Origin of the sequence: Cylindrospermum sp. FACHB-282 (genome assembly GCF_014697195.1) — a bacterium.
Classification (GTDB): Bacteria; Cyanobacteriota; Cyanobacteriia; order Cyanobacteriales; family Nostocaceae; genus Cylindrospermum.
The window spans coordinates 1-57,671 of the sequence record NZ_JACJRJ010000026.1 but is presented as its reverse complement, the minus strand read 5'-3'; the positions used below and the strand labels follow the sequence as shown (position 1 = coordinate 57,671).

The 57,671-nt window shown below is 41.7% G+C and carries 55 protein-coding genes; 22 read left to right on the top strand and 33 right to left on the bottom strand.

The genetic code is table 11. The features are described from left to right. Positions 1-187 precede the first annotated feature (187 nt). On the top strand, positions 188-1,072 hold the full coding sequence (locus H6G32_RS14830) for a ParA family protein (protein ID WP_190459543.1): 885 nt from the start codon (positions 188-190) through the stop codon (positions 1,070-1,072). 299 nt (positions 1,073-1,371) lie between these two features. On the opposite strand, the gene H6G32_RS14825 is transcribed toward H6G32_RS14830, so the two are convergent. The 8 genes from H6G32_RS14825 to H6G32_RS14790 all read right to left on the bottom strand — a co-directional run bounded on the left by H6G32_RS14825 (position 1,372) and on the right by H6G32_RS14790 (position 9,909). Further along, positions 1,372-1,932, bottom strand: a complete 561-nt coding sequence (locus tag H6G32_RS14825; protein ID WP_190459541.1) for a Uma2 family endonuclease — start codon at positions 1,930-1,932, stop codon at positions 1,372-1,374. Between the two features lie 93 nt (positions 1,933-2,025). Then, positions 2,026-4,908, bottom strand: coding sequence for an isoleucine--tRNA ligase (gene ileS, locus H6G32_RS14820; protein WP_190459587.1), 2,883 nt, complete (start codon positions 4,906-4,908; stop codon positions 2,026-2,028). A gap of 208 nt (positions 4,909-5,116) precedes the next feature. Beyond that, positions 5,117-5,392: a MoaD/ThiS family protein gene (locus H6G32_RS14815; protein ID WP_190459539.1), complete on the bottom strand. Its 276-nt coding sequence runs from the start codon at positions 5,390-5,392 to the stop codon at positions 5,117-5,119. Positions 5,393-5,437: 45 nt separating this feature from the next. After that, a complete protein-coding gene (thrC, locus tag H6G32_RS14810; RefSeq protein ID WP_190459537.1) occupies positions 5,438-6,742 on the bottom strand; it encodes a threonine synthase in 1,305 nt (434 codons plus the stop codon). A gap of 183 nt (positions 6,743-6,925) precedes the next feature. Beyond that, positions 6,926-7,186, bottom strand: coding sequence for a MoaD/ThiS family protein (locus H6G32_RS14805; RefSeq protein ID WP_190459535.1), 261 nt, complete (start codon positions 7,184-7,186; stop codon positions 6,926-6,928). A 24-nt stretch (positions 7,187-7,210) separates the two neighbouring features. Next, positions 7,211-7,852: a response regulator transcription factor gene (locus tag H6G32_RS14800; RefSeq protein ID WP_190459533.1), complete on the bottom strand. Its 642-nt coding sequence runs from the start codon at positions 7,850-7,852 to the stop codon at positions 7,211-7,213. Positions 7,853-8,029: 177 nt separating this feature from the next. Next, complete coding sequence (locus tag H6G32_RS14795) at positions 8,030-8,599, bottom strand: hypothetical protein (protein WP_190459531.1); 570 nt, start codon at positions 8,597-8,599, stop codon at positions 8,030-8,032. A gap of 59 nt (positions 8,600-8,658) precedes the next feature. Next, positions 8,659-9,909: a sensor histidine kinase gene (locus tag H6G32_RS14790; RefSeq protein ID WP_309232603.1), complete on the bottom strand. Its 1,251-nt coding sequence runs from the start codon at positions 9,907-9,909 to the stop codon at positions 8,659-8,661. Positions 9,910-10,164: 255 nt separating this feature from the next. On the opposite strand from H6G32_RS14790, the gene H6G32_RS14785 reads away from it, so the two are divergent. After that, positions 10,165-10,635, top strand: a complete 471-nt coding sequence (locus tag H6G32_RS14785) for a hypothetical protein (protein WP_190459527.1) — start codon at positions 10,165-10,167, stop codon at positions 10,633-10,635. 148 nt (positions 10,636-10,783) lie between these two features. Then, entirely contained in the window at positions 10,784-11,356 is a 573-nt protein-coding gene (locus H6G32_RS14780) for a thermonuclease family protein (protein WP_190459525.1), read from the top strand. 94 nt (positions 11,357-11,450) lie between these two features. Here H6G32_RS14780 and H6G32_RS14775 read toward each other — a convergent pair whose 3' ends face one another. Continuing rightward, entirely contained in the window at positions 11,451-12,971 is a 1,521-nt protein-coding gene (locus H6G32_RS14775) for an ABC transporter permease subunit (protein WP_190459523.1), read from the bottom strand. On the opposite strand from H6G32_RS14775, the gene H6G32_RS14770 reads away from it, so the two are divergent. Then, positions 12,972-13,733, top strand: a complete 762-nt coding sequence (locus H6G32_RS14770; RefSeq protein ID WP_304523803.1) for an amino acid ABC transporter ATP-binding protein — start codon at positions 12,972-12,974, stop codon at positions 13,731-13,733. A 263-nt stretch (positions 13,734-13,996) separates the two neighbouring features. On the opposite strand, the gene H6G32_RS14765 is transcribed toward H6G32_RS14770, so the two are convergent. The 3 genes from H6G32_RS14765 to lipB form a co-directional block, all read right to left on the bottom strand. Beyond that, entirely contained in the window at positions 13,997-14,332 is a 336-nt protein-coding gene (locus tag H6G32_RS14765; RefSeq protein WP_190459520.1) for a DUF732 domain-containing protein, read from the bottom strand. Positions 14,333-14,923: 591 nt separating this feature from the next. Further along, positions 14,924-16,291: an alkaline phosphatase PhoX gene (locus H6G32_RS14760; protein WP_190459583.1), complete on the bottom strand. Its 1,368-nt coding sequence runs from the start codon at positions 16,289-16,291 to the stop codon at positions 14,924-14,926. Positions 16,292-16,398: 107 nt separating this feature from the next. After that, positions 16,399-17,073: a lipoyl(octanoyl) transferase LipB gene (gene lipB / locus H6G32_RS14755; protein WP_190459519.1), complete on the bottom strand. Its 675-nt coding sequence runs from the start codon at positions 17,071-17,073 to the stop codon at positions 16,399-16,401. A 148-nt stretch (positions 17,074-17,221) separates the two neighbouring features. Here lipB and H6G32_RS14750 point away from each other — a divergent pair, with 148 nt between their 5' ends. Together H6G32_RS14750 and hpf are read left to right on the top strand one after the other, a co-directional pair. After that, positions 17,222-17,410, top strand: coding sequence for a hypothetical protein (locus tag H6G32_RS14750; RefSeq protein WP_190459517.1), 189 nt, complete (start codon positions 17,222-17,224; stop codon positions 17,408-17,410). Between the two features lie 291 nt (positions 17,411-17,701). Beyond that, positions 17,702-18,349 carry a ribosome hibernation-promoting factor, HPF/YfiA family gene (gene hpf, locus H6G32_RS14745; RefSeq protein WP_190459514.1) on the top strand — a complete coding sequence of 216 codons (648 nt, stop codon included), beginning with the start codon at positions 17,702-17,704 and terminating at the stop codon, positions 18,347-18,349. Positions 18,350-18,435: 86 nt separating this feature from the next. Here hpf and H6G32_RS14740 read toward each other — a convergent pair whose 3' ends face one another. Next, on the bottom strand, positions 18,436-18,897 hold the full coding sequence (locus H6G32_RS14740; RefSeq protein WP_190459512.1) for a peroxiredoxin: 462 nt from the start codon (positions 18,895-18,897) through the stop codon (positions 18,436-18,438). 218 nt (positions 18,898-19,115) lie between these two features. On the opposite strand from H6G32_RS14740, the gene H6G32_RS14735 reads away from it, so the two are divergent. Then, the gene (locus tag H6G32_RS14735; protein ID WP_190459511.1) at positions 19,116-20,243 is read left to right on the top strand and encodes an acyltransferase family protein; all 1,128 of its coding nucleotides are present in this window, start codon (positions 19,116-19,118) and stop codon (positions 20,241-20,243) included. A 65-nt stretch (positions 20,244-20,308) separates the two neighbouring features. On the opposite strand, the gene H6G32_RS14730 is transcribed toward H6G32_RS14735, so the two are convergent. After that, a complete protein-coding gene (locus H6G32_RS14730; protein ID WP_190459508.1) occupies positions 20,309-20,497 on the bottom strand; it encodes a hypothetical protein in 189 nt (62 codons plus the stop codon). 207 nt (positions 20,498-20,704) lie between these two features. Here H6G32_RS14730 and H6G32_RS27425 point away from each other — a divergent pair, with 207 nt between their 5' ends. Further along, entirely contained in the window at positions 20,705-20,911 is a 207-nt protein-coding gene (locus tag H6G32_RS27425) for a hypothetical protein (RefSeq protein WP_015206797.1), read from the top strand. 101 nt (positions 20,912-21,012) lie between these two features. On the opposite strand, the gene H6G32_RS14720 is transcribed toward H6G32_RS27425, so the two are convergent. The 6 genes from H6G32_RS14720 to H6G32_RS14700 all read right to left on the bottom strand — a co-directional run bounded on the left by H6G32_RS14720 (position 21,013) and on the right by H6G32_RS14700 (position 27,337). Beyond that, complete coding sequence (locus H6G32_RS14720; RefSeq protein ID WP_190459505.1) at positions 21,013-21,423, bottom strand: type II toxin-antitoxin system VapC family toxin; 411 nt, start codon at positions 21,421-21,423, stop codon at positions 21,013-21,015. Then, a complete protein-coding gene (locus H6G32_RS14715; protein WP_190459504.1) occupies positions 21,420-21,725 on the bottom strand; it encodes a hypothetical protein in 306 nt (101 codons plus the stop codon). The genes H6G32_RS14720 and H6G32_RS14715 overlap by 4 nt, the downstream gene beginning before the upstream one ends. A gap of 24 nt (positions 21,726-21,749) precedes the next feature. Continuing rightward, entirely contained in the window at positions 21,750-21,995 is a 246-nt protein-coding gene (locus H6G32_RS26785) for a hypothetical protein (protein ID WP_242046602.1), read from the bottom strand. Between the two features lie 39 nt (positions 21,996-22,034). Next, positions 22,035-25,271 carry an N-6 DNA methylase gene (locus H6G32_RS14710; RefSeq protein ID WP_242046601.1) on the bottom strand — a complete coding sequence of 1,079 codons (3,237 nt, stop codon included), beginning with the start codon at positions 25,269-25,271 and terminating at the stop codon, positions 22,035-22,037. A 158-nt stretch (positions 25,272-25,429) separates the two neighbouring features. Beyond that, positions 25,430-26,458: a GTPase ObgE gene (obgE, locus tag H6G32_RS14705; RefSeq protein ID WP_190459502.1), complete on the bottom strand. Its 1,029-nt coding sequence runs from the start codon at positions 26,456-26,458 to the stop codon at positions 25,430-25,432. Positions 26,459-26,659: 201 nt separating this feature from the next. Then, complete coding sequence (locus H6G32_RS14700) at positions 26,660-27,337, bottom strand: Mo-dependent nitrogenase C-terminal domain-containing protein (RefSeq protein ID WP_190459500.1); 678 nt, start codon at positions 27,335-27,337, stop codon at positions 26,660-26,662. 280 nt (positions 27,338-27,617) lie between these two features. On the opposite strand from H6G32_RS14700, the gene H6G32_RS14695 reads away from it, so the two are divergent. Then, positions 27,618-28,712: a glutamate--cysteine ligase gene (locus H6G32_RS14695; RefSeq protein WP_190459498.1), complete on the top strand. Its 1,095-nt coding sequence runs from the start codon at positions 27,618-27,620 to the stop codon at positions 28,710-28,712. A gap of 129 nt (positions 28,713-28,841) precedes the next feature. On the opposite strand, the gene H6G32_RS14690 is transcribed toward H6G32_RS14695, so the two are convergent. Continuing rightward, a complete protein-coding gene (locus H6G32_RS14690; protein WP_190459496.1) occupies positions 28,842-30,695 on the bottom strand; it encodes a peptidoglycan D,D-transpeptidase FtsI family protein in 1,854 nt (617 codons plus the stop codon). Positions 30,696-30,954: 259 nt separating this feature from the next. Further along, positions 30,955-31,623 carry a hypothetical protein gene (locus tag H6G32_RS14685; RefSeq protein ID WP_190459494.1) on the bottom strand — a complete coding sequence of 223 codons (669 nt, stop codon included), beginning with the start codon at positions 31,621-31,623 and terminating at the stop codon, positions 30,955-30,957. A 518-nt stretch (positions 31,624-32,141) separates the two neighbouring features. On the opposite strand from H6G32_RS14685, the gene H6G32_RS14680 reads away from it, so the two are divergent. From H6G32_RS14680 to H6G32_RS14660, 5 genes are all read left to right on the top strand, one after another. Then, positions 32,142-32,354 carry a hypothetical protein gene (locus tag H6G32_RS14680; protein ID WP_190459492.1) on the top strand — a complete coding sequence of 71 codons (213 nt, stop codon included), beginning with the start codon at positions 32,142-32,144 and terminating at the stop codon, positions 32,352-32,354. 241 nt (positions 32,355-32,595) lie between these two features. Then, a complete protein-coding gene (locus H6G32_RS14675; RefSeq protein WP_190459490.1) occupies positions 32,596-33,291 on the top strand; it encodes a glutathione S-transferase family protein in 696 nt (231 codons plus the stop codon). Positions 33,292-33,547: 256 nt separating this feature from the next. Continuing rightward, positions 33,548-33,859: a hypothetical protein gene (locus H6G32_RS14670; protein WP_190459488.1), complete on the top strand. Its 312-nt coding sequence runs from the start codon at positions 33,548-33,550 to the stop codon at positions 33,857-33,859. A gap of 582 nt (positions 33,860-34,441) precedes the next feature. Next, positions 34,442-36,733, top strand: coding sequence for a 1,4-alpha-glucan branching enzyme (glgB, locus tag H6G32_RS14665; RefSeq protein ID WP_190459486.1), 2,292 nt, complete (start codon positions 34,442-34,444; stop codon positions 36,731-36,733). A 294-nt stretch (positions 36,734-37,027) separates the two neighbouring features. Beyond that, complete coding sequence (locus H6G32_RS14660; protein ID WP_190459484.1) at positions 37,028-39,652, top strand: HNH endonuclease family protein; 2,625 nt, start codon at positions 37,028-37,030, stop codon at positions 39,650-39,652. Positions 39,653-39,822: 170 nt separating this feature from the next. On the opposite strand, the gene H6G32_RS14655 is transcribed toward H6G32_RS14660, so the two are convergent. Next, a complete protein-coding gene (locus H6G32_RS14655; RefSeq protein WP_190459482.1) occupies positions 39,823-40,101 on the bottom strand; it encodes a hypothetical protein in 279 nt (92 codons plus the stop codon). A 114-nt stretch (positions 40,102-40,215) separates the two neighbouring features. On the opposite strand from H6G32_RS14655, the gene H6G32_RS14650 reads away from it, so the two are divergent. Beyond that, complete coding sequence (locus H6G32_RS14650) at positions 40,216-40,989, top strand: Uma2 family endonuclease (protein ID WP_190459480.1); 774 nt, start codon at positions 40,216-40,218, stop codon at positions 40,987-40,989. Here the strand turns inward: H6G32_RS14650 and H6G32_RS14645 are convergent. Then, positions 40,986-41,870 (bottom strand): alpha/beta fold hydrolase, encoded by an 885-nt coding sequence (locus tag H6G32_RS14645; protein ID WP_190459478.1) that lies wholly within the window; start codon positions 41,868-41,870, stop codon positions 40,986-40,988. The two genes, H6G32_RS14650 and H6G32_RS14645, sit on opposite strands and share 4 nt — an antisense overlap. A 28-nt stretch (positions 41,871-41,898) precedes the next feature. Further along, the gene (locus H6G32_RS14640; protein ID WP_190459476.1) at positions 41,899-42,399 is read right to left on the bottom strand and encodes a HugZ family pyridoxamine 5'-phosphate oxidase; all 501 of its coding nucleotides are present in this window, start codon (positions 42,397-42,399) and stop codon (positions 41,899-41,901) included. A 272-nt stretch (positions 42,400-42,671) separates the two neighbouring features. On the opposite strand from H6G32_RS14640, the gene H6G32_RS14635 reads away from it, so the two are divergent. From H6G32_RS14635 to H6G32_RS14620, 4 genes are all read left to right on the top strand, one after another. Continuing rightward, a complete protein-coding gene (locus H6G32_RS14635; RefSeq protein WP_190459475.1) occupies positions 42,672-44,156 on the top strand; it encodes a CIA30 family protein in 1,485 nt (494 codons plus the stop codon). Positions 44,157-44,333: 177 nt separating this feature from the next. Next, positions 44,334-44,681, top strand: a complete 348-nt coding sequence (locus H6G32_RS14630; RefSeq protein ID WP_190459473.1) for a hypothetical protein — start codon at positions 44,334-44,336, stop codon at positions 44,679-44,681. A gap of 132 nt (positions 44,682-44,813) precedes the next feature. Beyond that, positions 44,814-45,230, top strand: coding sequence for a GFA family protein (locus H6G32_RS14625; protein WP_190459471.1), 417 nt, complete (start codon positions 44,814-44,816; stop codon positions 45,228-45,230). 99 nt (positions 45,231-45,329) lie between these two features. Continuing rightward, complete coding sequence (locus tag H6G32_RS14620; protein WP_190459469.1) at positions 45,330-45,476, top strand: hypothetical protein; 147 nt, start codon at positions 45,330-45,332, stop codon at positions 45,474-45,476. Between the two features lie 36 nt (positions 45,477-45,512). Here H6G32_RS14620 and H6G32_RS14615 read toward each other — a convergent pair whose 3' ends face one another. Beyond that, positions 45,513-46,169, bottom strand: a complete 657-nt coding sequence (locus H6G32_RS14615) for a DUF3386 domain-containing protein (RefSeq protein WP_190459467.1) — start codon at positions 46,167-46,169, stop codon at positions 45,513-45,515. 102 nt (positions 46,170-46,271) lie between these two features. Here H6G32_RS14615 and H6G32_RS14610 point away from each other — a divergent pair, with 102 nt between their 5' ends. Further along, positions 46,272-46,943: a helix-turn-helix transcriptional regulator gene (locus H6G32_RS14610; protein WP_190459465.1), complete on the top strand. Its 672-nt coding sequence runs from the start codon at positions 46,272-46,274 to the stop codon at positions 46,941-46,943. 106 nt (positions 46,944-47,049) lie between these two features. Next, positions 47,050-47,676: a hypothetical protein gene (locus H6G32_RS14605; RefSeq protein WP_190459463.1), complete on the top strand. Its 627-nt coding sequence runs from the start codon at positions 47,050-47,052 to the stop codon at positions 47,674-47,676. A gap of 58 nt (positions 47,677-47,734) precedes the next feature. Here the strand turns inward: H6G32_RS14605 and H6G32_RS14600 are convergent, their stop codons facing one another. The 3 genes from H6G32_RS14600 to H6G32_RS14590 are packed head-to-tail and all read right to left on the bottom strand — an operon-like array spanning position 47,735 to position 52,475. Further along, positions 47,735-48,853 carry an AAA family ATPase gene (locus H6G32_RS14600; RefSeq protein WP_190459461.1) on the bottom strand — a complete coding sequence of 373 codons (1,119 nt, stop codon included), beginning with the start codon at positions 48,851-48,853 and terminating at the stop codon, positions 47,735-47,737. A gap of 3 nt (positions 48,854-48,856) precedes the next feature. Further along, positions 48,857-50,866, bottom strand: coding sequence for a hypothetical protein (locus tag H6G32_RS14595; RefSeq protein WP_190459459.1), 2,010 nt, complete (start codon positions 50,864-50,866; stop codon positions 48,857-48,859). Then, entirely contained in the window at positions 50,859-52,475 is a 1,617-nt protein-coding gene (locus H6G32_RS14590; protein WP_190459456.1) for a LuxR C-terminal-related transcriptional regulator, read from the bottom strand. Before H6G32_RS14590 ends, H6G32_RS14595 begins: the two co-directional genes overlap by 8 nt. A gap of 322 nt (positions 52,476-52,797) precedes the next feature. Here H6G32_RS14590 and H6G32_RS14585 point away from each other — a divergent pair, with 322 nt between their 5' ends. After that, positions 52,798-53,079, top strand: a complete 282-nt coding sequence (locus tag H6G32_RS14585) for a hypothetical protein (protein ID WP_190459455.1) — start codon at positions 52,798-52,800, stop codon at positions 53,077-53,079. A gap of 51 nt (positions 53,080-53,130) precedes the next feature. Here the strand turns inward: H6G32_RS14585 and H6G32_RS14580 are convergent, their stop codons facing one another. From H6G32_RS14580 to H6G32_RS14565, 4 genes are all read right to left on the bottom strand, one after another. Beyond that, positions 53,131-54,867 (bottom strand): R3H domain-containing nucleic acid-binding protein, encoded by a 1,737-nt coding sequence (locus H6G32_RS14580; RefSeq protein WP_190459453.1) that lies wholly within the window; start codon positions 54,865-54,867, stop codon positions 53,131-53,133. A gap of 86 nt (positions 54,868-54,953) precedes the next feature. Beyond that, positions 54,954-56,204, bottom strand: a complete 1,251-nt coding sequence (ldpA, locus tag H6G32_RS14575; RefSeq protein WP_190459451.1) for a circadian clock protein LdpA — start codon at positions 56,202-56,204, stop codon at positions 54,954-54,956. Positions 56,205-56,448: 244 nt separating this feature from the next. Further along, positions 56,449-57,264 (bottom strand): MOSC domain-containing protein, encoded by an 816-nt coding sequence (locus tag H6G32_RS14570; RefSeq protein WP_190459449.1) that lies wholly within the window; start codon positions 57,262-57,264, stop codon positions 56,449-56,451. Positions 57,265-57,403: 139 nt separating this feature from the next. Next, positions 57,404-57,556: a hypothetical protein gene (locus H6G32_RS14565; RefSeq protein ID WP_190459447.1), complete on the bottom strand. Its 153-nt coding sequence runs from the start codon at positions 57,554-57,556 to the stop codon at positions 57,404-57,406. Positions 57,557-57,671 lie beyond the last annotated feature (115 nt).

The window sequence follows — 57,671 nt, the reverse complement described above, 5'->3', positions numbered from 1 at the left end:
TACTTTTCAAACAACCTCTTAGACTGAATGCACCCCACGCTGATATAATCTGACTGCTTCCAGGGATAACATATCGCTAAAAGAACTTTTTTGCATCCCGAAAAAGATTAAATTTAGCGAAGGTTTAAATAAATCAGGTAATGTGTACGCTACCTAGATGGGAATGCGTCATTAGAGGAATTAAGCAATGGGATATGTAATTGCAACTGCAAATATGAAAGGTGGTGTGGGTAAAACTACACTCACTGTTAACTTAGCTACTTGTTTAGCGAAAAATTATGGTAAGCGGGTACTTGTCTTAGATTTAGATAGCCAAATTAGTGCCACCCTTAGTTTAATGTCGCCTTTGGAATTTGCCAAGCGTCGCAAACAAAGAAAAACTTTTAGGTATCTGCTAGACGAAGTTATCAATCCTCAACCTGATGCTAAACTGACGATTCATGATATCGTTCAGTCAAAAGTATGTAATCTCCCAGGACTGGATTTATTACCGGGAGATATTGACTTGTATGATGAATTTGTGGTTTCAGAAATGCTGCATCAGCAATCTGTGGCTTTGGGTGAACAGGACTTTGAAAGAATTTGGAATCGCTTTGAAAGGGTTTTGATTAATAACATTTTAAAACCAGTGCGGGAAGAATATGATTTTATTCTTTTAGATTGTGCTCCTGGTTATAATCTATTGACTCGTAGCGCTTTAGCTGCTAGTGATTTCTATATCTTGCCTGCTAAACCAGAACCTTTATCTGTTGTGGGTATTCAATTACTTGAAAGACGCATTGCTCAGTTAAAAGATAGTCATGAATTTGAAGCGAAGATTGATATCAAAATGCTGGGAATTGTGTTTAGTATGTCTAGCGCTAATTTGCTGAATGGTAGATATTACAAACAAGTAATGCACCGCGTTGTTGAAGATTTCGGTGTAGATAAAATTTGTAAAGCACAAATACCTGTTGATGTGAATGTCGCTAAGGCTGTTGATAGTTTTATGCCGGCAGTTTTGCTTAGTCCTAATTCGGCTGGTTCTAAAGCGTTTAATCAGTTAACTCAGGAGTTGTTGCAGAAGCTTTAGTTACCGGACGACTGAAGTCGCGCGCCACATGCTCCAAGTCGGCGGAGCCGCCCAACGCAGTGGCTTGGCTACACAAACAAAGTCCGCCTGCGCGGACTAATTATTAGCTGATTGTGATTTTGGAGATTTTGTAGAGATGTTGCATACAACTAGGACTAAAGCTGCGTGTCACACTCAATGTAAGATTGTAAGGTGCGTCAGATGTTGAAAATCTGTTGATTGTTAACGAATTATCGAGTCTGACGCACCCTACGAATATGCCAGTTGCGTAAGTCCTGACAACATCTCTACATTTATTTCTAACATTCCCCTTTCAACAATTGCTGTACAGAAATGGTAATTTCTGGAAACGCCAAAGGGCTGATTTCTCCCTCTGTCAAAGTAATTTCCGAGCGATAATCACCATCGGCTGGTTGACGTAGGATTTTCACTTGGTGATGTTTTAAGTTTACAACCCAATATTCTTGAATTCCAGCAGTTGCATAGATTTTGCGTTTGATATCTAAATCTTTGTTTAAGCTGCTATTAGCGTATTCAATTAGCCAAAAGATGTTTTCTGGGTAAGGGTGACGGGTTCGATAAATAGCGCGGTTTGGTTCGACAATTGCTAAATCTGGTTCGGGTTCAGAATTGTTTTCTGGGATGGTAATGGGTTTAGCATCGCGCACTAGTGCTTTGTGAGTCAGGAGTTCTCGCAGGTAGTCAGCCGTATCGGTACTAAGTTGGGCGTGTTCCGGCCCCTCTGGTGACATATTAACAATTTCTCCATTCAATAGCTCGACGTGACGACTTTCTAAAAGACCGATTTCAATCATGCGGTGATAGTCTTCTAGACTCCATTTGGCGGTGGTTACGGTCATAATATTCTCCGTTAACCGTGCAGTTTATCTAATTTTGGCATATTTGAAAGTCTCGCCTGTCCAGAATAGCAGGCGAGACGCCTGCTCTACGGGCTAAAATTCGCCAGCTAAGGCGGGAATGCAACGTTCACATAGTAGGGGATGTTCCGCTGATTCGCCTACATGGGTAGAATAGTTCCAACAGCGATCGCATTTTTGCCCATCTGCATTCACTATCCCAATTCCCCAGGTATCAGACTGCAAGCTGTATTTCAATCCTTGCAGTGCTTCTGGACTATCCAACACTTCCACCTGAGAGGTGAGGAACAAATACCGCAGTTCATCGATACCATTACCGCTGGCTGGATTCAGGGATTTTACGGTAGCGCGTAATTGCTCATCAGTCACATATAGCAATGCTTTAGCCTCTAGGGAAGAACCAATCAATTTTTCTAGCCTAGCTTGCTCTAACACCTTATTAACCTCAGTGCGAAGTTGCCGCAATTGTTCCCAAGATTTCGCTAATTCTGGATTTTCCCATTTATCTTCTAATTGCACCCAACCAGCCTCAAACACTGATTTATAGGGTGTTTTATAGGGGATAAATTGCCAGATATCTTCAGCAGTATGACACAACACAGGTGCGATCGCCTTGACTAAATTCTCCAAAGCAATCTGCAACACCGTTTGACAACTGCGACGACGGAAAGCATCGGTAGAACTGATATACAGTCTATCCTTCGCCACATCTAAATAAAAGTTAGATAAATCCACAACGCAGAAATTCTGCACAGTTTGGAAAAAGCGGAAAAATTGGAAACTGTCAAAAGCTTCCGTCACCTCATTAAACACCTCACGGATGCGGTGCAGCATATACTTATCTAACTCTGGCAAATCCTCAAAAGGTACTGCATCAGTTTCTGGGTTAAAATCATCTAAGCTACCCAACAAAAACCGCGCCGTATTGCGAATTTTATTCCGCACATCTGCGAGTTGCTTAATGATATTGCTTCCCAAACGCACATCAGAGGAATAATCAACCGAAGACACCCACAACCGCAGCACATCTGCACCATAAGCCGGTTGTTGTTTTTGGTTGCTACCACCCTGAAGAATCAACTGAGGATCAACCACATTCCCCACAGATTTACTCATCTTCCGTCCATTTTCATCCAAGACGAAACCATGAGTTAACACAGTTTTATAAGGTGCAATGCCATTTACCGCCACACTAGTCAGCAAACTCGACTGAAACCAACCGCGATGTTGATCGGAACCTTCCAAGTACATATCCACAGGATAGCCTAACTCAGGACGCTGCTTGGCGACTGCTGCCCAAGATGAGCCAGAATCAAACCAGACATCCATTGTATCTGTACCTCTGCGGTAAGTCTTGCCATCGTTGCGGTATTGTTCTGGTAACAACTCCTCAACCGACAACTCCCACCAAGCATCAGAACCCTTTTCAGCGATAATTGCCTGAACGTAATTGATAGTTTCCTCATTTAGCAAGACTTCCCCGGTAGCTTCATCATAAAACACCGGAATAGGAACACCCCAACTGCGTTGACGGGAGATGCACCAATCAGAACGCTCTGCTACCATTGGAGTAATGCGGTTTTCACCTTGGGGGGGAATCCATGTTACGGAGGCGATCGCATTTAATGCAGCTTCCCGGAAACCCTCAACCGAAGCAAACCACTGCTCAGTCGCCCGGAAAATCGTCGGCTTTTTCGTCCGCCAATCATAGGGATACTTGTGTTGATAAGCTTCCTCCTTCAACAAAGAACCCGCCTCAGTCAGCGCATCAATCACCGCCTGATTCCCATCACCCAAAACATTTAATCCCGCAAACTTACCCGCCTCAGCCGTAAAATTGCCATTATCATCAACCGGCGCCAAGATAGGCAAACCATACCGCTGTCCCACAATGTAGTCTTCTTGACCATGACCAGGAGCAGTATGCACCAACCCCGTACCCGAATCAGTCGTAATATAATCACCACCCACCACAACCGGACTTACCCTATCAAACAGAGGATGACGATAAGTAGTACCTTCCAAATCCCTCCCCGAAAAACTCTCCTTAACCCTTAACTCCACATCCAACTTAGCAGATAAACCCTCCACCAAATCAGCCGCCACAATCAGATACTTGTATTCCCTTTGCTCCTTTGCGTCTTTGCGCGAAACCTCCACCACCGCATAACTCAAATCTGCATTCACAGCCACAGCCAAATTCCCCGGAATAGTCCAAGGAGTAGTAGTCCAGATAGCTACACCCAAATCCGGCAGATATGCCGCCAAACTAGATTTCAACGCCTCAGAAACCCCCGTAACCGCAAAAGCAGCATAAATACTGCGAGAAACGTGACCTTCAGGATATTCCAACTCCGCCTCAGCCAAAGCAGTTTTAGAACTAGGACTCCAGTGAACCGGCTTCAAACCGCGATAGATGTAACCCTTTAAGAACATCTGCCCAAAAACCCCAATTTGGGCCGCCTCGTATTCTGGCTGTAGCGTCAAATAAGGATGATCCCAATCACCCCAAACACCATAGCGCTTAAAGCTTTCGCGCTGATCATTAACTGTAGCAAGGGCAAATTCCTGCGCTTTTTTCCGCAATTGCAACGGTGTCAAGTTTTGCCGTTCTGCCGATTTCATGTTTTGCAGAACTTTCAACTCAATCGGCAGTCCGTGACAATCCCAACCAGGCACGTAGCGGACTTTACGCCCTTTCAGTAATTGGTAACGGTTAATAATATCTTTGAGAATCTTATTTAAGGCATGACCAATATGCAACGAGCCGTTGGCGTAGGGAGGCCCATCGTGCAGTATAAATAATTCGCCGGGGTTCTTTTCTGAGAGTTGAGAGTAAATTTTGTTTTCTTCCCAGAATTTTTGGATTTCGGGTTCCCGCTTGATAGCGTTAGCCCGCATATCAAAGTTAGTCTTGGGTAAATTTACAGTATCTTTGTACTTTCCAGTTTCTGTCACAGTTTCATGCCTAAGTTTAGGTGTGCAGGTTTCATCAATTATAGAAGATGCCACAATCCTAAATTGTAGTACCGTGCCCCAGGCATATTTTGAATGAGAGATTTTGGAATTTCCCTCCTGTAGGGTGAGAAGTTTGTCATTTTTTCCCCGCCAGATAGGGAAGGGTCAGCAATAGCTTTTTTACTGGCGGGTTGAGGCTTAAAATATTTCAACCACCTGCAACAGCGGGGACAATACTTACCTCATCACCATCTTTTAAAACTGTTTCTGTTCCTTCCAAAAAGCGGATGTCTTCGCTATTGACATACAAATTTAAGAACCGCCGTGGTTTTCCAGTGTCATCGCACAACCGAGATTTGATTCCTGGACAACTTTGTTCTAAGGAATCGAACAGTTCAGAGATGTTGCCACCACTACATTCTAGGGCAGCTTGGTTATTGGTAAATTTTTGCAGAGCAGTAGGGACTAAAACTGTTATAGCCATAGTTAATTATTTAGTGAAGAGTTGTTACTTGTCAGTTGCTAATGACTAAACGAGGACTTGCTGCCATTCTAGGCGGTTGAGTGTTTGGGATCTCTCTAGGGCTCGTTCAAAGCTATCGAGTTTAGCATCGATTGTCAAAGGTTCGCCAACATAGTCTTGTATGGCTTCTTGGGTTTTTAAACCATTGCCAGTGATGTAAACCACGGTAGTTTCATCTGGATCAATTTTGCCAGCTTCTACCAATTTTTTCAGCACAGCGACGGTTGTACCACCGGCGGTTTCTGTAAAGATGCCTTCAGTTTCTGCCAGCAGCTTGATACCTTCAATAATTTCTGCATCATTGACTGATTCAATATTGCCGTTAGTCTTCCGGGCTATTTCCATAGCATAAACACCGTCTGCTGGGTTGCCGATCGCAATTGATTTGGCAATTGTATTCGGTTTCACTGGTTTAATAAAGTCGCGCCCTTCCTTGTATGCTTGGGCTATGGGGGAACAGCCTTCAGCTTGCGCACCACTGAAGCGAACATCTTTGGCTGCCACTAAACCGACTTCTACAAATTCTTGGAAACCCTTATAAATTTTGGTAAACAGAGAACCAGAAGCTAGGGGAGCCACGATATGGTCGGGTAGCTCCCAACCCAGTTGTTCTGCAACTTCAAAACCCAGTGTCTTAGAACCTTCTGAGTAGTAGGGACGCAGATTGATATTGACAAAACCCCAGCCGTGTGTATTGGCAACTTCCGAGCAGAGGCGATTTACTTGATCGTAGTTGCCCTTAACTGCCATGAGAGTAGGACTGTAGATGAGGCTACCCAGGATTTTACCTGCTTCCAAATCGGCGGGGATGAACACACAGCAATCTAAACCGGCATGGGCGGCGATCGCAGCTGTAGAATTTGCCAAGTTACCGGTACTAGCGCAAGAAACAGTTGTGAAACCCAACTCTCTGGCTCTGGAGAGGGCGACAGACACCACTCGATCCTTGAAGCTGAGGGTGGGCATATTGACGGCATCATTTTTAATATAAAGCTTATTTAAACCCAGGCGGCGGGCAAGACGTTGGGAACGAACCAAGGGAGTCATCCCTGTGCCCACATCGATCACGTTGTCAGTGGCGACGGGCAAAAAGGGACGGTAGCGCCAAATTGAATTTGGCCCGGCTTGAATTTTTTCCCGACTCACAGATAGACGCAAGGCGCTGTAGTCATATTTGACTTCTAACGGCCCAAAGCATAACTCACAAACATGGCTGGCCTTTAGCTCATATTCCGTGCCACATTCTTTACACTTCAAAGCTTGCAAAATGGCAGTCGTTCCTTGGGTGTCTGTGGTTGTTGCCTGAGTCATAAACTGCTTTCCCTGTGATGTCCGTCAACTGTCGTTTGATACTAGCACGTGTAAAAATACCCGTCAAACATACCCGACTATTTTTGTCGGGTTTGTTTTTTGAATTATCATGAGAATGTCAAGTATATATACGCAATACAAAGCATGAATTGTCACAAACAAATATAAGACTATCCAGGTTAATTAGCCGCCGCTAACGGGTGGAATTAGCACCACTTCATCGCCATCTTTTAAGAGGGTATCTGGTTCGACAAATATCAAATTAATGCCAAAGCGGGTGATGTCGCGCCATTGAGCTAGTTCTGGGTGTTCAGTAATCAGGCGATCGCATACTGCTGCCACAGTTGTACCATGAGGAAATTCCCAAATTAGTTGAGAAACTCCATAGGCTTCTTGATAAGCAGCGAACAATTTGACGTTAACGGTGATTGCAGACTTAGTCATTGGTTCTTGGTAAACTAGCAAAGATCAAAAAGAGTTAGCAAAAATAGCTGCTTGAGTGCGATCGCGCAAATTTAAACGATTGAGAATACTGGTTACATGGTTTTTTACAGTTCTCTCAGAAATGTAAAGGGACTCAGCTATTTCGTGGTTACTAGCACCTGTGGCAATTAACTGCAAAACCTCTCTTTCTCTGGGTGTCAGTTCTGCTAAAGCCGGCGGTGGCGGTGGGGTGGGAGAATAGGGCACAGTTAAGGCTTTCTCCAGTAATCCTGGCCCTAGCTGACTATATCCTTGATGAACTGAACGGATAGCATTTGCTAATGGTTCTAATGATGTATCTTTTAACAAATAGCCCCTGGCACCAAATCGCATCGCTTGCCAAACATATTCATCATCATCAAAGGTTGTTAATACTAAGACTTTCACTGCTGCAAAGCGCTGACAAATGGCTTCAGTTGCGGCTACACCATCCATTACAGGCATACGGATGTCCATTAAAACTACATCTGGTTGTAGAGATGTTTCATAAACTTTTTCTAAAAAGGCGATCGCACTTTGACCATTTTCAGCTTCGCCCACAATCTGCAAGTCGCTTTTTGAACCCAATAAGCTTTTTAATCCCTGGCGAATAATCATTTGATCATCTACTAATAATAGGCGAATCATAGTGCTAGCCTCTATATCTAGAATAAATCCCCAGACGTTAAAATCATTATCCCAGATTTTTAATCATCAAATTTTTGCCGTGGTAGCGGTAAGAAGTTTTAAGAGTTCGTCCTGGCAATATAAATTGTGTTTTTTTTACACTAAAGCTTCAATAAGAGAAAATTCTCAGCGCCTTAGCTATTGAATTTGCTGTCTGCTTTGTAATGGTACTCCTGAACTTTGGTTTAGGGTAGTAACTGTTACACCTAAAGCCAAGAGCGAGATTATAGAAATTCCAATTAGCAATCTGACTTGCTGACGCAAATATTTCACCTCTCGACTCAGGGTTTCTGCCTCTAAGGGGTAATATGTTTGAACTTCGGAAACTTGAATAGGTATTGTACTAGGTGTATCTATTGGTGAATTTTCAAAACTTACCTTGGATAGCAACCAATTAGTAATTAACTGGGGACAGTTGTTCTTAAACCAATACCAGGCAACAATTTTAAATATAGGTTTAGACATCTGGGCAATTAATTTCATCATCCGGTTTAAAGGCACCACAGGAAACTTTTGGTTAATTAGATTGACTGAGCCAATATCATAGAGGCAGTCTAAAATCAGCTTAACAGTAGCTTCTTCATTGTTAACTAAGTTTTGCAGTAAAAGCTGAACATCATGCATTCGCTCTGCTTCAATAGCCTGGGTTGCTAATTTTTCTGGAGACTTTACTGATTTATTCAGAGATTTTTGTGTACTTATTGTCATAGGTTTATGGTAGCAAAGAATGTAATTTCACTACAAGTATCTTCAGGTATAAATACATCTCATCTAGAGTAAAATATAGCCGTGATTTGGCAACCAGCCCCTAGTGTACTAATGATTTTAAATTCACCTCCCAAGGCTAGGGTGCGTTCTCGCATTCCCTGAATGCCAAATCCTGTAGTGTTTTGATTGGGATTGAAGCCTTTACCATTGTCTTCTACTTGTAAATACAGATGTTCTAGAGTTGCTTGTAAGTTAATTTTGACCTGAGTTGCCGCGCCATGTTTGGAGATATTTGTGAGGGCTTCTTGAATAATGCGGTAAATTGTTGTGCTAACTTCAGGGGATAATGATAGAGGTAAGCTGAGGGTGCTTTTGGGGATAATGCCACTCCGGCGCTGAAAATCGGTTAACAATAAAGCGATCGCCGAAGCTAAAGATTTTCCTTGCAGGGGGTCAAAACGCAGGGTTGCTACAGATTGACGGACTTCCCGCAAGGCATTAGTACCAAGCTGTTTGGCTTCGAGTAAGAAGGTTCTGGTTTCATCAAGATTGGTTGACAGAAATAATAAAGCATTTTCTAGCTGGATACTTTGAGCTGTGAGGGAGTGTCCCAAGGCATCGTGAATTTCCCGCGCAATCCGGTTGCGTTCTTGTAATGTTGCTTGGTTTTCAATCTTTAGGGAATATTCTCGTAGTTGCTGATGAGCGATCGCTAACTTTTCTCGACTCTGCCGTTCTCCCAATAAAGCATTCACTAACAACAACACAAACACCAACACCAAGCCAAACAGCAATGCGGAATTGAATGTTAATTGCCAAACAATACTTTTGAGATTGTCTGCGTCCGGTGGTGATAGATTTGGTAACGGTGGTCTGACAAAGTCAATCTGCCCAAAGGGTGGTAAAGAGGTAAAAACGAAGGAGATAAACGCCAGACTTGCCACCAGCAAGCGTTGAGTTAATTGAAACACTAGGCAACTGCGCAGAACTAAAATCAACAGCAGCGATGGTGGAAACCTCATACCCCGTCCGCCTGCCACACTTACCAACAAAATTAAGCAAAATCCTAACCCAATGTAAAGTGCTTTAAATAATAAGTTATGCCCTGGCAAGCGCAAACCCATAATACCAAAGCTAGCTAGGCTCAAAAATAACAGCAGTAAATTTTGGGGAGAAACAGGCTGTAAAAAGGGTGGATAAGGGAATTTTATCAACGGAAACTCTGTCAAAAGTGCTATTACCAAGAGAATCCACTCTAGGTAAAGTAGTAGGCGAAAAGGGTGGGGTTGGAGTTTGATCGGGGAGTTCACAGCGGCAACTTGGAAAAATAGAATATTTTCTACTTTCTCCATTAAAAACTCAAATTAAAGATAAAGCAATCCTATCTAAGTTATAGAAATTTTTTTTATTTTAGGCAAAGGCGCAACTGCAAAACGGAGTAGGACTAAAGTACTAGATAAAATTAGTACTTTAGTTGCAACGACATTTAGGATATTTGATCCAGGCGATCGCTAGGGCAAATTTCTAAGATAAGAACATCACAACAGAAATTTGCTGGAGACATTATGCAACTCAAACATCGATTCCTGCCAATTTGGATTGGGACAGCTAGCTTAATTATTAGCTTGGGGGTAACAATAGCTTATGCCCAAAGTCCCAATGAACCATTACCAAATAAACCTATAACTGCTGGGGCTCCATTTGGTAAACCTCCACAAGAATTTCCCGAACTAGCAAACATAAATCTGACTCAAGAACAAAAAGAAAAAATCCAACAAATTCAACGGGAAATCATGCCACAAATTGGGGGAATTTTACCCCGTCCTGATTTGACACCGGAGCAAAAAAAACAATTTGAGTCTGGCCAACCAGTTCAAGTTACGCTCACACCGCCGACATCTGAACAAAAAGCCAAATTGGAAAAACTGATACAAACATACCGAGAACGGGTAGCAGAAATTTTAACTCCTCAGCAAAGGCAGCAGTTTGAGCAAAATTACCAAGATGTAATAAAGCAGCGCGGTGAGTTGAAATAGTAGAGATGTTAAATACAATTTCTCTCTGAATGGTTTGGGGGTATGGTTTATCCGGCGTATTTCAGCCAAATGGCAACTGTTATAGTTAACCAGAATTACTTGTTCAATTTGCTAGTATCATCCTTCAAAGGTGATTTGGTAAATTTGGATGGATAAATTAACTAGACAAACGCTAATTTGGCTGGGTGCGACTTTCCTATTTTTGGGTTTAATTGGGTGCGAGCGCCTTGTTACCCCTGGTGGAGACACAGTTGAGCGAGTGAGTGATGGTGATACTTTAGTAGTCAAAGGCACTAATGGTAAGAATGTCACCGTGCGCTTTGCTTGTGTCGATGCGCCAGAAATCCCCCATAGCAACAAAGAAAAGAGTAGTAAACTGGTGAGAGATCGCAATCAATTTAGTTGGGGTGCGAAAGCCCAAGAACGGGTGCAGCAACTGGTTAAGCAAGGAGGCGATCGCGTAACTTTGAAGATCACAGATAGCGATCGCTACGGTAGAAAAGTGGCTGAAGTCCGTTTAAAAGACGGCACTTTTATCCAGCAAGTATTGTTAAGGGAAGGATTAGCCAAAGCTTATCGCCCTTATTTAAACAAGTGTCCCAGTAAAGACATAGTTCAACAAACCGAAGCCCAAGCGCAAGAGCAAAAGCTGGGGATTTGGAGTGATAGAAAATTTGTTGACCCTTGGGAATATCGGCAATTCAGCAAGTCAGCGAAATAAAGTTTTGAAAGCAAAAACACACAGATAAATGATCGGGGTTTAAATCCCCTTTTTTCAGCAGTTTATACACAAAATTCTGGTTATACTCCAAGGTTTAGCGGTGGGATGCCACTTGAGAACGCTTAACAGGATTCATCCAAACTTCCAAACGACTGAAAGCTTGGGAAGAAAGCAGGGTTAAGCATAGGTAAACCACAGCTACAGCCGCGTAAATTTCAAATGAGCGATAATTTTCGGCGACAATTAATTGTCCTTTACGAAACAATTCTTCAAAGCCGATAACCGCCACTAAACTAGTATCTTTCAACAAACTGATAAACTCATTACCTAAAGGTGGAATCATCCGCCGGAAGGCTTGAGGAAAAATCACATAAATCATCGTTTCTACAGCACTTAAACCGAGGGATTGCGAAGCTTCTGATTGTCCTGGTTCAATGGATTGAATGCCCGCTCGGACAACTTCGGCAATGTAGGCAGCGCTATTTAAACTTAAGGCAATTACTCCAGCTACCAGGCGATCAAAGGTAAATGTAAAACCTAATTCTTGAGCAATTGCTGGTAAACCAAAATAAATCATAAAAATCTGTACAAGCAATGGCGTTCCTCGGAAAAAATCCACATAAGCCCGAGCCAGCCACCGCACAGGAGTAATGGGAGAAAGGCGGACTATACCAATTAGGGAACCTCCAATTAAACCCGCAAATACAGAAAATACTGTTAATTGCAGTGTTACCAAAGCGCCGTTTAATAAAGTGGGAGCAGACTGCAAAATTACGCCTATAGAAGTTAATATTGCCGACGAAGTGTCAGCACCGATTTGATTAGCAATTGCTGATTTTTCGGGTAATTCTGGTGGGTTAGATTTAAACCATTTTTGATAAATCTGTTGATAAGTGCCAGTTTGCAGTACTGTTGTTAAACCTTGATTAATTAATCTTAAATAGGGGGATTTTTTAGGAGTAGCAATCCCATAAAACTCCTCTGTTAACAATTGCTCTACGACTTTAATTCCCTGGAGATTGCCTGTGTTAATTGCGTATAAAGTTACAGGGGCATCGTTAATGACTGCATCTACATTATTATTCAGCAATTCTTGCAGGGCTATAGGTGCAGAATCAAAACTGCGAATTTGTACACCAGGAATACTTTTGGCTTTTGTAGCGCCCGTTGTGCCAATTTGGACGGCAACTTTTTTATTTTTGAGACTGTCAAAACCAGTAATATCTTGATTGTCGGCACCGATAGCGATCGCTAATCCAGCTTTAAAATAAGGGCGGGAAAAAGAAATCGTCTTTGCCCGTTCTTGGGTAATGGTGATCGAACTAATGGCCGCATCTACGGTTTTGGCTTGCAACGCCGGGATAATGCCATCAAAAGGCAAACTTTGAAAATCTACTTTAAAGCCAGCAGCCGTTGCAGCAGCATTCATCAAATCTATCGAAAAACCCTGTAACTCTCCGTCTTTACCCTGAAACTCAAATGGTGGAAAAGCTGGTTCAGTAGCTACCCGTAGGGTTTTACCCTGAGTAGGATTCCCACTACAGCCAGCCAGAAACAAACAACTCAACCCGACAACCAAATACCAACGCAACCAACGCCCTAAACCTAACTTCATATGAACAATCCCACCCCAATGATTAGTTTTGAAAATATCCAAAAAAACTTTGGTTCTCTGAAAGTGCTTAAAGGCATCACCGGCGAAATCAACCGCGGTGAAGTTGTGGCCGTCATCGGTTCTTCTGGCTGTGGAAAAAGTACTCTGTTGCGCTGCTTCAACCGCTTAGAAAGCATAGATGGCGGCAGTTTGCTGGTTAACGGTATTAACCTATCCCGACCCACTGTCAACTATAACCAACTGCGGCAACTGCGATCGCAAGTTGGTATGGTTTTTCAGCAATTTAACTTGTTTCCCCATCTCAGTGTGCTGGAAAATCTGACACTGGCCCCCTGCAAAGTTTTGGGGAAAACACCAAAAGAAAGCGCCCATCTAGGGGCGTTATATTTAGAAAAAGTTGGGTTATCTAACAAAGCTGGGGCTTATCCCGAACAACTTTCTGGGGGACAAAAGCAACGAGTAGCGATCGCCCGTAGCTTATGTATGAACCCCCAAATTATGCTATTTGACGAACCCACCAGCGCCCTAGATCCGGAACTCGTCGGCGAAGTTCTGCAAGTGATGCAGCAATTAGCAGCGGAGGGAATGACCATGGTAGTTGTCACCCATGAAATGCAATTTGCGCGGGAAGTAGCCAAAGATGTGATTTTTTTAGATAAAGGCGTAATAGCTGAACAAGGCCCAGCTTATGAACTGCTTACCAATCCACAAAGCGATCGCCTAAACATTTTCCTCAGTCGTCTCAACTCTAGAGAATTTTGAACTACAGCAATTTTCATGCATTTAAACCACACCATCAATTAATATCGTGTCCGGTTAAAGACTTATCATTAAGACCGCTTTCTTGCAGGGGGAAAGAGGGAAACCCTGTTTTTGCACAGATGTAGGAATCATAACTAATTAGCCGGACATGATATCATCTCTTTCCTCAAATCTTGCACCTGGAAACATGGATGTCAAAACCACAACTACGAGCTAGGGGAATCAATCGCTCAATAGCATTTAAGCTGCGCTTACCCTGCTACTTAATCATCTAATTCGGGACAGTAATACTCGACAGCCATAGTATTTATAATGTCCGCGTCAATATTTGCCGAAATTTCCTGTGAATTTTCTGGTGTTCCGGTTTTGATTGATGAACAAATTCTCTTAGCATGTTGAACGATATCTTCAGGAGATTGTTGTGCTTTTGATAGAGCATTGTTAATCAATGGTAAACCCCTCTGTCTTTTTCTTAAAAAACTTTTGTAATCCTCTAGAAACTGCTGATCAGTTGTTGATAATTTTGATTTTAAAACTTGAATCTTGTTAATACCACAAAGTTTAGAGAGGTTTATAATCTGCCCCTCATTGGTTTGCATATAACAAACGAAGTCTTCTGAAGCGAGCGCTATTGAGTTACCAGATTCAGACAAAGCACTCTGTTGGAGAGATAAAACAATTAACGAACAGGGCAAAAAAAACAAGTTTACCGTCCACATTGACCTGCCAAATCTAACAATACTCCTTACCATAATTTTTTCCAAATTTTCTAAATTTTTGTTTGCCAAAATATACATACGACGTAATTTTTAAACTGGATAGTTATATAGAAATTCGGTTTGATTCCTGAAAATGTTTTAAAATAAGAAATTTTTAGTTTCAGTACGTTTTCAAAATTATATAGCAATCCGATTTGATTTTTGAAAAAATCTAAGTATATGTAGGGTGTATTATGCCATAGGCTAACGCACCCTACGTATATTTCAAAAATCAAATATGAGTCCTATATTCGGATTCCTATAGCAGCTAGCAGCTAGGGTAATTAGGAAATAAACTGGTGACAAAGCTTAGACTTCAACCCTTGGGAAAAATCCGTCCAAAATTGGTCAGCCTTCGGTTGAATCCCCGACCTTTCCGAGCAAGTAAGCGTAGCGAAACTTGTTCAGGTCGGAGATTATCAATAAGTCACCTTAGGTGCGGTTTCTTGTCCAAGCCCCCCAAATTGCTAATGTAATTCCGGGATCTTGGATATTCACAAACATTGTTTTGCCATCAGGGGAGAAACAAACACCAGCAAATTCACTGCCATTGATAGCATTTGTTGCAAAACGATATACTTCACCTCTTTGATTAACACCTTGTACATATTCAGTGCCACTACCATCTTCGCAGAGGAAAAGATCACCAAATGGAGCAACAGTAATGTTATCAGGGAAATTTAGTTCATCAACATTACTAGATTCCACAACCAAAGTGAGAGTATCATTTTTGGGGTTATAAGCAAATACTTGCCCTTGTCCTACATCACCCCCGTTGCTACAGGTAAAGTAGACTAAGCCATTGCCATACCAAGCACCTTCACCACGACTAAAGATAGCCGCACCTTTGTTTTGTCCTTGTCTCCGTACAGAAATATTGACATCATTGGTAGCAGGGTCAACATTATCGATTTTTACCCAGCTAACAGGTAAAGACTTTCCTTTAAATTGTTGGAAATTCTTAGCGGTAATAGCTTTGGGCATTCCTTCAATCACTAAAGCTTCAAGCACTCCACCGCTTTGGAGATTACCTTTCTGATTAGGACGGAAACGATAGAAGCAGCTACTTCCGTCGTCTTCAGTTTGATAAACCCAACCACTATTAGGATCTACGGCTACAGCTTCGTGGTTGAAACGTCCCATTGCTACCAGAGCAATAGGATCAGCAACTTGAATGTCAGCAGTTGCAGGCACTTCAAAATTATAACCATGCTTCTTCGTAGCTGTGTTATTGGCAGCAGGAATAGTTAAATTCTCTTCACAACTTACCCAAGTACCCCAAGGAGTCGGCCCACCAGCACAGTTACGAATAGTTCCTGCCAAAGAAGCAAAATGTTTCTCTACCCGACGATTAGCACCAACAACAATGCTGGTTGTTCCTCCCCCAATCTCGTCATATTTCTTAAATGCGATGACTCCGTTAGGAGTGGGGTTGAGTTCATGATTTCGCACTAAGACTGTCGTGTTATTAGGGCCAGGAAAAGCAGCCATACCATCATGATTGCTTGGCACTAATGTACCATCATCCATCATTTGGCCTGTATAGGATATGGCAGTGTAGTTAAAGCCAGGGGGAAGTTCCAGCAAAGGAGTTGTGCTTAAATTAATTCCCCCAAGAATCAAACCTGCTAGTTCATTGGCATTTGTAGGTAACTTGGCTTCTAAAGGCCCGTAGCCGATTCCTCGCGCAACTTGACCGCTAGCCACTCTTGCATAGAAGGCTTCCAAAGGAGAAAGCATTGTGACACCAGCAGCACTTGCTCCAGCTAATTTAAAAAACTTACGTCTTGATAAGTTCATCATTGGTAAATGGTTACAATTTAAGAACAACTATGACAATTTTGCAAGTAACCTTAGGTGTTTTTTTCTAAGAACTAAATAAGATCCGGTTAAAATTTAATCAAAGTTCAGGGTAGCTGAGACTCGACTAATTCCACACCAAAAACCTCAGCAAAACACTGACATACATCAAAACGAACTTCTTGACAAGAAATACCAGGAATCCATTCGGCTAAACTACCCACCGACTTATCAGCAATCCCACAGGGTACAATCCGCTCAAAGCCTGTCAAATCTGGACAAACGTTTAAGGCAAAGCCGTGCATGGTAATCCAGCGACTAACTTTAATACCGATAGCAGCAACCTTGCGCCCTTCTAGCCAAACACCAGTAAAAGCGGGTATGCGATCGCCCTGTAAGCCGTATTTTGCCAGAACGCGAATTAATACTTCTTCCAATTGTCGCAAATACCAATGCAAGTCTTGACGGTAACGTTGCAGATTTAAAATTGGATACCCCACCAGCTGTCCAGGACAGTGGTAAGTTACCTCACCACCGCGTTCAACTTTATGCACCTCATATTCACTTTTATCTTGGTCAAATTTGATAAATTCTGGGTTTGCTCCCTGCCCCAAAGTGTACACAGGCGGGTGTTCCAGCAAAATTAACACATCATCCAGACTGGGGTTGTTGATGCGTTCAGCCAGAAGCGATCGCTGCCAACGATGAGCATCTAGATACGGCATCAACTCCTGGTTGTATAACAAACAACGATATTTGTGTATTTCGATACTATCGTTCATGGCAAAAATCTACTAAGTTGAAGAGAGAAAATTTTACAAGTTACCAGGAGAGATTCGATAAATGTCAAGCTTTGCAAAGGATCTTAAAGGAACATCAAGGGAATCTGTTTTAGAAATTACAAAGTGCTAGTTTGGATATATAACCTCAATGGTGTTGGGAGGAATTCTCTGCAATAAGCATCACGCCAAGACAATAGGAACAAAAGCGCTGGCTGATGACATCTCAGAAGTTGAAGGCATCTATCAGGATAAAACTTCCACAAAGACTTGTGTTGTCTATCAGCAGCAAGCAAACCTCCACAAGGAGACTCCAGAGCAACTGCTCCTAGTTGTGTAAACTTGGCTTTAACCTAGAAGGCAGCCACGAAGGCTGTAGCTGAGATTACCTCACACAGGAGTTGTAGATAGTTATTCAATTGCCTGACAACCAATTGAAGACTAGCGCAGAGATTGGGAGATCAATCAAGGTTATGGGTAGAGACAACTCTAGATGCACCAAGCGTAGCGCAGGCACACCAGCAATGTACCAAAAAAGTTCGCGATTTGTGTTGGCAGCAGTGATAGACCTTACCGCAATTTCTTTTCATACAACACAAATTCACATCAAATATTGAGCGGGAGAGTTTACATGAAGCTTGTCATCCACGGCAAAAATATTGAAATCACCGATGGGATTCGGGAGTATGTACACCAAAAAATTGAAAAAGCAGTTAGTCATTTTCAAAACATCACAAATCAAGTGGATGTGCATTTAAGCGTAGCTCGCAATCCCCGAATTAGCACTAAACAAGCGGCTGAAGTAACTATTTATGCCAATGGTAGCGTCATCCGGGCGGAGGAAAGCAGCGAGAACTTATACGCCAGTATTGACTTAGTGGCAGATAAAATTGCCCGTCAACTGCGTAAATATAAAGAACGTCGTCAAGACCAAAAAACTCAACCTATACCAACTAATGAAGTAATAGTTCCTGAGCCGGTAGCTACAGATTTAATCGGCGATCGCACCCCAGAACTACCAGACGAAGTTGTTCGCACCAAATATTTTTCCATGCCCCCCATGACCCTTGCAGAAGCCCAAGAACAACTGCAAATGGTAGGACATGACTTTTATATGTTCCGCAATTCCGAAACAGGAGAAATTAACGTAATTTACGAACGCAATCACGGCGGTTATGGTGTAATTCAACCCCGCAACAGTAACGGTCATACCAACGGCAAAAATGGCAAAACAGCCCAAGCTAATGTTGGCATTCCCGAAAAATCCCACTCTAAATAAACACTGATTAAATGCTTGATATGTAGAGACGTTTCATGAAACGTCTCTACAATTTGGTCTTTCAAATGAAATTGCTGTAAACCCTCTTACTTCGCCCTCAGCTGTTGCAGAGTTTTCAGCGTTTCCTCAACGTGACCTTTAAAATTCAACATGGAATCAAACACATATTGCACAATTCCCTGTTGATCAATCACGTAGGTAACACGACCGGGAATAAATCCAAAAGCGGTAGTTGCACCGTATAGCTTCCGCACTTGGTCGCCTTTGTCACTCAAAAGAGTAAATGGCAACTGATGCTTGGCAGCAAAACGCTGATGGGATTCGCTAGAGTCACCACTGACACCGATAACTTCAGCGCCAGCAGCTTTAAACACTTCATATTGATCACGAAAAGCGCATGATTCCGCTGTACATCCTGGCGTGTCGTCTTTAGGATAAAAGTACAGGACAACAGCTTGCTTACCGCGAAAATCTCTTAAACTCACGGTTGAGCCATTTTGTGCAGGTAGCGCGAAATCGGGCGCAGTATCTCCAACTTTAATCGGCATAATTTAAAAAATTCCCAATTGCAAATTCATTCATTAGGCAGAAATCGGGTTTTTCAACTTAGATAAGTTGTTCTAGAAATTTATTTTCCGCCAGTTACCCAGATTCCTTGATGTGGTAACTTAACAAAATTTTACCTTGTATTCCAGTCTATAAATTTTGCTTGATTAGGTGCATTAGGAGGAGTACTCTTAGATCCTCCAATACAACATTCGGCATAATGCGCCTAACTTCACTAGATGTTTTTCGCGGTATTACCATCGCAGCGATGATTCTCGTCAACATGGCGGGAGTCGCAGATGAGATATATCCCCTCTTAGATCATGCTAAGTGGAACGGTTGCACACCAACGGACTTGGTGTTTCCCTTTTTTCTCTTCATTGTCGGTGTGGCAATGACTTTCTCCCTGTCAAAATACACCGCAGCCAACAAACCCACCAAAGCTGTTTACCTCCGCATCTTGCGCCGCGCCGCCATTCTCTTTGCTTTGGGGTTGCTGCTAAATGGCTTTTGGAATAAGGGTGTCGGGACTTTTGACTTAAGTAATATCCGCTTTATGGGGGTATTGCAGCGCATCAGCTTGACTTACCTGCTGGCATCTTTGGCAGTTTTGCAGCTACCGCGTAAAGGACAATGGATACTAGCGGGGGTTTTACTCCTCGGCTATTGGTTAACGATGATGTATGTGCCAGTTCCAGATTATGGTGCAGGAGTGTTGACGCGGGAGGGGAATTTTGGCGCTTATATTGACCGTTTGATTATACCCAAGGCACATCTATATAAAGGCGATGGTTTCAACTTACTCGGAGATCCAGAGGGGCTTTTCAGCACTATTCCCGCTGTGGTAAGTGTCCTCGCTGGCTACTTTGCTGGGGAATGGATACGCAGCCAGCCTGTAAAATCACGCACAAGTTTGGGTTTGGTGTTAGTTGGTGTGGCTTGTTTGGTGATTGGTTGGGGGTGGGGATGGATATTCCCGTTTAACAAAAAAATCTGGACGAGTTCCTACGTTGTGTTTACATCAGGTTGGGCGTTGCTGTTACTAGCTGGTTGTTATGAACTGATAGAAGTGCGACTGATTAAGCGCTGGAGTAAACCTTTTGAGATAATGGGTTTAAATGCGATCGCACTTTTTGTGGCTTCGGTGATGCTAATTAAAATTTTAGCCAAAACTACTATCGGCACTGGGGAGAACGCACCCAGCACCTATAATTGGATTGACCAGACTTTCTTCATCTCTTGGGCGGGGGCGCTAAATGGTACTCTGTTATTTGCGATCGCCACTGTTTTATTATGGTTCGCTGTTGCCCTCTTGATGTATCGGCAAAACTGGTTTTTTAAAGTTTAATGGAACGCGGAAGTCCCCACCTTCAATGTACTCATAAGGTGGGGATTGTGAGCACTTCGACAAGCTCAGTGACCACGGGGGATAAGGATTGCATCTGGAATTGATTTTTTGCACAGCAAAAACAAATATTCAGATGGATGAGGAATCCCCAGGTTTTCTGGTAAGATATTCATGTCTTGACCACCAATGCCGTAAGCGAAAACCAAGCTGATAGGTAAGTGTCGCAAGGAAAAGATTTGGGTCTTGGGAACCAAGACTCCTGCCCTTGGAGGGAATGTCAGACCAATAGAACTACGGAGTCCTTGAGGCTATTCCCGATGAATTGGGAAGCTCTGTCCGTCTTACGGCAGCGTAGTTCACCTTCTAGACATAGCAATTTTGAACAGACTTCTTGTGGTGTAACAGTTATCTTCATAGCATCGATGAAGTTCTCAGACTTTTACGCCTTTGCAAGCAAACTCATGACACCTCAAGAATTTTTAGAAAATTTGGCAACAGCCGCAACAGATTCCGAAAAACTAGTAGTTTTTGCGCGATACCTGGATACAACTGCCCTAGACAACGCCACATCCCCAAAATGGAGACGTCTTTCTTACGGTTCCGAACTTCAGATGGCGCTAAATAATCTTGCTTTTCATTTAGAAGCACTTGCTGAAACCGGAAATTAATTACTGAATCAATAAGGTTCAGTTAAAAAAATTGTAGCGACTGTCTTGATTGTCAAGACAGTCACTACATCACATTGTGGACTTTTAAAACATCCCCTGACTCATCCAAACAATATAGTAAAACCCTCTTGGGTAAAATGTTTATCGTGGGTTAGTACCTCAGTAATTCCTAATTGCTTCATAGTCTGCATAGAAATGCAATCTGTGAGGCTATATTCTTTATCAGCACGTTGTTTGTAGAGTTCAAGACCAGCTAGAAATGTGTCATGACTTTGTGGAACAATCTGAACATAATCGTTTTGCAAGATATCTTGAACTCTCTGAATAGCCACTTGCCGTATTTTGGTATCATAGGCTGAGAAGAAGTTGAGAAACTCTGTTAATACTTCATCTGTTGTAACTAGACGAACCGAAACAAGACTTTTACTAAAGCTTTTGACCGTTGAATGCCATTCATCTCTGGGATTGAAGAAAGCAGCCCAGTAAAATGTATCTACAAAAATCCTTCTCATGATTCTTGTTTTGGTTTGCCGTAGATGTAATGATCAATTTGTACCGCGCCATCTGTCGGTAGTTGAGTGATCACCTCTTCTGGCAATTCGTTGGTAAAATCTGCAAATATTTCCCAAATTGGTTTACTTTTCGGCTGAAGTTGCTGTTCCCTTGATTCTACTGTTAATTGAATAACAGAATTTGAACCAGTATTTTGTTGATTTCGTCTGGCTTTCGCAAACAATAAAAAATCTAACAATTCTTCAATTAGATTATCTGGTGCTTCCTCGATTTCTCTGATTAATTGTTCTTTTGAAGTCATGGGTTTACCTCATTTCATTAGATTTTATTCATCCAGGCAATTAATACCCAAGGTTGCCAGTTGCTGATTTATCCAAGCTGTTGCTGTAGCTTCGTCGGTTTCAATGGCTTTCTCTACTCCTGTTTTAGCACTTTCTAGAACTTGTTTGGATTTAAACTTGAGTTCAAAGGATGAATTTACGTTTTGAACAATTCTTTCTTGTTCAGGTAGCAAAATAATAGGAATAAAAATATCTGCCATATCAGCCTGTGCAATGCTGTAATATGCCATCCCATGAACTCTTCGTTCTATTTGTAAATAACCAAATTTTTAATTGAGAAATAAACTAACGTAGTCAGGTAAAACTTCTTGTTTTGATTTACCTTTCAGACGCAACAGCATAATCTCACTACTAATTATACTGCGTACTTCTTTTTCTGTGACAACAGCAGAATTACCAAAACTACCTTTTCGGGTAAATAGAATATCTCCAACTTGTAAACCAATAGGTTTATCTATATCTGCTTGTGTAATTGGAACTTTTGCAGCACCTTCTATATCAATTTTTCCTAGTTTGATATCTCCTACCCTTATATAAGGTGTACCTGCATCTGTAAACTCTCGAAAATCCCATCCATTCTGAATAGGTTCTATTAATAAGCCTAATTTGCTGACAGGAAAACCACAGTTTTGAATTACTGCTTCAGCTTGCTCATATTTTGGTAAAAAATAATCTGAGTCAAAGCGACCAGAAGCCAGGAAGGAAGATGAAAAACTTTTAACAGCAATATTTTCTTCAGTAGGTTTCCAGTCTTTTAAATTAAGTTCTGAAAGCAGTAATTCTTCAGCTTGCCGATAATTGTATTGAGATAATTTAAGAAGTTTATATGAATTATGGACTAATTTATCAATACTATGTTGAAAGTAAGTAGTGAAACAAGGTATTATAATCTCTTTAAATTTGGCCGGACTAAAATTAGTTTGATTACCTGTCATTGAGTATTTTTCAATTTCCTTCCTTCCATATTCTGAATTAAGAAAAACAGTTAAAACTTCTGGAGTAATTAAGGACTTTTTTGGACGAATACGAAATAGATAAGAAGCAAAACCAAAATTAGTATTTTCCAATACTAATGCGCTTTTTCCTACCAATTTTGGATTTCCATTGGTTCGACAGATAAGGACATCTCCTGCTATAAGTCTTAAATCTATAAAAGTAGACTCATCAATCAAATCACAATATTTAGCAGGTGTACCTATAAAGTAGCTTTCAAACTCATTTAATCTCAGTACGGGATAACCTGATTGAACTTCATTTAACTCTTTAGAAGTTCCATATTGTACACAATCTATGATTTGTTCTCCTCGCTTAAATTGGCTAAAAGTACTTGTCTTTGCAATATAAAACTCAGCTTCAAGTCTGAGAATATCTTGCTCTCTAACCTTACTAAAATTAACCTCAACCGCTTCCAGCCCATCCATTAACCGCTGATACTTCAATTCATCAAACGGTGTAACAGATGGGCTAGATTTAAAAAAACTTAAATTCTCCTTTTTCGCAAACTCAATAAATGCCTCAGCAATACCATCTTCCGTCACTCCCTCATGGTTAAATAAATCATGGTCAACCACCAAATGACCATGATTATCTTGTAAAAATGCTTTGTCTTTCTCCTGTTCTGATAACCCCTCCTCAGAACTTAGTAATACCCTGCGGCAAATTTTCTCACCAGAGTTATCCTTTCCCGACTTCCGCATTGTCGCAAAAAAGATGTTGTAATCTTTCACCCGTGGACACAACGTCCCCGCTTTCGGGTCATCATTCCACTTCTGCACAAACAAAACTGAAGTTTTAGTTCCTGTATGGGGTTTAAAAGTATTTCCATGTAACCCCACAACCGCCAAAATTCGGCATCTTTCTGCTATATAATCGCGAATATCTTTATCTGATGAATTATTAAACCTTCCTTGAGGTAAAACAATTGCCATTCTACCTCCAGGCTTCAAAAAATCTAGATTGCGCTCAATAAATAATATATCTCGCCCCACCTTTGATTGCCAATTACCATTAGGCTTTTTTGCTAAATCATATTTACTAATAATCTGTGATTCCTTAATATCTCCAGCAAATGGTGGGTTAGCCATCAACAGATCAAACTGAAACTCTTTGTAACTGTCTTTATTGCGGCGGAGTTTCTTTAATCGTTTCAGTCCCTCAAAATAAATATTCTGCCAATCTTCATCTCGTGCTACCTCATCCCACTTTTCAAAATCTAAAGTGTTCAGGTGTAACACATTAGTTTGTCCATCCCCTGCAATTAAATTTAGTGTTCTAGCTACCCTTACCGCCTTTTCATCAAAATCAATAGCGAACACCTTTTCCTGCACATATTTTTCACAGCGATAAGGCTTTTCTTCTAAAGAAAATAAATTGCTGATAGTGATTCCTTCATCCTCAATAATTTGTTTCCAAACATGAAAAATTGTATGTACTGGAAACCCAGAGGAACCCGCCGCTGTATCAATCATATACTCATCCTCTTGAGGATGAAGCATTTTGACACACATATCAATTACATATCGAGGCGTAAAATATTGTCCTTTTTCTCCCTTGCTGCTTTGATTAATCAAATACTCGAATGCTTCATCTACCACATCCAGATTTGAGTTAAACAGCTTGACATTCTCTAAAGAAGAAACACACACCGACAGATGAGAAGGAGTTAAAGCAATTTTGCTATCTTCACTAAAAACGCCTTCCCAATGTTTCTTGGCCTTATCAAATAAATCTTGAATCTTATTTTTTAATGCAATTTCCGTTTGTCCTGTATTTCTAAACTCTAATAACCGAGTTTGACGATTCTTTCCTTGTCCAGAAAGCCATTCATCATACAACTTGGTAAAAATGAGTTTGAATAATTCCTCAAAAACATCAACTCCTGCATTCGCTAAAACCTCATCTTCCATTTCTTCAATTAAGGACTTTAGCGATTTTTTCTCATTGACGAGTTTATCTTTTTTAATTAAATCTTCTAATGTGAACCTTTCATTGAGAATATCCGCTAAAGTTTGGCTAACATTAGGAATATCTGTAATATCTTCAAAATAGTTAGGGTCTTTGCGCTGATAGTAAGAAATTGCGTCACCATTTGTCCAAACGCCAATCGGTGAGCCTGTGGCGTTACAATAAGAGCGTAGTTGGTCTTTCCCATCTTTTAACTTGGGCTTTTTCAGTTCGACAATAATGTAGGGAACATTCGGTCTATCTTTGTCAAAAATAGCAATATCAGCTTTTTTCTTTTCCCGTCCAAAGGTGACAACGTACTCAACTGTAATGCGGCTTATTGGGTAATCATAGCGCTGAGTTAAAACTTGCAAATAAAGCTGTCGTACTGCTTCTTCAGGAGTTAATTTAATTTCTTTACCACGTACCAAGCATTGAATATAAGCTACATCCCCACTTTTAGTTTGCTTGATCAAAATGGATTTCTCCAAAGTGTCAATTTCTTGGGGTGTGAATTGAGATAGTTTGTAATTAGAGTCTTTGAAAATTGCGGCGAGATTCATGAAGCTTTTAATTGTAATTCAATTAGCTGAACGCCGAGAAGTTCCAGAGATGCTGGAACCCTCAAGCTAGATAGCTGAATCAGTATAAAACCCAGCCTGACAGTTTGAGTCAGTCAACTAAATTTTTGTTACTTTACTCAAAAGAATCACCGTATCAATTACACAACAGCCTCCAATGCTTCAGCAGTATTCATTTGGTCAAGAGTTCGCCAAATTTCTTGCAACATTGGGTCTAAACCTGTGCGAGTAACTGCGGAAATGATGAAAACTGGGGAGTGGGAGATTTGATTTAGTTGGGTAGCTAATGCTTCTAAATCGACTGTATCTCGATCAACCGCATCAATTTTGTTTAGCGCCACAATTTGCGATCGCTTGGCTAAACCCCGCCCATAAGCTTGCAACTCTTGCTGAATAGTGTTGTAATCACCAATCACATCCTCACTAGTCGCATCAATCAAGTGAAGCAGTACCCTTGTCCGTTCGATGTGACGCAAGAAATCATGTCCCAGTCCCACCCCAAGAGAAGCCCCCTCAATCAGTCCGGGAATATCCGCAAAAACAGTACCATCGCCAGTTGGTTTCCGCACTACACCCAAATTTGGTACTAGGGTAGTGAAAGGATAATCGGCGATTTTGGGGCGTGCAGATGACAAAGAAGAAATTAAAGTAGATTTACCAGCATTTGGTAAACCAATAATTCCCACCTCCGCCAACAGCTTCAACTCCATGCGTAGTACCTTCATTTCCCCAGGAAGTCCAGGGAGAGAAAATTCTGGGGCGCGGTTGCGGTTACTCAAAAAATGCTGATTTCCCAGTCCGCCTTTACCGCCTTCAGCCACCCGAAAAACTTGTCCAGGTGTAATTAAATCCCCCAGCATTGCTCCTGTTCCGGCATCATAAATAGCAGTACCACAAGGGACTTCGACAACTAGATCCTTTCCACCAGCGCCGGTGCAATTATTTGGCCCACCGCGATCGCCATCTTCCGCCTTAAAAAGATGCTTGTATCTAAAGTCCAGCAAGGTTTGCAGGTTTTCTCTCGCCACAAAAATTACTGAACCACCACGGCCGCCATTACCACCTGAAGGGCCACCAGCCGGTACATACTTTTCCCGCCGAAAGGCCACAATACCATCGCCACCTTTACCAGCTTCAACTTCAATTACTACTTGATCAATAAATTGCATATTCTTAGAGTCCTTCCTTTCTGAGTGCTGAGTTATAAGTTATGAGTCATGAGTTATAAATTATAAGTTTTAACTCTTAATTCCTTACTATTTACTTGTAACTCAGCAACGCCAGTTGCTACAAGGTCGGGAACCTCTGCAATGCACTAGTTCTGCCCTGCGGTAAACCGCCCTCCGGGTATCTACAGCACTTAGCAGCACTCAAATATATGGTGAAATATCCTCACCACATTCATCTGCCAAATAGGAAAGGGCGCGGAAACGTAAACCCACCATTTGCTCATACAGTGGGTTGATTTTGCACAACGGGGGAATATGAACAATTTTGCGTCCAAATAGGGTGATATCCCGCGCAAAGGGACATTGAGAAGGAATCATCTTACATAAAAATCTAGCAACTCTAGGGTCTTGGATATCTAACCCATCTAACCAGTCGCGCATCGGGTTGAGGGGGTCTGGTAGGGGTAGATGGGGTGCAGGAGTTGGGGCAGCCCCGAACACCTGTTTTTTGCCTTCGAGGGTGTGGCGTAAGGCTTCTAGGACATTCTCTTGCAGTTCTAAGGTGTTGCAAAACTGTTGTAAAAGCTGGTCTTCGCTGGGAGAATAAGTGCCATCTGCGATCGCCACCATCACCGCTGTGCGTAAGAAATTTTCCGCTACTGGCGTACCTCTACCCAAAACCGCAGCTAAATCCTCTGGTGTAATCACCTCTAGGGAATCCCAGCTAATCCCAAGAGCTAATTCATCCTGGGTAATGCTGGCAATTAATTGCTGTTCTTGGGCATCAAAGTTACCATCTGCCCAAGCAATTGTCAGCAATCCACGCAACCAAGCCGCAATTTGTTCGCTACTGTAGGGAGATTCAATAGCACTTGTCATAAACACACACCTCAAGCTTTCCTCAGTCAATATTAAGCCACCTTCCAGGTGTCTAAACTGTTACACAGCTAACTTACGAGCTAGGAAGATTTGTTTGTTGTTGACAGAGGAGAAATTGGATATTTGCTTGATAATTAATAATTAACACTCATAGCGTCCCCAGTTCCTGCTTGTAACTGTTGACCATCAAAGACCCAAAAATAAAGTTAAAAATTCACAACTGTCAGTATTGCGTTAAAATCCGTCTGAAAGTGATCATAAAGAACTTTTGCTACTTAATATGTTTTCTTTTGGTATTGAGCATGAAGTTGCTTTCCTCAACCATCAAGGAAAGTTTGCTGATTTTGTCCGCACAAAATTTGCTGACTTTGATCAAATTGTTGCTAGGCTACCTATATACTCCAGTGACTACCCACAATTGCGCGTCGGCGATGCTGGCATAAAAAAAAAGCGGTGGTATATTGAGGGGTTTGAAAGATTTGCCGATTCCGAAGAAGTCATTGACTGTCTGGTTAAAGGTATCGAAATTAGAACAACTATACACTCAGATATTCAAGGCGCGGTGACTGAATTAACAGAAAGTTTTTGCTTACTGCGTGAGGTTGCTGTTAGCTTTGGTTTCATGCCAGCTTTGGTTAGTTTTAATCCCTACCACACTGTTTTTGAGCCTCAACCCCGATTAAATGATTATGAAATCAAACGGCGACAGGCGTCACCAGAAAAACAAACTGCCCACATTCCTATGTTGACCTATGGACCAGATTTAAATATTTCAGTGGCTGGTTTATCTTACGAACGTGTAATTGATATTGGGAAAAAGTTAACTTATTACAGTCCATACATTGTACCTTTTAGTTATAGTTCTCCTTTTTATAATGGTAGTTTGTGGTCAGGACTTTCTGTAAGAACATTTATCAGAACTGGCAAAAGACCGGCGGCCCTAGTTTTTGTCCAGGAACCAGAACAACTGATTAAAAGCGTACCCTCATTGACAAAAATAGCCCGTATTCCAGCAGAAGTTGGTCGCATAGAATTTAAGGCTTGTGATAGTTGTGATGATTTTTCTATCTATGCCGCTCTGTTGGCGTTGTTAAAAGGTCTAGTGCTAGATGAAACTTTACAGGGTCGAGCTATTATCCCTGACGCAGCTTTGCACCAACTATCAGCAAAAGCAGGGTTTGACAACGAAGATATTTTGATGAACGCCACAAAGGTCTTACAAGCCGCTGAAGTCGCCCTTGGAGATGACCCAGACGCTAATTTATTAACGCCACTGAAACTTATTTTGTCCCAGGGAAAAACAAAATCCCATGAACTAATTAAGGTATTCCAGCGTGTCGGTTCAATAGAAGAGACATTAAGGCAGACTTACTAAATTATGGGTAATGGGTAATGGGTAATGGGTAATGGGTAATGGGTAATTGGGAATTGGTAATTGGTAATTGGGAATTGGTAATAGGGAAAACAGCAATGAGTTTTCTGTAAAATTACCAATTTCACCTGACTACGGCGACGGATTAGAAGGACTTACAGCAGCCGGCTTTATTGCCTGACTGGGAGGAATTTTTTCAATAGGAATCAGCGATTCCATCACAGTCTTGACAATTGGTGCAGCGACAGTAGAACCATAAGCATTTTCTCCTTTTGGTTCATCCACCAATGCTAAAATTACATAACGGGGAGATTCCACAGGCAAAATAGCTACAAAGCTGGTGATTCTAGCACCGATGATATAGCCGCCGTTGGAACTGGCTTTTTGAGCGGTGCCGGTTTTGCCGGCGATGCGATAACCCTCAATTTGTGCCGCTTTGCCACTGCCTTCAGTCACCACAGTTTCCATCATTTCTACGACCTTTTGGGTTATTGTGGATGAGAAAATTTGGCGTGGTGCTGGCAGGGTGGGTGAATAATGCATCTGCCCCTTGTTATCAATTAATCCCCGGACAACATGGGGTGTTACCAATTTGCCGCCATTGGCTAAAGCTCCGTGCATTTGTACTAGTTGTAATGGCGTCAGGGAGAAACCCTGTCCAAAGGAGGTAGTTGCGGGTTCGATTGATGAAGAGATAAATTCTTCTTGACTTTTGAGCCGACCCGTGACTTCAAAGGGCAGATCAGTATCAACTTTTTGCCCAAGCCCCAAACGTTCCAGCCAGTTGTAATAGACTGAAGGGCGCAATCGTTGGATGATTTGCACCATACCAACGTTGCTAGATTGTTGCAGAATCTGAGAAATGTTGATTTGCCGATAACTGTTGATTTCAGCATTTTTGATAATGCGGTCAGCGACTCGAATAGTACCGGGGTCATTAAACACATCATCTGGTTTGATGACCTGATTTTCTAATGCGATCGCAATATTCAAAGGCTTGAAGGTTGATCCTGGTTCATAAAGATCCGCCACCGTCCAGTTTTTGAACAGTGAGATATCAGCTTTGGAATATTCATTTGGGTTATAGCTAGGCTGAGAAACCAAAGCGAGTAAAGAACCATCCAGGGCATCCATGACAATTACTGCCCCGCGTTTTGCCTCAAACTTTTCCATCTGTTGTTTGAGAGCAGAACGAGCTGCCCTTTGCAGGCGGCTATCAATAGTCATTTGTAATTGCAAATCATCAAAATGCAAAAACCCTTCTGGAGCATGATCTGGCATCAGGGCCCCATTACCAGCCCGACTCATCCGCACAGTTTGTCCAGAACGTTCTAGTAACTTCTCCTGACTGTATTCCACACCTGCCTGACCGCGACGGTCAAGATTAACATAACCCACCACATTAGAGATTAAATCCCCTTGTGGGTAAAATCGGGAGTATTTTTGAATTAACTCCAAACCATTCAAGCGTAACGAAATTAGGCGATCGCCAACATCTTCTGACACAGTAGAGGCAAGTAAAATCCCGCTTTTCTTACTTTGAAATATTTTCTGCAACTCAGCCGAATCTTTGTTCAGCATGGGAGCAAGTAGCCCTGCCATCTCGTCATTAGATTTATCAAACAGCTTCGGATGGGCATACAAAGTAAACACTGGGCGATCAATCGCCAACATATTGCCATTGCGATCCTGCACTGGACGCCGGGGCATAAAAGGACGCACATTCACCATTTGCTGGTTTCGCGCCTTCTCTGTCAGTTTTGATCCCTGGATAATTTGCAACTGATACAAGTTGAAAGCCAACCCCACCCCAGCAGCCATTAATACACCCCATACTATTAACAGTCGGGACTTAACATTGGGTGTTTGATCTTGAGTCTTAGAGGCAACATTCCCTTGCTCAGATGACCTAGAAAACGAACGCTGCCTTGTGAATTCTAAATTCCGAAAATTTCTGAATTTTCTTCTGCTTGGTGACTTCTGCATAGCCTTGTTCAGCCTTGGGAAAAACCTGGACAAAATTGGTCAGCCAATGCTTGTTGGCGGCTTATATAATCTCGGTTTCACCTAAGATATTGGGTGATGCCGCGCTGGCCGTCCTTTGTTTACCCATCTAACGAGTAGATTTTGGCTCAGGAACCGCCAATGAAAGCATAACTTTCATGAAACCCCCGCTTTACGGATTCCAGAGTTCAATGTCCAGAGGAATTAACCATAACTGTTGTGTGAACCTTGATCCTTGATTTTAATATCCCAGTGGAGAGAGAGTTTGCTGCTGCATAGACGAATTAGGTGTTGTGTTAGAAGATGTTGGCTTAGAACTACGAGAGACTGGCGGCAAGAAAATTGTCCCCGCAGGAGTTGGCGATACCAGTCCTGCTGTTGCTCTCTCTGCTTCCTCAGCCATTTTGTTCGTCAGTGTCGCGTTAGTTGTAGTTAATTGCCGCTCATGACGTTGCAGATTTTGCAGTTTGCGGTATGCCTGACTCCAAAGTTCTTGGGAATATACCGTCCAACCATAAACCACAAGCGTGGCTACCACTAACAAAAACGCCACAGATGACGAATAGCGATTGAGTATGGACAAGCGCAGTAACCACACAGGTGCAGACCTAGAACTAGACATTATGGGAAGGTGTACATTCGACTGCGCGTTAATATTTGAGACTTGTTGTTTTCCTAGCTCTTTGACTGATATAGGCATTTGTGCCCCATTTGTGCGAGGTACCGCTAAATTCTTTGAGGGACGCCGTTGTCTTTTAGGCGTTAACGGTGCAGATTCAGTAGCGGCTGTAGAGCCACTCTGCACTGCTGACCCCAAACGTGCAGCGCGGCGCTTCTCTAACGAAAGGGTAGAATCTCGCCGGAACCAAGTACCTCTAGCAGAAACAGGTGATTTGCGAGCAACAACCATAGTTTTTTTGGATAGGAAATACTGTATTTTAGATTAATTGTCTGTTTTTGCTAAGGTTAAAAGGGCTTTTTGAACCACAAGCACACATTACACTTACACCCTTTTATCACTTGTTACAGGTAGCTGCGCCATTGTTGGTTTCCTCTACGTACTACAATGCTTATAAGCAGCAAGGGACAACTTCGATAGCTTAACCTGTTAGGCAGGTATCCGCATTCAACAGTATGGCAAGACAGGGCAGCCAAGGGCAATAGTCTGCTGAAGTTATGACAATTTTTGCTATAGTAGCTGTACAATGTAGTAAACTTAGAGATTTCTGAACAGAAATCAAGTTACCCTATTCCTCATAGTTAGGAGAAACTCGTCTAAGACTGATGATAGCTAAGACGAAACAAAATACCCAAAGGATTGCATTTAACTATCTATGTAATCTGAAAGCATTTAACAAAAATCAACAAATAAGGTATCGTATTCAACAGGCGAAATTTTTTATTGCCGCAATTGGTGAAAGAGGAGTTATGAAAACAAGAATCTTTGGTTTGGCTTTAATTTTAAGTTTGGCTACCGTCCTCGGAGCCTGTGAAGGTGGTGGCGAACCTGGTGGTACTACCGCTACCCCTGCTGCTACAGGTGAACCGACTGATAGTGCTACCCCTGCTGCTACCCCTGCTGCTACCCCTGCTGCTACCCCTGCTGCTACCCCTGCTGCTACTCCCACTAAGACCCCGTAGATTGTAGTTGAAATCACGTACATACTAGGTTAGTGACAGCGCTCCTCACTACATATTCCTCACTTGAATTAATTGGGTTCTGCCGAAAACACCAGCACTCTTAATGTTGAGGGTGCTAAATTTTCAGCTTGAATATAGCAGCAACTAAAGGACACTGGTAGAGAAGGTAACAACCTCAACCAAGTGTCCATTTAACTAAAAAGTTAACATCCAAAATGGTACAAGCTGCTAGAGTAGCTTTATGTTACTATTACAATTTAGTACTTCTCACTACTGTCGCAAAGCCCGTTTAGCACTGGGTTACAAAGGCATTAATTACAAGATCGAAAATCTTACTCCTGGCTTGCACATCCTAAAAGTGAAGCCGCTGACTGGTTTGACAACGCTACCAGTTTTGTTGCCAGAAATTGAGGGACAACCAGAAGGGATTGAGGGGAGCGCAGTACCAAAGGCGATCGCCGACTCTACCCAAATTTTCAAATTTCTCGAAACCTATCAACCAGAACCACCAATATTTTTAGCCAACCACGAACAGCAAACTGAAGCCTGGATGCTAGAAGATTGGTTGGATGAAAGCATCGGGACAGCAACGCGATTTGTCTATTATCAGTTTCGCGCTGGTGCGGGTAAGCAAATCGACCCTTCACTTTTTAGTCAGATGGTGATCCGCGTGGTGCGAAAACAATATGGGGTCAACAATGCCACTGTAGAATTAGCTACTAATAGATTAGTCACGGCTTTGGAAGAATTATCTATCCGCTGGCAAAGAAGTAATTATTTAGTGGGTAGCAGTCTAAGTGTGGCAGACATTGCCGCAGCAGCATTACTTAGTCCTTTAGCGCTGATTCCTCAATACCGGCAGGGATATCCCTGGCTGTTTGAGCGCATTGTGCAAGTCCACCAACTGTGTGGTGAACCGCTACCGCCGGGACTCTAAAAATTCAAAATCCAAAATATGCCTGGGGCTTCCGTAAGGGTTTGGGGAATCCTGGACAAAACTGGACAACCTTGCTAAAAATTTATTCGCTACGCTAGTAAACTCTGTCCGGTAGGGGGGGTCTGATCGCGATGATTATTGAGAATAAGCGCAATAAACCCCCCCCTACCGGAAAGGTTGTCCAGTTTTGTCTAGATAAAATGAAGCGGATACAAAATTCAAAAAAATACATAATCCAGAATGCAAAAGGACACCGATGAAGCGATTAGTATTTTTTGTGAGCATTGCTACTAGTATTTTGGTGGGGTTGAGTAGCCATTGGGGGGCAGGAGTTAGGGCATTACCGCCACCGGAGGATACGCCGGAAGAAATATTGCGAACAGAGATTATTACAGAAGCGCGATCGCCTATTGATGGTAAACGCCTAACTGCCGCTGAATACGCCCAATTGCAAGGGCAACTACAAAACAGTCCGCCACCAAAACTGAATACCAATGTGCGGGAACAGATTTTTTTATTGCGGTTACGGAAGACATTGCTTCAGTTTTTCCCATTTTTAAATTTTTGAGAAAGACAAATTAGTTATTAGTTATTCTTATAATATTCATTACCCACCGCCCCTCGTCTCATCCACAGAAAAGAATTGGGACTCATTCTGCGGTAGGATAACGGTGGCAACAAAATTGCAAATAAATGTAAAGACATAGATTATAGATATTAAAAAACCAAATTTAGTTTGAGCTAACAGCAAATCCACACCCCAGTCTAAAACTTAGTGCTGGTATAAATATCACAGGGATGAGGAGTCTTACCTCGGCAAATATGCAACGCATTACGTAGCAATTGGAGTGGGATAGACGAAGAATCGCCACTATTTTTACATACAAGTCTAAAAGCTTGAAACAGTCTCATAATCAGGGTTTTTTGTTAAAATTCAATCATTGCAAAGCTAAAAATGCTGGCAATTAAACGACTGAACCTTGACAACTCAGAGTATGGAGATAAGTCGCCAACTCCTCCCTGTGAAAGGTCAACTAAATAACATACGTCTAAAAATGTCCAGATTTTAGATAGCAGAAAACCACACCTGACCCTTGGGACGGTGCTGGAGGTATTTCACTCAATCACCTTATTTCACGTAGGTAGCTTCATGTCCATGACCACGATCGCCCCTGAACAGGTTAATCGCATCGTTTGGAATCAGCATCACGATCCGTTTGAAATACTGGGTTCTCATCCTATAGAGCAAAATGGTAAAACTATCTGGGCTGTGCGAGCCTACCTACCAAATGCGAGTGCCGCATGGGTAGTTGTTCCTGAAGAACGGAAGGAATACCCAATGCAAGCGGTGCATGATCCCCACTTTTTTGAATGCATAATTGAAACCGCAGAACTAACAAACTACCAGCTACGCATTAAAGAAGGGGAAAACGAGCGAGTCACTTATGACCCTTACGCCTTCAATTCTCCCCACTTGACAGACTTTGATTTACATTTGTTTGCTGAAGGCAACCATCACCGAATTTACGAAAAACTGGGAGCGCACCTCACAGAGGTAGATGGGGTTAAAGGGGTTTATTTTGCTGTTTGGGCGCCCAATGCCCGTAATGTCTCCTTGCTGGGAGATTTCAACCTCTGGGATGGGCGCAAAAACCAGATGCGTAAAGGCCCAACCGGCATTTGGGAGTTATTTATTCCTGAACTGGGAGTAGGAGAGCATTATAAATATGAAATCAAAAATTTTGAAGGACATATTTACGAAAAATCTGATCCCTATGGTTTCCAGCAGGAACCCCGCCCCAAAACTGCATCCATTGTTACTGACTTAAGTGTCCACAACTGGAGTGATGAAAACTGGATGGATGTGCGGCGTCACACCGATCCCCTGACTCAGCCAATCTCCGTTTACGAAGTGCATTTAGGTTCTTGGTTACACGCTTCTAGTGGGGAACCTGCGAAACTGCCTAGTGGGGAAATTGAAGCTGTAGTTCCTGTTTCTGAACTCAACCCTGGGGCACGTTTTCTTACCTATCGGGAGTTAGCAGATAAACTCATTCCCTATGTCAAGGAAATGGGATACACCCATTTGGAACTGCTACCGATCGCAGAACATCCCTTTGATGGCTCTTGGGGTTATCAAGTAACTGGGTACTTTGCCCCCACTTCTCGTTTTGGTAGCCCTGAAGATTTCATGTATTTTGTTGACCAATGTCACCAAAATGGTGTTGGTGTGATTGTCGATTGGGTTCCCGGACACTTCCCTAAAGATGGGCATGGGTTAGCTTTCTTCGATGGTAGTCACCTGTACGAACACGCTGATCCCCGCAAAGGTGAACACAAAGAATGGGGTACTTTGGTGTTCAACTACAACCGCCACGAAGTCAGGAATTTTCTGGTAGCAAATGCCCTCTTTTGGTTTGACAAGTACCACATTGATGGAATTCGCGTTGATGCTGTGGCTTCGATGCTCTACCTTGACTATTGCCGCAAACCAGGAGAATGGCTACCTAATCAGTACGGTGGTAGAGAAAACCTGGAAGCTGCGGATTTCTTGCGTCAGGTAAATCACTTGCTGTTTAGCTATTTCCCCGGCGTTCTCTCAATTGCTGAAGAATCTACTTCTTGGCCAATGGTATCTTGGCCTACCTACACAGGTGGACTGGGCTTTAACTTGAAGTGGAATATGGGTTGGATGCACGATATGCTGGACTATTTCAGCATGGATCCTTGGTTCCGCCAGTTTCACCAAAACAATATTACCTTTAGTATGTGGTATAACCACAGCGAGAACTTTATGCTGGCTCTGTCCCACGATGAAGTGGTGCACGGTAAGAGCAATATTATCGGTAAAATGCCGGGGGATAAATGGCAGAAGCTCGCTAATGTGCGTTGTTTGTTTAGCTATATGTTCGCTCACCCAGGGAAGAAAACCATGTTTATGAGCATGGAATTTGGACAGTGGAGTGAGTGGAATGTCTGGGCTGATTTGGAGTGGCATCTATTGCAGTATGAAGCCCATCAACAGTTGAAACAGTTTTTCCAAGATTTAAACCATCTCTACCGCTCTGAATCAACTTTGTACACTCTGGATTTTGCCCAAGAAGGGTTTGAGTGGATTGACTGTAGCGACAACCGCCATAGTGTGGTTTCTTTTATCCGGCGCGATAAGGATTCTGAAAATTTTGCGATCGTGGTTTGTAATTTCACACCACAACCCCATTCTCATTATCGCATCGGTGTACCAGAAAAGGGGTTTTATACTGAGTTGTTCAATAGTGATGCTCGTCAATATGGCGGTAGCAATATGGGCAATTTAGGTGGTAAGTGGACTGATGATTGGTCTTTGCACAATCATCCTTATTCTCTGGATTTGTGTCTACCTCCTTTGGGTGTGTTGATTCTCAAGTTGGGTGAGCAGAAGTCAGCGCAGGTGATGGAATAACAGTTTAATTATCCACATAAATTACAAATTTGTAGGGGCACTGTGCCCCTACGGTTGTTGGGAGGTAATTAATTAGGGATTGCATAATTTGCGATATCGCTTCCAGGTTGGTAAGGATTAATGGGGTTAATGCGATCGGCTATTTACGGCTACTTTTTGCCGGAGCGTTTATCATATTCCCGATTCGAGATACTACTTTGCTATTTCTTACCACCTCAGTACTCTGACCTAAGCAAATTATGTATTATACTATTGAAGAGAAATTACAAACTTGTGTAAATAAATAGGTGGAAAATGAGCAGTCCATTTTTAACTCCGAATGAGTTTGAAAGAATTTTTACATCTCACTTAAAAATAGAGACTTATTCTAAATCAATAGATTCACTACTTAGCCGAAGAAGTTTAAATAAAATAAATTATACCCCATATTATCAGAGAAACTATGTTTGGGATGATCATAAAGCAACTTATTTTATTGAGAGCATATTATTAGGAACTGAAATTCCACCTCTAATATTTTTCAACAATGGTACTGGAATAGAAGTTATTGATGGAAGACAGAGATTTGAAACTATATATCGTTTCATGGAAAATCAATTTTCGCTCACAATAAATGGTTTAGCATCCCTAAAGCAACTTGCAAGATCAACTTATGATTCTTTAAGAGCTAATTCAGATACTACAAGTATTATTGATTTATTCCTTGACGCAAAAATCAGAATTATAGAATTTGAGATAGTTAACGAACCTAAGCTAGATACTGGTCTAGAAGATAAGATTAAAAAAGAGATATTTGGTCGTTATAATTCTGGTATAACGCCTCTAAAAAAGCCAGAAATAGATAATGCTGTTTATGATGCTGATTTTATTTTTCAGCATTTCAAGAAAAAAGTAATAGAAAATAGTGAGATTTCAAACATTATTAATGATCTGTTTTTGCCAAAAAAGGAGAGTAGAAAAGAGTTTGATAGTGGTAAAGTATTGCAGTTTATAAGGAGATATTTGGTAATTCATAAATTTCCCATAAAACACTATGCTTCGGGAAATAATAGAACCGAAATACTAGATAAATTGTATGAACATTTAGCTAATAGTACAGAAACCGAAGATATAGATAAGCTCTATCATTGTTTTATTGAAAAAATTCATATTGTTAATAATTTAAAGCGGGTTTTTACAGAAATTAATGTCAGTTGCAATCGTTTAGTTTGTGAATGTTTACTTTGGGGCTTGCAGGTATTAGATGTTGAAGATATAGACTTGTCTAAGTTGAAGGAACGTGATTTCATTGAACGTTTAGCTAATGAAATATCGAATAATATTGAGAAGTATACAGAAGTAGAATCAAATTACTATAGCCAAGTTTATGAACGATTTTCATTTACAGCAGAACTATTTGAGAAAGAACTTAATATTAATCTTCGTGCTTATGTTGGAGGAGATAAAAAAAGTAGAGATGAACTGAAGAAACTGAGTAGAGGTCAGAACAATGATACTGTTACCAAATTAGGAGAACTTGCATCTCTTAGAGTAACGAAGCCTGAACCATCCAAGAATTCAATTGATGACCTTACTAGGGTAATGAAACGTAATATTTTTCTTGTTCGTCCATCTTATCAAAGGTCAGAAGTTATCAGCGTATCCAAAGCATCTTCAATTATTGAAAGTATTCTTTTAGATATTAGTCTTCCTCCCATCTTTATTTATAAACGTAAAGATGGCACTTCAGAGGTGATAGATGGTCAACAACGTCTATTAACTATTCTAGGGTTTGTAGGTGAAAATTATATAGATGAAAATCATCAGCGACGTGAACCCAAAAATTCTGGTTTTGCATTGAAAGGCTTAAAAATACTGAATAAATTAAATAATAAAACTTATAAAGACCTCAAAGACTATGATCCTGCATTACAGGACAAAATTCTAGATTTTGAAATTTTTGTAGTTGAAATTCAGGAGAGCCTTAACCCAGAATTTAACCCAGTTGATCTATTTGTAAGGCTCAATAATAAACCTTATCCAATCCGTGAAAACTCTTTTGAAATGTGGAATTCTTGGGTAGAGAGAGAAATAATAACAGCTATCAGGCAAAATGTTGAAAAACATAGGGGATGGCTTTATTCCAAGCTTATCAGAGGACGTAATGATAGGGATAGAATGGAAAATGAAGAACTTTATACTTCTCTGGCATTCCTTGAGTTTCATCGTATAATGAAGACTAAGGGCTATGATAAATATTTATATTTTTATAATAAAAATGATGGAATTAGTGTAAGGATGAGTTCATCTCATGATATTACGAAATTACTTCAAAATATATCTGAAAATGAAGAAGTAAAGAATAAGTTTTTGTTGGCAATTAAAAGTGTAGAAAATTATATAAAGAAGATAAAGCTGGTTTTACTTGATAAAAATGTTAGTCAAGATAAAGTCATATTAGAAGATTTTTTTAAAACCGAATTAAATTCACTCTTTAAGGCTCAAAGGCAAATCCGTTCCTTCAGACGTACAAAACAAGATTTTTACATCCTTTGGTATCTCCTTGTTCCACTTAATTATGAAATGGTTAAGTTTTACAGGTTGGAAATAAAGGAAGACATACAAAGTATTTTCTATGCCTTAAGAAATAATATTAATAACTTTTCAAAGGATGATTTCTTGTTACAAGTGCAAGATTTTCATACTAAGTACTCAGTTGAAAAAAGGCAAACTAAACTCTCTGACCTAGAGAAAGTTGAGATGCTAAAGGAGCAAGGGAACCGTTGTCCTATTTCAGGCACACTTATTTTTATAGGAGATGAAATTGAAGTAGATCATAATATTCCATTAGCTATAGGAGGTGCAGATTCTAAAGATAATTTTCAAATAGTTCACAAAGATAGTAATCGTAGTAAAGGAGCTAAACATCAATCTGAGTAGCTTTAATGTGCTTTCCATCCTTATATATCTCTGCTAGAAATCAAATAATAGGCTTGTAAGTTAACGGTGCTTCACGTTCCAATTGTAAAGTCTGATCGCACTTATTCAGCAACTTGCACAAGCATTGACAATCAATGCAGGAACCAGAACAGAGGTATCAAACAAGACCTTCATAAACCAATTTGTTCCTGAATGCGTTCCTTTGTCAACTCATCTATGAAGGTATTGAAATCAAAGTTTTCTGCCAATTGAGTATCTACAACTAAAATTCCTTCTTTTCGATAAACTCTTGGTTGATTAGGAGATACTACATTAGTCACTTCAGTCCTTTGCTGACTCAGTGCGGCTACTTTTTCGGTAACTGGTTGCAAAACAAATTCTTCAGGTGAAATTCCCTGACTACTTGCCCATTTTTCTATTTTTTGTTGGAGTGGAGAAGGAAAGTTCATCGCAGTCAAGACAAAAGTGCTTCACATTCTAATTGTAAAGCGCGATCGCCTAATCCCCCACCCCATGCCCTAATATAGAAATATCAACAATGGCTAGCCCACAACTACAAAGCCATGTCCGAAACCCTAGCTACACCTGATGTAACATTCCCCCCCACCCAGGCAGAATTACCCTACGATGACGGTGTCCCGATGGAAAGCCAACGGCATAAAATGCAAATGGATCTGCTGATTGATACCTTCGGAACTTGGCTAGAACAAAGAGAAGACGGGTATGCAAGCGGTAATATGTTTGTCTATTTCAGTTTGGCGCAGTTGAAAAACCAAGATTTTCGAGGGCCAGATTTCTTTGGTGTGCTGGGAGTTCCTAAAGGAGAACGCCGCAGTTGGGTTGTTTGGGAAGAAGGTAAAAGCCCTGATGTGGTTATTGAGTTGCTGTCTCCCAATACCGCCCAAACTGACAAAAATGAAAAAAAGCTGATTTATCAAAATCAGATGCGTGTACCAGATTATTTCTGGTTTGATCCCTTTAATCCTGATGACTGGGTTGGTTTTTCTCTAGAACATGGAGTTTATCAACCAATAACACCCAATGCCGAAAATCGGTTAGTGAGTCAAGCAACAGGTTTATCATTGCTACGATGGCAAGGTAGCTATAAAGGCGTTGAAACTACTTGGTTACGCTGGGCGACAATGGAGGGGGAATTGTTGCCAACTGCGGAAGAAAAGGAACGACATCTGGCAAACCAAGCCCAACAACGGGCTGAACGGGCAGAGTTGCAGTTGCAGCAAACGGCACGAAAGTTACTTCAGTCGGGGATGTCGGTGGAACAGGTAGCTGAGTTAACAGGTTTGGCAGAATCGGAAGTTGAACAATTGAGGGTTTAGAGATATTTTTGTAATAAACCAATTACAATTTCTGGTGTTTCGAGATGGGGTAATATTCCTGTGTTGGCGATCGCATCAAAATTTTTAATTGCACCTGGATTCAAATTTGCCAAGCGCCGCCCTAGTTCGATTTTAGTAAATTGTGCCTCTTCGCCCCAAAAGATGACAGTGGGAATTTTCAGTTGCTGAATATATAAACTCAAGTCAAAATAAAGGTCGCCCCGCAAAAACGCCAAAGCGGCAAACTTGGCATTAGGTTGTTGTGCAGACATTAAATAAGCTTCCACCATCTCTGGAGATACCCGTTCTGGTTTAGCGAACAGAAAACTTTGCAGAAAATTTCGCACTGCAAATTCATTTTCAGCACCCAAGGCATAAATTAAATGGTCTAACAAAGGTGTATTGATCACAGAAAGTGGTAACCTACGTCCAGCGCCTTGGCCAAAGTCATCAAACCCAGAGGGAGAAACCAGAATCAGTCTTTGGAATAATTCAGGTTGGGTAATAGCCAGACGGATAGTAAAAGCAGCTGTGAGGGATGAAGCTACGACTGTGACAGGTTTGTGGCAAGTTTGGCTAATAAATTCGGCGATCGCATTTAGATAGTCCCGAATTTGGTAATCTCGTACTGGATGGGCAGATTCTCCCCAACCGATTAAATCAGGGGCTAAAATACGGTACCCAGAGGCAAAAGCCGGGTAAACTTTAGACCATTCATAAGCAGATGCACCACCACCAAAGTTGTGCAAAAACAATAGCGGGGGTAACTCTTCCGTCTCAGCAATTATCCAAGGTGCAGCGGTTTGGGTATAGTAAACCATAGCCCCCAGAGATGTATGAATGATTTTATGCCCAAAGCCGGGAGGTTGAAACTGAAGCATATAATTAGAATTATGGAAATCTCATCCTTTATCCAGCTTTATCACCTGTGATCTGAACAAGTTGATTTAGGTTCTCACCACTAATATGATAAGCTGCCCCGAAACCAATTACAAAACGGCCTTCACTTGGAGTTAACTGGAAAATGCGAAAGTCAGACAAGCCGCGTAAAAGATCAACAATTTGACCAAAACGCCCTTGAAATTGGTCAACAATATAATTCCACTTGTCAGTTTCTCGGTCTATCAAACTTGCAGTACAATCAAAACTCAAACGGCGACGAGCAAAAACTTGATCAGCCTTAGCTTCATCCTCGATAAATAGAACACTCACATGAGGATTGATATAGATATTTTTGGTGTGGGTAGAAAGACCACTCACATAGATATAGATATTTTTAGAATCATCCATCCAAAAAGGAGCATAACTAGCATTAGGTATTCCCTGAACATCCACAGTGCCAATAATGATACTGGCGAATTCCTGCGGAAATTTTTCATACTCAGCTTGAGCTTTTTCTAGTTGGCTCATAAGTCAATTGCTTTTTGAATACTAACATTTTATTGTTAATTATAATATTTAAATTGATATTTAAGTGAAATTTATTTTCATTCCCATGGCAGAGTTTACCATCGGCAACACTATTGATACTATAATCACCCCCAATGATTCTGAAAATCTTTTCCTTCTTCTCTTTGCGGTTAGTTAAAAAAAATTAATTAAAATCTCACCAACCAACAGCCAAAACTTGTTCATCGTTCTCTCATTAGGCTAGACTGAAGTAAAATAGTGAGGACGCAATTGTGACCGACAAAAATCGTTCTCAATGGGACTTATGCAGGTTCATTGAAACCCTTACCTACTTTGAGGTAATTCCTTTACTTAACTGGGTACAGCAGTTAATCCAAGGTCGTCCCAAGGATAATCAAAATATACCCAATGGAGGAAGAAGCGTGGGTGTAATCTTGGTAGCAGGTGCCACGGGTGGCGTCGGTAAACGAGTGGTGCGGCGATTGGTGGAACGGGGGTATAAAGTGCGATCGCTTGTCCGCGACATCGAAAAAGCCAGAAAAACCCTTGGCGATGACGTAGACTTGGTAGTTGCAGACATCACCAAACCTGAGACTTTAACCCCCATAGTCATGGCTAATATCCAAGCTGTAGTATGTTGTACAGCAGTGCGTGTGCAACCAGTGGAGGGGGATACACCAGATAGAGCCAAATACAATCAAGGCATCAAATTTTACCTACCAGAAATAGTTGGTGACACTCCAGAAAATGTAGAATATCAAGGTGTAAAAAACTTGGTAGAAGCAGCAGCAAAATATCTACCCCAAGCAGGAAAAAAACTGATCTTTGATTTCACTAAACCATCAGATGAATTAAAAAATATCTGGGGTGCGCTGGATGATGTAGTGATGGGTGGCGTCAGTGCAAGTAATTTTCAATTACTAGAAAATACAGCCCTATTCGCTGGTAATGTCTCCACCGCCAACTCAGGGGGATTTGCTTCTGTGAGAACAAAGAATTTTACTCCACCCTTCGACTTATCCGGTTATGAAGGTGTAGAATTGCGCGTCAAAGGTGACGGTCAGCGTTATAAAATATTTTTGCGGACAGAGACAACATGGGATGGTGTTGGTTATAGCTATTCTTTCGACACCATAGCTAATACCTGGATAGATATTCCCATCTCTTTTAGCGATTTGGTTCCGGTATTTCGGGCAAAAGTTGTCAAAGATTGCCCACCAATTGACACTAGCAAAATTAGCTCATTTCAATTGATGTTGAGCAAATTTGAATATGATGGTGCTTTAAATCCCAAATTTACTCCCGGTGGTTTTGCTTTGCAAGTGGAAGCAATTAAAGCTTATGGTGGGGAAGCTTTACCACAGTTTGTCCTTGTCAGTTCTGCTGGAGTGACACGTCCAGGACGTCCCGGTATTAATTTAGATGAAGAACCACCAGCAGTGAGATTAAATGACCAATTAGGAGGAATTTTAACTTGGAAATTGAAAGGTGAAGATAGTTTAAGATCAAGTGGGATTCCTTACACAATTATTCGACCTTGTGCTTTAACTGAAGAAGCAGGGGGCAAAGAATTTATATTTGAGCAAGGTGACAATATTCGCGGTAAAATTAGCCGTGAGGATATTGCCGAACTTTGCGTCCAAGTACTACAACAATCAACCGCAAGCAACCGCACTTTTGAAGTGAAAGCGGGAGAAAATAGTGCTAATTCCATTGATTGGCAAAAGTTATTTTCTCAATTACAGCCTGATAAATAAATTCAAACAACCCCACCCCTTAATCCCCTCTACCACGGGAAAGAGGGGAGTTAACAATTCAAAATTCAAAAAAATTAAAGACATGTTCAGACGGGGATTTAAGCCCCGACTGAAAATGATGCTACCTGTAGAGGTAGGGGTCTTAAACCCTTTGATTTATGATAACGAGTTAATAAAATGTTTAACAGATTATTATTCGCCGGGATTTTGGTAATAATTATCTGGAGTGGTATATTATCAAATACTGCTTCACCCCAGCAAGTAGACTCTCGCATCAATAACTTAGAATTTGACTTGCGTCGTCTTGATTTGCGATTGAACCAAATTGAGTTACAATTAAGTAAAATCGGTCAGTCTCCATCATCTAGAATAACACTGACTCCCCCATCTTCTAACGGTTCTAGACGAAGTTTAGCACAGTCAGAACGGGATAAAATGCTTGAGCGGCTGTCAACTTTGGTGGTTGAATTAAAGCAGCAAGTTAATAATTTAGATAAGCGAGTCTCTAAAATTGAGTCACGCTGAAGAACTTAACCCCCTACCATAGAAGAGAAGCGGGCGATTTCATTCAATACGCTTGGTCTTAAGGCTAATTGTAGGGTGTGTTACCGCGCAGCGTAACGCACCATCGTGATCTAAATATTTAGGTTAATTGAGATGACAACAAATATTAATAAAAAAGTCACTTATGAAGGCGGTTGTCACTGTGGTGCAGTGCGCTTTCAGGTGGTGGTTGATAAACACAAAGTAGATGATTGTAATTGTTCAATTTGCTGGAAAAAGGGATTTTTGCATTTAATTGTGCCGCGAGAGCAGTTTACTTTGTTGCAAGGTGAAGATGAGTTGACAACTTATAAATTTAATACGGGAGTTGCACAACATAAGTTTTGCCGCATTTGTGGAATGCATCCTTTTTATATTCCCCGCAGTCATCCCGATGGTGTTGATGTAAATGTGCGGTGTTTAGATGGAGATGTGATGGCGAATTTTGAGATTGTGCCTTTTGATGGCGCAAATTGGGAGGACAATATTCATAAGTTAGTTAATTCTGGTTCAACCAGCCCTGACGAATAGAATAGAGCCTCCGGAACGCTTCGCGAACGCGGTTATACAGTTGAAGCTCAACCAGTTGGGTTAACAAAAAAACATCTCCAGAAAAGAAGTAGGCGTTATATGCAACTTTTTGTAGGGACAATTCATGAATTGTCCCTACATCTGCTACAATATTTTATAGTTGGCGCGATCGCAAAATCTCAACTCCTGCGATCGCCGCCACACCCACCAGAACTAATCACCCAAAAAATAAAAGCGATGACGTAACGCCACCGCTTTTGCAATGATTTTAAAAAATGCAGCTTAAGCCGCAACAGGCGCTAACAACTGGATATTCGAGAAAATAAATTCTTGAACTGAAACTTTTCCTTCTATCTCCGTGCGAATCTCCCGACGATTTAGAATAAAATACTCACCAACTTTTTCGTATTCGTCAACAAACTCGCTTCTACCGCCCTTTTGTGCGCCGGTTTTGGGGTCATGATATACAGAGTCATAGGAGTGAGATAGATATCCTGCCCCTGTGTCGTGACTGCTAAAGGTGTCAATTGTGACGTAAGTACCGTGAATTAAACGGTGAACGTGACAAACTTCGTTATTGCGAACTTTGTATTTATCGCCCTCAGCCTTACCACCCATCAAAATCTCCACTGCACCAGTTGAGTCAGTGGTACCATATCTAAAGGTATTGGCGCTGTGGGTGTCTTCAAAGGCGCGACGGACGCGGTGGATAGCGATTTCCCAAGCTTGGTTATGAATTGCTTTTTTAGCTTGCTCGTCTTCTATATCTAAAACTTCTGCTTTGAGATTGCCATCAATAATAACTTTGCCTGTAAAAACTTGCCCGTCCTGCTTATATGTGACATCTGCGGTGTAACCGGGGAAGTTCTTATCCCAAGTGTAGCGGTTTTCATAAGCAGCCCGGAAAAGTTCTTGGGCAGAGATGGTTGTAACTGTCATGCGCTTCTCCTATCGCCACTAGTAATAATAGCGTTTTATTTTTCCTGGTATTAGCATAGAAGTAATTATGGAGCCTCGCATAGTCCCCAAGTGGGTACAATTATGGCTAATTCACTCCACGCCGTTTTTCATGCGATCGCTAATGTCCGAAATGAGCAAGAATTAAAACTAGCTCTCAAGGATACAATTAGCGAGCATTTTGGCGTACAACATTGGGGCATCTATCTCCTAGATGACGACTCAACCGCTAAAATTGAAGTTCAGGGCATTCCCGCTGTCTGCTTAGAGAGCAACCCCGTGGGGCGCTATGTAGTTGAGCGTCACGCACCCGCCCATGAACAACTATTATTATCCCCAGACGACTGGAAACACATTTGTTCACGCTCCGACCATGAACACGTGATGACTGGGCCTATTGTATGTGATGGCCGTTTGGTGGGGACAGTAAATTTTGCCCGTGACACAGGCAGTCCCGCCTTTAATGGTAACGATTTAGCTGACTTGAGCGCCCTATGCATTCATTTATCAGCCAAACTCGCCACCCTGCGAACAAAACCAAAAACATTTGAGTCTTCTGCAAGCTGTCCCCTAACACCACGGGAGTTACAAATTGCTGAATTAGTCGCCCAGGGATTAACTAATACCGAAATAGCCGCCAGACTATGGATTTCCCAAAGTGCTGTTAAGCAAGCTTTAAAAAGGATGTTCCGCAAGCTAGAGGTTTCATCTCGCGCAGAAATGGTCGCCAGATTGCAAGACATCCTGGGTTCCTAGAAAATAATTTAATAGCAGCCCTAAATTATTTGTGAAAACCTCTCTTTCTCTGTCCTCTGCGATTCCTTAAAACAATTAATTTTCACAAATTAGATAGGATTTATAAATGACTCGCCCGCCCATTCTTCAACCTGGTACAAGTTATACATTTAGCAAATATTTTGAATTACCTTACGCCCCTGCCGACATTCTGGCAGAATTGAATTGTCGATATGAACGCAAACGGCTTGATTTACCAAAGTACGAAGGACATCTCAATTGCTTAGATTTTTTAACCGGCTATTTGCAAAGAAATTTAACCTACGTCAACCCCATAAGTGAAACAGCAAGACGAGAAGTATTGATAGCACCGACGCTGCTAGAAATTTGTGCAGAAACTCACAGTCAACTAAATATTGAATATCCTATTAATGTTAACGAACAGCTAAAGGGGAGTTTTGACTATTACATAAACGGCGATGTGGGAATGCTAGTAATTGAAGCCAAACAATCTGATTTAAGTCGAGGATTTACCCAACTCGCAGTAGAATTAATTGCCCTTGACCAATGGACACAATCAGAAACACCAGTTTTATATGGTGCAGTCACAACAGGAGAAGACTGGCGGTTTGGCATATTTCACCGTCAAGAAAAGCTGATTTCCCAAGATTTGAAACTTTATCGTGTTCCGGAAGAATTAGAAGAATTACTCCGAATTTTGGTAGGAATTATTGCTACACCTGCAATATTTTAAAATCGAGACTTTCAGATACATGACTTCTTAGAGAATTCGGGGATATTGATTAAGGAGATCATAATAAACTATCAATCTTTCTTGCTAACCAAAACCGAAAGCTGCTATGATATAATTTATAACTTATTTCTTTATTAATGCTTATTTCTTGCAGAAACTCCCACCAATCATCGATAAATTCCGTGACATCATATATATCAGCATTGAGAATTTTGGCAATAGCAACTGTTGAGATTGCTTGAGTTTGCGCCGCAGTCAGAACCCGCAATAACTCTACAGCTAAATCTGAGAAATCTTCACCTTGTATCTTTTGCCAATGCTGTTGATAATAGGCTTCTAAACCTGGGGGAATATTATCAAATTCGGATGCTTGAGAGTAAAAGCCTTCAGCTATAGCTTTTAAAATTTGATGCACATACATAAAATTATTTTCGTCTTCGCCGATGAGGTGTGACCTCTCCCCCAGTAGTGGAGGGGAGTAATTTTTTCCCCCTTCCTTTGCAGGGTTGGGGGTTAGGTTTCTTTGAATATATGTTTTGATATCTTCGCTATTTTCTGCTGCATAGTCTGATAAATCAAGTATTTGTGATGGCGCTTCAATTAACAAACCAGAATTTGCTTTTTTATAAGGACGACGGGAGAAAATAAAATAAACCCCATCGGGTAAATATCGCGGTAGATAAAATAAATTGGTTCCCAATGGTTGACCATTAGGGTTAATTGCATCTAAAGCATCAATAATAATGATTAATTTCTCTTCAGGTTGTAACTTATCGCTGACTTGTTGCAGCAAAAGCGATAAAAACCAACTTCCCTCCGCAGCATTTTCAGTAAATGACTCCCTCCTCGGTTGGGGTGGGGTCTGTAACCATTCACTTAACTGTGTACAAACTTCTTTAAGAAATTCCTCAACTCGATTTTTACCCGCAATTTGGGCATTGTAATAAATAGTATGAGGATTTTGTTTCACATATTGGGCGAGAATGGCACTTTTACCACTACCGGGTACACCAACAATAGTGAAATAACCCCGCTGGTGATGGTGGAGAAAATCATCAATAGCTGTGAAGATAAAATCACGACCAACAAAATTTTGAGTTTTTTCCAGAATAACTTGTTGAAATTCCTGGGGGTAGGAGGGAGAATGGCGAGAGGTGGGGAAAGGTTGGATATTCATAATTTACACCTTTATTCCTTCCAGACGCAGAAAATGCAAGCGTCCTGATACTTCGCCAGCTACAATTGTGACACCATCAGGAGCGACAGCACAGCAGGTTATGGAACTTTCTCCTGTGAAAGTGGCTATTTCTGAACCTGACTGCAAATCCCAAACTTTGATTGTCTTGTCACGAGAACCAGAAATCACAGATTTACCATCGGGGGTGATGGCGAGCGCATTTACCCAGTTACTATGACCTCTCAGAGTAAACTTTTCGGTTTTTGTCTGCAAATCCCAGACTTTGATTGTGTTGTCACGGGAAGCAGAAATCACCGACTGACTATCGGGAGTAATGGCGATCGCATTTACCGAGTCACTATGGCCTTTCAGGGTGAACTTTTCGGTTCCGGTCTGCAAATCCCAGACTTTGATTGTGTTGTCCCAAGAACCAGAAATCACCGACTGACTATCGGGAGTAATGGCGATCGCATTTACCGAGTCACTATGACCTGTCAGGGTGAACTTTTCGGTTCCGGTCTGCAAATCCCAGGCTTTGATTGTGGAGTCAAGGGAACCAGAAATCACCGATTTACTATCGGGGGTAATGGCGATCGCATTTACCGATTTACTATGACCTGTCTTCGCGTAGCGTGACCCAGGAAGGGTGAATTTTTCGGTTCCGGTCTGCAAATCCCAGACTTTGATTGTATCGTCACCGGAACCAGAAATCACCGACTGACTATCGGGAGTAATGGCGATCGCATTTACCGAGTCACTATGACCTGTCAGGGTGAACTTTTCTGTTCCGGTCTGAAAATCCCAGACTTTGATTGTGAAGTCACGGGAGCCAGAAATCACCGATTTACCATCGTTTGTAATGGCGATCGCATTTACCGAGTCACTATGACTTGTTTCCGCGTAGCGTGACCCAAGAAGGGTGAATTTTTCGGTTCCGGTCTGCAAATCCCAGACTTTGATTGTGTCGTCACGGGAACCAGAAATCACAAACTGACCATCATTTGTAATGGCGATCGCATTTACCGAGTTACTATGACCTCTCAGGGTAAACTTTTCGGTTCCGGTCTGCAAATCCCAGACTTTGATTGTGTTGTCCCAAGAACCAGAAATCACCGACTGACTATCGGGAGTAATAGTGATCGTATTTACCGAGTTACTATGACCTGTTAGGGTGAACGTTTCTGTTCTGGTCTGCAAATCCCAGGCTTTGATTGTTTCGTCACGGGAAGCAGAAAACACAGATTTACCATCGTTTGTAATGGCGATCGCATTTACCGAGTCACTATGACCCGTCAGGGTGAACTTTTCGGTTCTGGTCTGTAAATCCCAGACTTTGATTGTGTCGTCACCGGAACCAGAAATCACCGACTGACCATCGGGGGTAATGGCGATCGCATTTACCGAGTCACTATGACCTGTCAGGGTGAACTTTTCGGTTCCGGTCTGCAAATCCCAGACTTTGATTGTGTCGTCACCGGAACCAGAAATCACCGACTGACCATCGGGGGTAATGGCGATCGCATTTACCCAGCGACTATGACCTGTCAGGGTGCGAATTAATGCGCCACCTGGGGGAGTTAAGCTACCTGTTAAACAACGCAAACCACTGTTTTTGGTTGCTGTTATTTGTTGCATTAAGCCTTTAATTTCCGGTGCGTCAAAATGCAGCAACCGCCCTAATAATTGCCCAGATAATTGCTTTTTATCCTGATTTAAAATATGCGCTGAAAGTTGCAGCGCACCTTGTATTAACTTTAATGCCTTAACTTTATCTGGATTATAGTCTGGCTGGTTTAATATTTCTGCATAGTCAAGCAAATCATAATCTTCAATTAGCGCCTTTACCCCAAATCGAGAATGATTAAGTTTTGCTTCGATAAACTCAAAATCTGCCAATAAACGCCAGATTTTATTAACTTTTCCACCCTCTAACAATAACCGAGTAAATTCACCTAAAAAATGTTCTCTTTCCTCTGGTGAACTTTCATCTAACCAGGCGCTAATATTACTCATAACCCAGAAGTCCCGCTGTCATATTATCTGCAACTTCGGCGCTGATATCTGGTAAACTCACCCCTGCTGCTTGAACAATATCTTGACGCTGTAAAAAGTCTCGAAAACTTTCATGATAAAACCGATAACGCGGCGGTTGATAATTTTCTTGTTTCTGTAAAAACTGCGCCCAGCCTTTTAGAACTTCTGCTACTGTCAAATCACTTTGCTTAGAGTATTTAGCAATAACTTCACGAGATGCGGCGCTACTTAATGCACACATCACATAGATAATCTTAATTTTGTTTCTGGGTAAAGGCTTAGTCGTCATACCCATTAATCGCCAATGGCTTTCATAATATCCCTGCAACCCTACAGGTAATTCATCCAGAGGTTTATCATTATAAAAACCTTCGGCTATAGCTGGTAAAACACAGCGCAGATACATAAAATTATTTTCACTTTTGGCGGCGATTGTTTCTATAAAATCAGTTTTAGATATGTGACTTTTCTGTTGTATCCACTGCTGTAACCCTTGTTGATATTCATCTGATTTTAGCAATTGCCAAATATACTCTTTGACATCATTATTACTCTTTTGTTCATACTTAGTTAAATCTAATTCTTGATAGGAAATACTAGGAGAAAGGCTTAATCTTTTATCTTCTGGGTTATAAGGTCTTCTGGTCAGAATGAAGTAAACTTTTTCTGGTAAAGTCGTCGGTAAATATAATAAATTACTGTTTCCTTCTTGGTCAACTTCATCCAGTGCATCAACAATAATTACTAAGCTTTCCCAATTAGATAATTGTGTACTAGCTTTGATTAATAAAGTTGATAAATCAGCATCTGCTAAATCTGGCAATTGGAAACGTTGTGTTAATTGTTGACGAATTAACTTTAGAAACAAATCCGGGCGATTTTTCCCTTCTGCACGAATATTAAAAAAGCAAATTGTTCCAGGGTTATTTAATATATACTTTGCAGCAATGGTACTTTTACCCATCCCTGCAACACCAATGATTTGAAAATAGCCACTTTTGTTATTTTTGATAAAATCATCAATGGCATTGAAAACAAATTCTCTACCACAGAATACCTGTGTTTTATCTTTAATTAGTACTTCAAACTCTGGTGGGATGAGTTGTGGATACCAATTATTAACTATATCTATTGGTTTAGTATTTAAAACTTCAGCAATATTTTCCACAGCCCATCTTTCAACGCCATTTGGACATTCTTTTGTTCCTAATAGACGTTTAACGGTGTCTTCTGATACCTTCGCTTTTTCTGCAAGGGTTTCAATCGTTAAACCTTCTGCTTTATATGCTTCTCTGAGTTTAATTTTTCCTGATGCACTGGAAGTGATCTGATCTTTTCCCGAAGAGGATTGTAAATCAACTTCTAACGCTATCAAATTCTCTCGCCTATTGATTTTTATGTTATCAACTTCGCTCTCTATTTCAAAATGATCGCAGAGATTTTGTATATGTTTACGAACTGTGGCAGGTGAAGCATTAATTTCATCAGCGATTTCATCATCTGTTTTTCCTTGTTTTAGCAGTTCTAAAACTTTTCTGGGTTTTAGGGTGAGTTCCTGAATTTTTTTTCTAAGTTCATGTCTATTCATCGGTTTCATGACAAAAAATATACTAAATTGATAGTTCTCTAATTCATCAAGCTAGTTTATTGATGACTGCGAATTGTACGGGTATATAAAAATACTTACATACCTGATTGGAGCCAATGAATCATTGGCAGCAGCATCTAAAAGCAAACTGGCAAATTATTCAAATTTGACTTGTCTTAATCTAAGTTACTACACAAAATTCACAAAGCAAGTATATTGACACATCTTTTTTATTAAGCTAATTTGGTGAAAACTGTGTATTTATTCCACAATTTTCACATAAATAGGAATTTTTTACGTGAATTTAGAATTTACTAGACTGATGTCTAAGGCGCTAGTATCAAGTAAAAACGCGGCTTTACTAGCATTTCTAGCATTTCTAGCATTTATTCTAGCGTTGGTTAGCGTGATGAAAAGCCCGCCAGCACCGCCTCCTCAAACCAATTCTGCTACTGAAAAAACCAAGGTTCACAAAACGCCAGAAACACCTCCAACTAATAATCCACAAATTGTAATTAACAACAATTCTTCAGCTACTAGTGGACATTCCTTTGTTAATGGCAAAAACCCTGCATCTTCTACTGATAAAGACACAGGCAGTTAGGGAAAAATAGTAGCCCCCTCTCCGGTTTCGGGGAGGGGGTTAGGGGTGAAGTTACGCCGGATAAATCCTTAAGCGGCGATTTGGTTCTTCGCCAAAACTGTCAGATTTGAGTCGATAATGTTCTACCAACTCATGTTGCATTTTGCGGACTTGGGAAGAACGGGGTAATAACTCAACTGGCTGTCCTTTGGGAATGACAATTTGCTCTACAGCAAGTCTGGCTTCTTCTAGGGCGTCCATTTCGTCATCGCTGCCACTGTGCAAAAACAGTTGCAGTTCTCGGTCATCGGCGGTTTCTGGGTCATCCATGTTCAGCAAGCGCCGCAAGCCACGGGTAATCTGAGGAATAGTGCTGGACTTGATTACGTGGATGGGTACTTGACGGGCTTTAGCCATTTGCCGCAGTTTGGCATGGTTTTTGATATGCGATCGCAATGCTAAAATTGCATCAGCACTATCAATATCCTTTGTCAATGCCACCGGCAAAGTTAGCACATTGATTACCTGTTCTAATTGGTGGCGGCTAACCCCATAGGGGTAAATATGCAAGGGCAAATCCTCGCCGTTTGGCCCCGCATGTTTGCTGGCATGGTAATCAAAGCTGTCAGAGTGATTAAAAGATTCATCCAACAAGCGGTCAAATTCACTGCGTCCAGTCACCCGCTCCCGTTCTACGGGAAATGCTGGTAATGCTATCATTTGCCCAGATGAACGCCAGCCATTAGGCTGTCGCACCGGTGGGAAAGGTTCCTCTCCACCTACTAGCTGCCCGCCGCGACCATTAACAACAGCTAACTGCCGTGTAACTGCAACTTTGCCTTGCTCATCAACAGTTCTTGTTTGTGGGCTAGGTTGACGTCCCCGCAACAGATGATCAACCGTATCAGCAACGCTTTCGTGTACTACCCAGCGCTGCCTCTCCAACATTTCCACAGCAATCTCAAAAGTGGGAGGGGCTTTGCGTTCCAAAACAGTCTTTTGAGATCCCCGCCTTCTGGCCTCGTCATCTCCTAGGGTTACAGCCTGAATGCCCCCAACTAAATCACATAGGGTGGGGTTTTTGATCAGGTTTTCAATCTGGTTACCGTGAGCAGTACCTACCAATTGCACACCGCGTTCGGCAATGGTACGAGCCGCTAAAGCTTCCAGTTCTGTACCAATTTCATCAATCACAATGACTTCTGGCATGTGGTTTTCCACTGCCTCAATCATCACCTGATGCTGTTGATCTGGATGAGCTACTTGCATCCGTCTGGCGCGACCAATGGCGGGGTGAGCAACATCACCATCTCCAGCAATTTCGTTGGAGGTGTCGATAATCACCACCCGCTTATGCAGATCGTCCGCTAAAACACGGGCAATTTCCCTTAAGGCGGTAGTTTTGCCCACGCCCGGACGCCCCAGCATGAGAATCGATTTACCAGTTTCTACCAAATCGCGGATCATGCCAATTGTGCCGAATACCGCCCGTCCGACGCGACAAGTTAAGCCAATAATCTTGCCTGTACGGTTGCGGATGGCGCTGATCCGATGCAAGGTTTGCTCAATTCCTGCCCGATTATCTCCGCCAAAAACTCCGACTCGCTGAATGCAATCATCTATTTGTGCTTGAGTTACAGGTATTTCGCTCAGATACTCAGCTTCCTGGGGAAAACGAGCTTCTGGGCGACGACCCAGATCCAAAACTACTTCAACTAAACTATCTCGTTTGGGATGATTCTCTAGTACGTGTCGCAGATCCTGGGGCAAAATGTCTAACAACTTTTGGAGATCTTCTGTAATCGTCATGCTTTCTATGGTGACGTTTTGAGAGATAACGAGGACACTTCTGTGCGGGGTTTCCCCCCGTTGAGGAAAGTTTCCGCAACGAAGGATTAGCGCTCTTGCTGTGACTTGATCTGGGAAATGAGAGAATGGGCAAGCCCTACAGCTTGCCAGAGTAATTCTGGTTCTTCTTCTAGGCGGATAGTCGCCTTGAGACTAGCTTGACTCACCTCCTTATTCTCTAACTGATCGAGAACTGGTGACAGTAGTACACGGGCGTAGCTACCGTAAGCTACTCCGGCAATTTTGGATTTTAGATTTTGGATTTTGGCGCCACTGTCTTGCGGAGCCAGTGCTTTGCTCATGTGACCAAGGTTGAAGCAACTGGCTTGAGGTTCCCGAACTTGTAGCAACTGGCGTGATTTTGGCAAGTCGTCTTTTAATCCAAAATCTAAAATCGGCAATCTAAAATCGTTGAGCAGTCCCATTGCTTTTAACTTAGCAACGGTATAGCTGTTGGTGCCGCCTGCTAACTGCACATATCCCGGTAACTTAGCTGCCAAAACTTTTTGCCCTAATTTCACCGCCGCTATAGTAGTACCGTCTCCAATATCACCACTCATCGGACGACCGTCAGTTTGCCAAATTAAGGTACTCTTGAGGGGGCTGATCAGGTGATATATTGCCTTGAGGTAGTCGAGCATTCCCTCGCCATCGGGACAGCTGATAGCTAAAACTTTTAATTGCTCCGCCCACGGTGAAATTACTTGCCATAATTGCTGAAATTCTGCCAAACGCCCTACTTTTGTATGAATTTCGACGGCATCCACTCCCGTTGACATAACTAATGGCGCGATCGCTCCTGGCGTTGACATATATGACTCTGTATAAATTATACCATAAGGACAGGCAGGTATGCAACGTCCACAGCCATAGCACTTTTGAGCAACAACTCCCGAAGAGTCATCTTTTATACTGTTAAACACAATCGCTTGTGCCGGACAAATCCTTTCACAGGGTCTAGGGCAGTCTGGGGGGCAATCAGTAGCATTAAACTCAGCTTTACGAAAATGGGGGTCTTCTCCATCGTTAAGGCTGACCATTAAAAAGGGTAAGTTGCCTTTATAGTTAAAGCCTCGCTCCTGGGCATCCTTAGCTAAATCTTTGGCTACAACTAGAGCCTCTTGGGCTGCTGCAATCACAGCAAGATCAGCTGCCACATCTATGCAGTCAGCGCCCGCCAAAGTGTAGGCTAATGTTAAACTTCTGACAGCAGGTAGATGTTGGAAACTGGCACCGCAAATCAGCTTGAACCAGTGACCTTGTTTCAGGGATTGTAAAGGGGCGAACAGATCAGTCACATTTCTATTATGCTTTTAGGCGACGGAAAATAGTAGTCTGTCATCGATAAAAAGTCCGGATTTCCTCATGCTGAGTTCTGAATATGCAGCGCCACGACTGTTGAAGTCACCTGTCATCCTTCTCTAGGAGGAGATAACCGTTAGCTTCTGCTATGTTTTTATATTTTTTTTATACGCTGTATGGGAGTAGGATTGCCATCAGTAGATCAATAGTACTACTATTTTTGTATAAAATTTTCTAGTTTTATTTTTCTGGGGGCAGGATCTCAATTTTATTGCCGACTTGTAAAATTTTCCCAGCTTCTGAGGCGGCTAATCGTGTATTTACACTCAAGCTGTAAAAGTTTTGAAAACTGGATGAAGCTACCCACTTTGGCAAGGTTGCTTGGCGCTGGTTCGCAAATATTTTGGCAAAGTTTGGGTAAGCTACCCCTAGGTAAGAATCGCGGGTAGGGACTACACAACGCTGACAGGGATTTATCCCAAAAAAGCGCACATCTCCCACCTGAAAGCTTACTGTATGCCCACCTTCAGTAAACAGCCGATCTTCCCAAAATGCTGGTACACCATCAATCTCGATGTTGGCACGCATCCGACGACGCAATTCATCTACAGTCAAACCAGGATACCAACCAGCCACTTCTACTAAGGTGGCGGTGCTAATCACTGTTGGCCCTAGTGAGTTGGTATCATCGGGAAAGCCCTGTTGGGAGTTTTGCCCTAATGTGACGGTAAACCCAAAAAAATCACTTAAAGTTGCTGTTAGCTTTTGCTGTTCTTCATCTAGATGAAAAACTTGTGGTGAGTTGCTGCCTGGAGTTTGCAGTGAGATGGTTCTAGATTCTAAAGAAAATTGTGAGCGCAGTAAATGGATTTTGGGATGGCGTTTGCCGTTGACTAACCTACCCTGGGCGTCAAAAATGGCAAATTCGCGATCGCCTAGGTTGGGGCGAAGCCCATCGCCTATAATTGCACCACTGGCGAGAATTGTCGCCGTTTCAACTTCGACGCCATCCAGTGACTTAATTGGGTACAGTAAAATCTTGGCTAGGTATGACATTTAGGAAATCCAAAATTCTCTCATTCAAAACTCAATAATTTTACAAGAAACAGACGGGAGTTTGAAAGCCCCGGAGGAACAGGCGCACAGCGCCATACTCCGTACTTCAGACCGGGGATGAAAAACGACTCGGTAGGCTTTAGCCTACCTGTAATATATCTGTAATTTCAGGTAGAGTACCAAGCAATTCCTCTACAACTTGGGCAATAGTTGTATCTTTTTTTGCAGCATACAACCGCAGTTTATTCATTCTGCGTTCGGTAATTCTAATGTGTAATTCTTTTTTTGTCATACATGACACAATGACGACACACTTATGTTAGCATACAGGTAAGGAGGCAAAACAAATGTATGGATGCCAGCAAAATTTAATTAATCCAAATGAAGAGTTAAAAGCAGTACTTGAG

Bases quoted from the DNA above. Each gene is read 5' to 3' on its own strand.
- obgE (WP_190459502.1), bottom strand. From the start codon at position 26,458: ATGCAATTTATTGATCAAGTAGTAATTGAAGTTGAAGCTGGTAAAGGT.
- H6G32_RS14630 (WP_190459473.1), top strand. From the start codon at position 44,334: ATGTTTAACAGATTATTATTCGCCGGGATTTTGGTAATAATTATCTGG.
- H6G32_RS14765 (WP_190459520.1), bottom strand. From the start codon at position 14,332: ATGCAAACCAATGAGGGGCAGATTATAAACCTCTCTAAACTTTGTGGT.
- H6G32_RS14800 (WP_190459533.1), bottom strand. From the start codon at position 7,852: ATGATTCGCCTATTATTAGTAGATGATCAAATGATTATTCGCCAGGGA.
- H6G32_RS14565 (WP_190459447.1), bottom strand. From the start codon at position 57,556: ATGACAAAAAAAGAATTACACATTAGAATTACCGAACGCAGAATGAAT.
- H6G32_RS14690 (WP_190459496.1), bottom strand. From the start codon at position 30,695: ATGCAGAAGTCACCAAGCAGAAGAAAATTCAGAAATTTTCGGAATTTA.
- H6G32_RS14740 (WP_190459512.1), bottom strand. From the start codon at position 18,897: ATGCCGATTAAAGTTGGAGATACTGCGCCCGATTTCGCGCTACCTGCA.
- H6G32_RS14595 (WP_190459459.1), bottom strand. From the start codon at position 50,866: ATGAGTAATATTAGCGCCTGGTTAGATGAAAGTTCACCAGAGGAAAGA.
- H6G32_RS14680 (WP_190459492.1), top strand. From the start codon at position 32,142: ATGAAAACAAGAATCTTTGGTTTGGCTTTAATTTTAAGTTTGGCTACC.
- H6G32_RS14580 (WP_190459453.1), bottom strand. From the start codon at position 54,867: ATGACGATTACAGAAGATCTCCAAAAGTTGTTAGACATTTTGCCCCAG.
- H6G32_RS14780 (WP_190459525.1), top strand. From the start codon at position 10,784: ATGGATAAATTAACTAGACAAACGCTAATTTGGCTGGGTGCGACTTTC.
- H6G32_RS14825 (WP_190459541.1), bottom strand. From the start codon at position 1,932: ATGACCGTAACCACCGCCAAATGGAGTCTAGAAGACTATCACCGCATG.
- H6G32_RS27425 (WP_015206797.1), top strand. From the start codon at position 20,705: ATGACACCTCAAGAATTTTTAGAAAATTTGGCAACAGCCGCAACAGAT.
- H6G32_RS14695 (WP_190459498.1), top strand. From the start codon at position 27,618: ATGTTTTCTTTTGGTATTGAGCATGAAGTTGCTTTCCTCAACCATCAA.
- H6G32_RS14720 (WP_190459505.1), bottom strand. From the start codon at position 21,423: ATGAGAAGGATTTTTGTAGATACATTTTACTGGGCTGCTTTCTTCAAT.
- H6G32_RS14650 (WP_190459480.1), top strand. From the start codon at position 40,216: ATGTCCGAAACCCTAGCTACACCTGATGTAACATTCCCCCCCACCCAG.
- H6G32_RS14700 (WP_190459500.1), bottom strand. From the start codon at position 27,337: ATGACAAGTGCTATTGAATCTCCCTACAGTAGCGAACAAATTGCGGCT.
- H6G32_RS14615 (WP_190459467.1), bottom strand. From the start codon at position 46,169: ATGACAGTTACAACCATCTCTGCCCAAGAACTTTTCCGGGCTGCTTAT.
- H6G32_RS14770 (WP_304523803.1), top strand. From the start codon at position 12,972: ATGAACAATCCCACCCCAATGATTAGTTTTGAAAATATCCAAAAAAAC.
- H6G32_RS14795 (WP_190459531.1), bottom strand. From the start codon at position 8,599: ATGACAATAAGTACACAAAAATCTCTGAATAAATCAGTAAAGTCTCCA.
- H6G32_RS14760 (WP_190459583.1), bottom strand. From the start codon at position 16,291: ATGAACTTATCAAGACGTAAGTTTTTTAAATTAGCTGGAGCAAGTGCT.
- H6G32_RS14710 (WP_242046601.1), bottom strand. From the start codon at position 25,271: ATGAATCTCGCCGCAATTTTCAAAGACTCTAATTACAAACTATCTCAA.
- H6G32_RS14620 (WP_190459469.1), top strand. From the start codon at position 45,330: ATGCAACTTTTTGTAGGGACAATTCATGAATTGTCCCTACATCTGCTA.
- H6G32_RS14585 (WP_190459455.1), top strand. From the start codon at position 52,798: ATGTCTAAGGCGCTAGTATCAAGTAAAAACGCGGCTTTACTAGCATTT.
- H6G32_RS14640 (WP_190459476.1), bottom strand. From the start codon at position 42,399: ATGAGCCAACTAGAAAAAGCTCAAGCTGAGTATGAAAAATTTCCGCAG.
- H6G32_RS14625 (WP_190459471.1), top strand. From the start codon at position 44,814: ATGACAACAAATATTAATAAAAAAGTCACTTATGAAGGCGGTTGTCAC.
- H6G32_RS14590 (WP_190459456.1), bottom strand. From the start codon at position 52,475: ATGAATAGACATGAACTTAGAAAAAAAATTCAGGAACTCACCCTAAAA.
- H6G32_RS14685 (WP_190459494.1), bottom strand. From the start codon at position 31,623: ATGGTTGTTGCTCGCAAATCACCTGTTTCTGCTAGAGGTACTTGGTTC.
- H6G32_RS14600 (WP_190459461.1), bottom strand. From the start codon at position 48,853: ATGAATATCCAACCTTTCCCCACCTCTCGCCATTCTCCCTCCTACCCC.
- H6G32_RS14610 (WP_190459465.1), top strand. From the start codon at position 46,272: ATGGCTAATTCACTCCACGCCGTTTTTCATGCGATCGCTAATGTCCGA.
- lipB (WP_190459519.1), bottom strand. From the start codon at position 17,073: ATGAACGATAGTATCGAAATACACAAATATCGTTGTTTGTTATACAAC.
- H6G32_RS14660 (WP_190459484.1), top strand. From the start codon at position 37,028: ATGAGCAGTCCATTTTTAACTCCGAATGAGTTTGAAAGAATTTTTACA.
- H6G32_RS14750 (WP_190459517.1), top strand. From the start codon at position 17,222: ATGGTGTTGGGAGGAATTCTCTGCAATAAGCATCACGCCAAGACAATA.
- H6G32_RS14645 (WP_190459478.1), bottom strand. From the start codon at position 41,870: ATGCTTCAGTTTCAACCTCCCGGCTTTGGGCATAAAATCATTCATACA.
- H6G32_RS26785 (WP_242046602.1), bottom strand. From the start codon at position 21,995: ATGGCATATTACAGCATTGCACAGGCTGATATGGCAGATATTTTTATT.
- H6G32_RS14670 (WP_190459488.1), top strand. From the start codon at position 33,548: ATGAAGCGATTAGTATTTTTTGTGAGCATTGCTACTAGTATTTTGGTG.
- H6G32_RS14805 (WP_190459535.1), bottom strand. From the start codon at position 7,186: ATGACTAAGTCTGCAATCACCGTTAACGTCAAATTGTTCGCTGCTTAT.
- H6G32_RS14570 (WP_190459449.1), bottom strand. From the start codon at position 57,264: ATGTCATACCTAGCCAAGATTTTACTGTACCCAATTAAGTCACTGGAT.
- H6G32_RS14735 (WP_190459511.1), top strand. From the start codon at position 19,116: ATGCGCCTAACTTCACTAGATGTTTTTCGCGGTATTACCATCGCAGCG.
- H6G32_RS14785 (WP_190459527.1), top strand. From the start codon at position 10,165: ATGCAACTCAAACATCGATTCCTGCCAATTTGGATTGGGACAGCTAGC.
- thrC (WP_190459537.1), bottom strand. From the start codon at position 6,742: ATGACTCAGGCAACAACCACAGACACCCAAGGAACGACTGCCATTTTG.
- H6G32_RS14815 (WP_190459539.1), bottom strand. From the start codon at position 5,392: ATGGCTATAACAGTTTTAGTCCCTACTGCTCTGCAAAAATTTACCAAT.
- H6G32_RS14655 (WP_190459482.1), bottom strand. From the start codon at position 40,101: ATGAACTTTCCTTCTCCACTCCAACAAAAAATAGAAAAATGGGCAAGT.
- H6G32_RS14715 (WP_190459504.1), bottom strand. From the start codon at position 21,725: ATGACTTCAAAAGAACAATTAATCAGAGAAATCGAGGAAGCACCAGAT.
- H6G32_RS14605 (WP_190459463.1), top strand. From the start codon at position 47,050: ATGACTCGCCCGCCCATTCTTCAACCTGGTACAAGTTATACATTTAGC.
- glgB (WP_190459486.1), top strand. From the start codon at position 34,442: ATGTCCATGACCACGATCGCCCCTGAACAGGTTAATCGCATCGTTTGG.
- H6G32_RS14675 (WP_190459490.1), top strand. From the start codon at position 32,596: ATGTTACTATTACAATTTAGTACTTCTCACTACTGTCGCAAAGCCCGT.
- H6G32_RS14830 (WP_190459543.1), top strand. From the start codon at position 188: ATGGGATATGTAATTGCAACTGCAAATATGAAAGGTGGTGTGGGTAAA.
- H6G32_RS14775 (WP_190459523.1), bottom strand. From the start codon at position 12,971: ATGAAGTTAGGTTTAGGGCGTTGGTTGCGTTGGTATTTGGTTGTCGGG.
- hpf (WP_190459514.1), top strand. From the start codon at position 17,702: ATGAAGCTTGTCATCCACGGCAAAAATATTGAAATCACCGATGGGATT.